The sequence below is a fragment of the Pseudomonas sp. 05N431 genome, assembly GCF_056397005.1.
The window spans coordinates 229,163-284,496 of sequence record NZ_JBFTMN010000005.1; the positions used below are offsets into that span (position 1 = coordinate 229,163).

At 60.7% G+C, this 55,334-nt stretch carries 55 protein-coding genes (1 of these 55 cut by a window edge); 25 read left to right on the forward strand and 30 right to left on the reverse strand.

Translation table 11 applies throughout. The features are described from left to right. The first annotated feature begins 72 nt into the window (after nt 1–72). From metX to AC1DIG_RS11830, 6 genes are read left to right on the forward strand one after another with little or no spacing between them, the layout of a single operon-like run. Complete coding sequence (gene metX, locus AC1DIG_RS11805) at nt 73–1,212, forward strand: homoserine O-succinyltransferase MetX (protein WP_477767450.1); 1,140 nt, start codon at nt 73–75, stop codon at nt 1,210–1,212. A 7-nt stretch (nt 1,213–1,219) separates the two neighbouring features. Continuing rightward, nucleotides 1,220–1,840, forward strand: a complete 621-nt coding sequence (gene metW, locus AC1DIG_RS11810) for a methionine biosynthesis protein MetW (protein WP_054594465.1) — start codon at nt 1,220–1,222, stop codon at nt 1,838–1,840. A gap of 24 nt (nt 1,841–1,864) precedes the next feature. After that, nucleotides 1,865–2,299 (forward strand): DUF4426 domain-containing protein, encoded by a 435-nt coding sequence (locus AC1DIG_RS11815; RefSeq protein WP_477767451.1) that lies wholly within the window; start codon nt 1,865–1,867, stop codon nt 2,297–2,299. Beyond that, a complete protein-coding gene (rdgB, locus tag AC1DIG_RS11820) occupies nt 2,296–2,892 on the forward strand; it encodes an RdgB/HAM1 family non-canonical purine NTP pyrophosphatase (RefSeq protein WP_477767452.1) in 597 nt (198 codons plus the stop codon). Before AC1DIG_RS11815 ends, rdgB begins: the two co-directional genes overlap by 4 nt. Continuing rightward, a complete protein-coding gene (hemW, locus tag AC1DIG_RS11825; RefSeq protein WP_477767453.1) occupies nt 2,889–4,091 on the forward strand; it encodes a radical SAM family heme chaperone HemW in 1,203 nt (400 codons plus the stop codon). Before rdgB ends, hemW begins: the two co-directional genes overlap by 4 nt. Before the next feature lie 9 nt (nt 4,092–4,100). Continuing rightward, nucleotides 4,101–4,424, forward strand: coding sequence for a DUF3392 domain-containing protein (locus tag AC1DIG_RS11830; protein ID WP_054594469.1), 324 nt, complete (start codon nt 4,101–4,103; stop codon nt 4,422–4,424). 130 nt (nt 4,425–4,554) lie between these two features. Here AC1DIG_RS11830 and trmB read toward each other — a convergent pair whose 3' ends face one another. The 4 genes from trmB to AC1DIG_RS11850 form a co-directional block, all read right to left on the reverse strand. Then, nucleotides 4,555–5,280: a tRNA (guanosine(46)-N7)-methyltransferase TrmB gene (trmB, locus tag AC1DIG_RS11835; RefSeq protein ID WP_477767454.1), complete on the reverse strand. Its 726-nt coding sequence runs from the start codon at nt 5,278–5,280 to the stop codon at nt 4,555–4,557. Between the two features lie 9 nt (nt 5,281–5,289). Next, entirely contained in the window at nt 5,290–6,084 is a 795-nt protein-coding gene (locus AC1DIG_RS11840) for a thiazole synthase (RefSeq protein WP_427531908.1), read from the reverse strand. Between the two features lie 67 nt (nt 6,085–6,151). After that, on the reverse strand, nt 6,152–6,352 hold the full coding sequence (thiS, locus tag AC1DIG_RS11845) for a sulfur carrier protein ThiS (RefSeq protein WP_007897898.1): 201 nt from the start codon (nt 6,350–6,352) through the stop codon (nt 6,152–6,154). Between the two features lie 90 nt (nt 6,353–6,442). Then, on the reverse strand, nt 6,443–6,814 hold the full coding sequence (locus tag AC1DIG_RS11850) for a DUF423 domain-containing protein (RefSeq protein WP_145014304.1): 372 nt from the start codon (nt 6,812–6,814) through the stop codon (nt 6,443–6,445). Between the two features lie 74 nt (nt 6,815–6,888). On the opposite strand from AC1DIG_RS11850, the gene mtgA reads away from it, so the two are divergent. Next, complete coding sequence (gene mtgA, locus AC1DIG_RS11855; protein WP_477767455.1) at nt 6,889–7,611, forward strand: monofunctional biosynthetic peptidoglycan transglycosylase; 723 nt, start codon at nt 6,889–6,891, stop codon at nt 7,609–7,611. Nucleotides 7,612–7,816: 205 nt separating this feature from the next. Here the strand turns inward: mtgA and rpoH are convergent, their stop codons facing one another. The 4 genes from rpoH to ftsY form a co-directional block, all read right to left on the reverse strand. Next, entirely contained in the window at nt 7,817–8,671 is an 855-nt protein-coding gene (gene rpoH, locus AC1DIG_RS11860; RefSeq protein ID WP_019694095.1) for an RNA polymerase sigma factor RpoH, read from the reverse strand. A 113-nt stretch (nt 8,672–8,784) separates the two neighbouring features. Beyond that, entirely contained in the window at nt 8,785–9,807 is a 1,023-nt protein-coding gene (gene ftsX, locus AC1DIG_RS11865; protein ID WP_477767456.1) for a permease-like cell division protein FtsX, read from the reverse strand. Beyond that, nucleotides 9,804–10,475 carry a cell division ATP-binding protein FtsE gene (gene ftsE / locus AC1DIG_RS11870; RefSeq protein ID WP_019694097.1) on the reverse strand — a complete coding sequence of 224 codons (672 nt, stop codon included), beginning with the start codon at nt 10,473–10,475 and terminating at the stop codon, nt 9,804–9,806. Before ftsE ends, ftsX begins: the two co-directional genes overlap by 4 nt. Beyond that, a complete protein-coding gene (gene ftsY, locus AC1DIG_RS11875; RefSeq protein WP_477767457.1) occupies nt 10,472–12,019 on the reverse strand; it encodes a signal recognition particle-docking protein FtsY in 1,548 nt (515 codons plus the stop codon). Before ftsY ends, ftsE begins: the two co-directional genes overlap by 4 nt. Nucleotides 12,020–12,361: 342 nt before the next feature. Between ftsY and AC1DIG_RS11880 the strand changes: the two genes are divergently transcribed. From AC1DIG_RS11880 to AC1DIG_RS11900, 5 genes are all read left to right on the forward strand, one after another. Beyond that, entirely contained in the window at nt 12,362–13,723 is a 1,362-nt protein-coding gene (locus tag AC1DIG_RS11880; RefSeq protein WP_477767458.1) for a M16 family metallopeptidase, read from the forward strand. After that, nucleotides 13,716–15,206, forward strand: a complete 1,491-nt coding sequence (locus AC1DIG_RS11885) for a M16 family metallopeptidase (protein WP_477767459.1) — start codon at nt 13,716–13,718, stop codon at nt 15,204–15,206. Before AC1DIG_RS11880 ends, AC1DIG_RS11885 begins: the two co-directional genes overlap by 8 nt. Next, nucleotides 15,206–15,823 carry a 16S rRNA (guanine(966)-N(2))-methyltransferase RsmD gene (rsmD, locus tag AC1DIG_RS11890; protein WP_347928244.1) on the forward strand — a complete coding sequence of 206 codons (618 nt, stop codon included), beginning with the start codon at nt 15,206–15,208 and terminating at the stop codon, nt 15,821–15,823. Before AC1DIG_RS11885 ends, rsmD begins: the two co-directional genes overlap by 1 nt. A gap of 72 nt (nt 15,824–15,895) precedes the next feature. After that, on the forward strand, nt 15,896–16,894 hold the full coding sequence (locus AC1DIG_RS11895; RefSeq protein WP_477767460.1) for a hydrolase: 999 nt from the start codon (nt 15,896–15,898) through the stop codon (nt 16,892–16,894). 4 nt (nt 16,895–16,898) lie between these two features. Then, nucleotides 16,899–17,738, forward strand: a complete 840-nt coding sequence (locus AC1DIG_RS11900; protein ID WP_477767461.1) for an AraC family transcriptional regulator — start codon at nt 16,899–16,901, stop codon at nt 17,736–17,738. A 112-nt stretch (nt 17,739–17,850) separates the two neighbouring features. Here AC1DIG_RS11900 and AC1DIG_RS11905 read toward each other — a convergent pair whose 3' ends face one another. After that, complete coding sequence (locus tag AC1DIG_RS11905; protein ID WP_477767462.1) at nt 17,851–18,705, reverse strand: sulfurtransferase; 855 nt, start codon at nt 18,703–18,705, stop codon at nt 17,851–17,853. A 301-nt stretch (nt 18,706–19,006) separates the two neighbouring features. After that, complete coding sequence (locus AC1DIG_RS11910; RefSeq protein WP_054594481.1) at nt 19,007–19,678, reverse strand: TetR/AcrR family transcriptional regulator; 672 nt, start codon at nt 19,676–19,678, stop codon at nt 19,007–19,009. A gap of 146 nt (nt 19,679–19,824) precedes the next feature. Between AC1DIG_RS11910 and AC1DIG_RS11915 the strand changes: the two genes are divergently transcribed. The 5 genes from AC1DIG_RS11915 (at nt 19,825) to AC1DIG_RS11935 (ending at nt 24,538) form a co-directional block, all read left to right on the forward strand. After that, complete coding sequence (locus tag AC1DIG_RS11915) at nt 19,825–21,255, forward strand: coniferyl aldehyde dehydrogenase (RefSeq protein WP_477767463.1); 1,431 nt, start codon at nt 19,825–19,827, stop codon at nt 21,253–21,255. Between the two features lie 26 nt (nt 21,256–21,281). After that, nucleotides 21,282–21,827: a twin-arginine translocation pathway signal protein gene (locus tag AC1DIG_RS11920; protein ID WP_477767464.1), complete on the forward strand. Its 546-nt coding sequence runs from the start codon at nt 21,282–21,284 to the stop codon at nt 21,825–21,827. A gap of 140 nt (nt 21,828–21,967) precedes the next feature. Then, nucleotides 21,968–23,563 carry a GMC family oxidoreductase gene (locus AC1DIG_RS11925; RefSeq protein WP_477767465.1) on the forward strand — a complete coding sequence of 532 codons (1,596 nt, stop codon included), beginning with the start codon at nt 21,968–21,970 and terminating at the stop codon, nt 23,561–23,563. A 115-nt stretch (nt 23,564–23,678) separates the two neighbouring features. Then, complete coding sequence (gene coaD / locus AC1DIG_RS11930; protein ID WP_008019993.1) at nt 23,679–24,158, forward strand: pantetheine-phosphate adenylyltransferase; 480 nt, start codon at nt 23,679–23,681, stop codon at nt 24,156–24,158. 128 nt (nt 24,159–24,286) lie between these two features. Then, on the forward strand, nt 24,287–24,538 hold the full coding sequence (locus AC1DIG_RS11935) for a YfhL family 4Fe-4S dicluster ferredoxin (protein WP_477767466.1): 252 nt from the start codon (nt 24,287–24,289) through the stop codon (nt 24,536–24,538). A 148-nt stretch (nt 24,539–24,686) separates the two neighbouring features. Here AC1DIG_RS11935 and AC1DIG_RS11940 read toward each other — a convergent pair whose 3' ends face one another. From AC1DIG_RS11940 to AC1DIG_RS11950, 3 genes are read right to left on the reverse strand one after another with little or no spacing between them, the layout of a single operon-like run. Further along, nucleotides 24,687–25,010, reverse strand: a complete 324-nt coding sequence (locus AC1DIG_RS11940) for a multidrug transporter (RefSeq protein ID WP_477767467.1) — start codon at nt 25,008–25,010, stop codon at nt 24,687–24,689. Between the two features lie 54 nt (nt 25,011–25,064). Then, nucleotides 25,065–25,877, reverse strand: a complete 813-nt coding sequence (mutM, locus tag AC1DIG_RS11945) for a bifunctional DNA-formamidopyrimidine glycosylase/DNA-(apurinic or apyrimidinic site) lyase (RefSeq protein WP_054594486.1) — start codon at nt 25,875–25,877, stop codon at nt 25,065–25,067. Nucleotides 25,878–25,907: 30 nt separating this feature from the next. Further along, the gene (locus AC1DIG_RS11950; RefSeq protein WP_477767468.1) at nt 25,908–26,777 is read right to left on the reverse strand and encodes an HDOD domain-containing protein; all 870 of its coding nucleotides are present in this window, start codon (nt 26,775–26,777) and stop codon (nt 25,908–25,910) included. A gap of 147 nt (nt 26,778–26,924) precedes the next feature. Here AC1DIG_RS11950 and AC1DIG_RS11955 point away from each other — a divergent pair, with 147 nt between their 5' ends. The 3 genes from AC1DIG_RS11955 (at nt 26,925) to ilvD (ending at nt 31,550) form a co-directional block, all read left to right on the forward strand. Further along, the gene (locus AC1DIG_RS11955; RefSeq protein WP_477767469.1) at nt 26,925–28,121 is read left to right on the forward strand and encodes a class I SAM-dependent rRNA methyltransferase; all 1,197 of its coding nucleotides are present in this window, start codon (nt 26,925–26,927) and stop codon (nt 28,119–28,121) included. 132 nt (nt 28,122–28,253) lie between these two features. After that, entirely contained in the window at nt 28,254–29,450 is a 1,197-nt protein-coding gene (locus AC1DIG_RS11960; protein WP_477767470.1) for an MFS transporter, read from the forward strand. Between the two features lie 258 nt (nt 29,451–29,708). Next, a complete protein-coding gene (gene ilvD, locus AC1DIG_RS11965) occupies nt 29,709–31,550 on the forward strand; it encodes a dihydroxy-acid dehydratase (RefSeq protein ID WP_477767471.1) in 1,842 nt (613 codons plus the stop codon). Nucleotides 31,551–31,730: 180 nt separating this feature from the next. On the opposite strand, the gene AC1DIG_RS11970 is transcribed toward ilvD, so the two are convergent. After that, nucleotides 31,731–32,786, reverse strand: coding sequence for an HAD family hydrolase (locus AC1DIG_RS11970; protein ID WP_477767472.1), 1,056 nt, complete (start codon nt 32,784–32,786; stop codon nt 31,731–31,733). Between the two features lie 241 nt (nt 32,787–33,027). On the opposite strand from AC1DIG_RS11970, the gene AC1DIG_RS11975 reads away from it, so the two are divergent. Next, nucleotides 33,028–34,419 carry an L-cystine transporter gene (locus tag AC1DIG_RS11975; protein ID WP_477767473.1) on the forward strand — a complete coding sequence of 464 codons (1,392 nt, stop codon included), beginning with the start codon at nt 33,028–33,030 and terminating at the stop codon, nt 34,417–34,419. Nucleotides 34,420–34,534: 115 nt separating this feature from the next. On the opposite strand, the gene AC1DIG_RS11980 is transcribed toward AC1DIG_RS11975, so the two are convergent. Further along, nucleotides 34,535–35,047 (reverse strand): dihydrofolate reductase, encoded by a 513-nt coding sequence (locus AC1DIG_RS11980; RefSeq protein ID WP_477767474.1) that lies wholly within the window; start codon nt 35,045–35,047, stop codon nt 34,535–34,537. An 85-nt stretch (nt 35,048–35,132) separates the two neighbouring features. Here AC1DIG_RS11980 and AC1DIG_RS11985 point away from each other — a divergent pair, with 85 nt between their 5' ends. Together AC1DIG_RS11985 and AC1DIG_RS11990 are read left to right on the forward strand one after the other, a co-directional pair. Further along, on the forward strand, nt 35,133–36,512 hold the full coding sequence (locus AC1DIG_RS11985) for a DUF2868 domain-containing protein (RefSeq protein WP_477767475.1): 1,380 nt from the start codon (nt 35,133–35,135) through the stop codon (nt 36,510–36,512). Beyond that, nucleotides 36,505–37,887 (forward strand): GTPase/DUF3482 domain-containing protein, encoded by a 1,383-nt coding sequence (locus tag AC1DIG_RS11990; protein WP_477767476.1) that lies wholly within the window; start codon nt 36,505–36,507, stop codon nt 37,885–37,887. Before AC1DIG_RS11985 ends, AC1DIG_RS11990 begins: the two co-directional genes overlap by 8 nt. A 98-nt stretch (nt 37,888–37,985) precedes the next feature. On the opposite strand, the gene AC1DIG_RS11995 is transcribed toward AC1DIG_RS11990, so the two are convergent. The 8 genes from AC1DIG_RS11995 to AC1DIG_RS12030 all read right to left on the reverse strand — a co-directional run bounded on the left by AC1DIG_RS11995 (nt 37,986) and on the right by AC1DIG_RS12030 (nt 47,604). Continuing rightward, nucleotides 37,986–38,420 carry a hypothetical protein gene (locus tag AC1DIG_RS11995; protein ID WP_477767477.1) on the reverse strand — a complete coding sequence of 145 codons (435 nt, stop codon included), beginning with the start codon at nt 38,418–38,420 and terminating at the stop codon, nt 37,986–37,988. An 85-nt stretch (nt 38,421–38,505) separates the two neighbouring features. Next, nucleotides 38,506–39,090: a phosphonate degradation HD-domain oxygenase gene (locus tag AC1DIG_RS12000; protein WP_477767478.1), complete on the reverse strand. Its 585-nt coding sequence runs from the start codon at nt 39,088–39,090 to the stop codon at nt 38,506–38,508. Then, nucleotides 39,090–40,223 carry a TIGR03364 family FAD-dependent oxidoreductase gene (locus tag AC1DIG_RS12005; protein ID WP_477767479.1) on the reverse strand — a complete coding sequence of 378 codons (1,134 nt, stop codon included), beginning with the start codon at nt 40,221–40,223 and terminating at the stop codon, nt 39,090–39,092. The genes AC1DIG_RS12000 and AC1DIG_RS12005 overlap by 1 nt, the downstream gene beginning before the upstream one ends. A gap of 116 nt (nt 40,224–40,339) precedes the next feature. Next, nucleotides 40,340–41,365, reverse strand: coding sequence for a putative 2-aminoethylphosphonate ABC transporter substrate-binding protein (locus tag AC1DIG_RS12010; RefSeq protein ID WP_477767480.1), 1,026 nt, complete (start codon nt 41,363–41,365; stop codon nt 40,340–40,342). A 53-nt stretch (nt 41,366–41,418) separates the two neighbouring features. Then, a complete protein-coding gene (locus AC1DIG_RS12015) occupies nt 41,419–43,143 on the reverse strand; it encodes a putative 2-aminoethylphosphonate ABC transporter permease subunit (protein WP_477767481.1) in 1,725 nt (574 codons plus the stop codon). Beyond that, complete coding sequence (locus tag AC1DIG_RS12020) at nt 43,143–44,219, reverse strand: putative 2-aminoethylphosphonate ABC transporter ATP-binding protein (RefSeq protein ID WP_477767482.1); 1,077 nt, start codon at nt 44,217–44,219, stop codon at nt 43,143–43,145. The genes AC1DIG_RS12015 and AC1DIG_RS12020 overlap by 1 nt, the downstream gene beginning before the upstream one ends. A 222-nt stretch (nt 44,220–44,441) precedes the next feature. Beyond that, a complete protein-coding gene (locus AC1DIG_RS12025) occupies nt 44,442–45,305 on the reverse strand; it encodes a LysR family transcriptional regulator (protein WP_477767483.1) in 864 nt (287 codons plus the stop codon). Nucleotides 45,306–45,321: 16 nt separating this feature from the next. Then, on the reverse strand, nt 45,322–47,604 hold the full coding sequence (locus tag AC1DIG_RS12030; protein WP_477767484.1) for a heavy metal translocating P-type ATPase: 2,283 nt from the start codon (nt 47,602–47,604) through the stop codon (nt 45,322–45,324). A gap of 85 nt (nt 47,605–47,689) precedes the next feature. On the opposite strand from AC1DIG_RS12030, the gene cadR reads away from it, so the two are divergent. Further along, on the forward strand, nt 47,690–48,139 hold the full coding sequence (gene cadR, locus AC1DIG_RS12035; RefSeq protein WP_477767485.1) for a Cd(II)/Pb(II)-responsive transcriptional regulator: 450 nt from the start codon (nt 47,690–47,692) through the stop codon (nt 48,137–48,139). Here the strand turns inward: cadR and AC1DIG_RS12040 are convergent. The 6 genes from AC1DIG_RS12040 to AC1DIG_RS12065 all read right to left on the reverse strand — a co-directional run bounded on the left by AC1DIG_RS12040 (nt 48,136) and on the right by AC1DIG_RS12065 (nt 53,364). After that, nucleotides 48,136–49,317, reverse strand: coding sequence for an MFS transporter (locus tag AC1DIG_RS12040; RefSeq protein WP_477767486.1), 1,182 nt, complete (start codon nt 49,315–49,317; stop codon nt 48,136–48,138). The genes cadR and AC1DIG_RS12040 overlap by 4 nt on opposite strands. Before the next feature lie 53 nt (nt 49,318–49,370). Further along, nucleotides 49,371–49,964, reverse strand: a complete 594-nt coding sequence (locus AC1DIG_RS12045) for an undecaprenyl-diphosphatase (RefSeq protein WP_477767487.1) — start codon at nt 49,962–49,964, stop codon at nt 49,371–49,373. A 187-nt stretch (nt 49,965–50,151) separates the two neighbouring features. Further along, on the reverse strand, nt 50,152–50,355 hold the full coding sequence (locus AC1DIG_RS12050) for a co-regulatory protein PtrA N-terminal domain-containing protein (protein ID WP_477767488.1): 204 nt from the start codon (nt 50,353–50,355) through the stop codon (nt 50,152–50,154). Nucleotides 50,356–50,631: 276 nt separating this feature from the next. Then, entirely contained in the window at nt 50,632–51,603 is a 972-nt protein-coding gene (locus AC1DIG_RS12055; RefSeq protein ID WP_477767489.1) for a thymidylate synthase, read from the reverse strand. A 64-nt stretch (nt 51,604–51,667) separates the two neighbouring features. Beyond that, entirely contained in the window at nt 51,668–52,483 is an 816-nt protein-coding gene (gene lgt / locus AC1DIG_RS12060) for a prolipoprotein diacylglyceryl transferase (RefSeq protein ID WP_477767490.1), read from the reverse strand. 98 nt (nt 52,484–52,581) lie between these two features. Then, the gene (locus AC1DIG_RS12065; protein WP_477767491.1) at nt 52,582–53,364 is read right to left on the reverse strand and encodes a sulfite exporter TauE/SafE family protein; all 783 of its coding nucleotides are present in this window, start codon (nt 53,362–53,364) and stop codon (nt 52,582–52,584) included. 123 nt (nt 53,365–53,487) lie between these two features. On the opposite strand from AC1DIG_RS12065, the gene AC1DIG_RS12070 reads away from it, so the two are divergent. After that, nucleotides 53,488–54,234, forward strand: coding sequence for an NRDE family protein (locus AC1DIG_RS12070; protein ID WP_477767492.1), 747 nt, complete (start codon nt 53,488–53,490; stop codon nt 54,232–54,234). A 132-nt stretch (nt 54,235–54,366) separates the two neighbouring features. Here the strand turns inward: AC1DIG_RS12070 and ptsP are convergent, their stop codons facing one another. Beyond that, nucleotides 54,367–55,334 carry the end of a phosphoenolpyruvate--protein phosphotransferase gene (ptsP, locus tag AC1DIG_RS12075; protein ID WP_477767493.1) on the reverse strand. It continues 1,312 nt past the right edge of the window, so the window shows 968 of its 2,280 coding nt (coding positions 1,313–2,280); its start codon lies beyond the right edge, outside the window; it ends in the stop codon at nt 54,367–54,369.

The following is a 55,334-nucleotide window of genomic DNA, read 5'->3' on the forward strand; positions in this document are numbered from 1 at the left end:
GGCCCGGCCTTTGCTTGCCGCTGGGGGCCCTGCTCATTAGACTTACGCCTCATTTCAACGAGAGCAGGGTCGATGCCAACTGCCTTTCCCGCCGATTCTGTTGGTCTGGTGACGCCGCAAGTGGCGCACTTCAGCGAGCCCCTGGCCCTTGCCTGCGGCCGCTCGTTGCCAGCCTATGACCTGATCTATGAAACCTACGGCACGCTGAACGCCACGGCGAGCAACGCCGTGCTGATATGCCATGCCTTGTCCGGTCACCATCACGCTGCCGGTTATCACAGTACCGAAGACCGTAAACCCGGTTGGTGGGACAGCTGCATAGGCCCGGGAAAACCGATCGACACCAACAAGTTCTTCGTGGTCAGCCTGAACAACCTCGGCGGCTGCAACGGTTCTACCGGCCCGAGCAGCATCAACCCGGACACCGGCAAGCCGTTCGGTGCCGACTTCCCGGTGCTGACCGTGGAAGACTGGGTGCACAGCCAGGCGCGTCTGGCGGACCGGATCGGCATCAAGCAGTGGGCCGCCGTGATCGGCGGCAGCCTGGGCGGCATGCAGGCGATGCAGTGGAGCATTACCTACCCTGATCGCATCCGTCACTGCCTGGCCATTGCCTCGGCGCCGAAACTCTCGGCGCAGAACATCGCCTTCAACGAAGTGGCGCGCCAGGCGATCCTCACCGACCCGGAGTTCCATGGCGGGTCGTTCCAGGAAGCGGGCGTGATCCCCAAGCGCGGGCTGATGCTCGCGCGGATGGTCGGGCACATCACCTACCTGTCGGACGATTCCATGGGCGAGAAATTCGGCCGTGGCCTGAAGAGCGAAAAGCTCAACTACGACTTCCACAGCGTCGAGTTCCAGGTCGAAAGCTACCTGCGTTATCAGGGCGAAGAATTCTCTGGGCGTTTCGACGCCAACACCTACCTGCTGATGACCAAAGCGCTGGACTACTTCGATCCGGCAGCGAACTTCGACGATAACCTGGCGAAAACCTTCGCCGGTGCCAAAGCCAAGTTCTGCGTGATGTCCTTCACCACCGACTGGCGCTTCTCCCCGGCCCGGTCGCGGGAACTGGTCGACGCGCTGATGGCGGCCAAGAAAGACGTTTGCTATCTGGAGATCGATGCTCCGCAAGGCCACGACGCCTTCCTGATTCCGATCCCGCGCTACTTGCAGGCGTTTCGCAATTACATGAACCGAATTTCGCTTTGAGGAAGACATGAGAGCCGATCTGGAAATCATCCAGGAATGGATCCCCGCCGGCAGCCGCGTGCTCGACCTCGGTTGCGGTGACGGCGAGCTGCTGACCTGGCTGCGCGATAACAAGCAAGTGACCGGCTACGGGCTGGAAAACGATGCGGACAACATCGCCGAATGCGTGGCCAAGGGCATCAACGTCATCGAGCAGGACCTGGACAAGGGCCTGGGAAACTTCGCCAGCAACAGCTTCGATATCGTGGTGATGACCCAGGCCCTGCAGGCCGTGCATTACCCGGACAAGATCCTCGACGAGATGCTGCGGGTCGGTCGCCAGTGCATCATCACCTTCCCCAACTTCGGTCACTGGCGCTGCCGCTGGTACCTGGCAAGCAAGGGCCGGATGCCGGTTTCGGAGTTTTTGCCGTACACCTGGTACAACACGCCGAACATCCACTTCTGCACCTTTGCAGACTTTGAGGCGCTGTGCCGCGAACGTGAAGCCAAGGTCATCGATCGGCTTGCCGTCGATCAACAACACCGACACGGGTGGGCCAGTAAGCTATGGCCTAATCTATTAGGTGAGATTGGCATCTACCGCGTCAGCAGTCCTGGCCTGCAGGATCACCAGGTAGCGGTTTAACGAGGTTTTTCGAGGAGAGCGATCATGGGTCGTCTAGCCCTGTTTCTATTAACAGCCTGCCTGAGCGTCAGCGCCATGGCCGCTGAACCGATCAAAGGCGAGCGCCAGGAAACCTTCGGTGACGTGACGGTGCACTACAACACCTTCAATTCCACCTACCTGACGCCGGACATCGCCAAAAACGCCGAACTGATCCGCAGCAAGAATCAGGGCGTGATCAATGTGTCGGTGATCAAGGCCAACAAACCGGTCATCGCCCAGGTCAGTGGTACAGTGAAAGACCTGACCAGTCAAAGCGTCCCGCTGAAGTTCAAACAGATCACAGAAACCGGGGCGGTCTACTACATCGCCCAGTTCCCGGTGGATCAGCAGGAAGTCCGCACCTTCGAAATCAAGGTGCAGACCGGCGACAAGATCAACACCATCAATTTCAACCAAGAGCTCTTCCCCGGCGAATGATCAATTTCACGCAACTCGTATTGGCCAGCCATAACGCCGGCAAACTCAAAGAACTCCAGGCCATGCTCGGCGACTCGGTGCGCCTGCGCTCGATTGGCGAGTTCAGCAGCGTCGAGCCTGAAGAAACCGGCCTGTCGTTCGTCGAAAACGCCATCCTCAAGGCCCGCAATGCCTCGCGCATTTCCGGTTTGCCGGCACTGGCCGATGATTCGGGGCTGGCGGTGGACTTCCTCGGCGGCGCGCCGGGTATCTACTCGGCGCGCTATGCCGATGGCCAGGGCGATGCAGCAAACAACGCCAAGCTGCTTGACGTGCTGAAAGACGTCCCCGAAGCCGAACGCGGTGCGCAGTTTGTGTGCGTGCTGGCGCTGGTGCGCCACGCCGATGATCCGCTGCCGATTCTCTGCGAAGGCTTGTGGCACGGGCGCATCCTGACCGAAGCCAGCGGTGAACACGGTTTTGGCTACGATCCGCTGTTCTGGGTGCCGGAGCGCGATTGCTCCAGTGCAGAATTGAGCCCGGCCGAGAAAAACCAGCTCAGCCACCGCGCCCGTGCAATGGATTTGCTGCGCCAACGCCTGAGCCTGAAATGACCCACGACTCATCCGCGTCGCCGCTGATATACGGCGGCGCGCAATCGCCTCGGGCGTCCCTGCCGGTGCTGCCGCCCCTGGCGCTGTACATCCACATTCCGTGGTGCGTACGCAAATGCCCTTATTGCGACTTCAACTCCCACACCGCAAGCCCCGTGCTGCCGGAAGAAGAGTATGTCGACGCCCTGCTCGCTGACCTCGATCAAGACTTGCACGCGGTTTACGGCCGTGAGCTGAGCTCGATCTTCTTCGGCGGCGGCACACCGAGCCTGTTCAGCGCGCAAGCGTTGGGCCGTTTGCTCAAAGGTGTGGAGCAGCGAATCCGGTTTGCCAGCGATATCGAAATCACTCTGGAAGCCAACCCCGGGACCTTCGAACAGGAAAAGTTCGTCGCTTACCGCGCCTTGGGCATCAATCGCCTGTCGATCGGTATCCAGAGCTTCCAGCAAGAGAAACTCAAGGCCCTGGGCCGAATCCATAACGGCGATGAAGCGATTCGCGCTGCCGGCATGGCCCGTCAGGCCGGGTTCGATAACTTCAACCTGGACCTGATGCACGGTTTGCCCGATCAGTCCCTGGACGATGCGCTGGACGACCTGCGCCAAGCCATCGCGCTGAAGCCGACTCATCTGTCCTGGTATCAGTTGACGCTGGAGCCGAACACGGTGTTCTGGAATCAGCCGCCAACCCTGCCGGAAGATGACACCCTGTGGGACATTCAGGAGGCTGGTCAGGCGCTGTTGGCCGAACACGGTTACGCCCAATACGAAGTGTCGGCCTATGCTCTGCCCGGTCGTCCGGCGCGGCATAACCTCAATTACTGGAGTTTTGGCGACTTCATCGGTATCGGCGCCGGAGCTCACGGCAAGCTCAGCCATCCAGATGGACGCATTGTCCGCACTTGGAAGACTCGCTTGCCGAAGGACTACCTCAACCCGGCAAAAAGCTTTCAGGCGGGTGAGAAAGCCCTGACCAACGAAGAGCTGCCGTTCGAGTTCCTGATGAATGCCCTGCGCCTGACCGAGGGTGTCGAGGCGCGCCTGTATCCAGAGCGTACCGGACTGACACTGGAAAGCCTTGCGCAAGGCCGCCGCGAGGCCGAACAAAGTGGCTTGCTGCAGGTCGAACCGTCACGTCTGGCGGCGACGATGCGCGGACAACTATTCCTCAATGACTTGCTGCAGAATTTTCTGACTTAAGGAAATCGAATGGATTTGGTACTCGATCTGCTTGCCACCGTGTCCCGCTGGAGCCGTAGCAACCTGTCGGAAATCGCCCTGGCGCTGGTGGGCTGCCTGCTGGTGCTGTTTGGCGCCGACATCAAAGGCTGGATCGATCAACGCCTGGGCAGCATCGCCGGCGCCTTGCGCGTCCCGTTGATGGCCCTGGTGTGCATGATCGGCAGTGGCGCCGCTCTGATCTACGCCACGCCGTGGATCGTTCGCGGCTTGAGCCAGTTCAACAACTACAGCCTGGCGCCGGTGTTGCTGGTGGTGCTGGTATTGATCGGCGTCGTCGCAGACCGCCGCTAAATTTCGGCCAGACACAAAACAACTGTGGGAGCGGGCTTGCTCGCGAAGGCGGTGTAACAGTCAACAGAGATGTTGAATGTTATGACCTCTTCGCGAGCAAGCCCGCTCCCACATTAGGTTGTGTAAAGGCTTAAGCCAGTTTCTCGAACTTCAAATCCCACACGCCATGCCCAAGACGTTCGCCGCGGCGTTCGAACTTGGTGATCGGGCGCTCGGCCGGGCGTGGTACGCACTTGCCGTCTTCGGCGAGGTTGCGGTAGCCCGGCGCGACGTTCATCACTTCCAGCATGTATTCGGCATACGGCTCCCAGTCGGTGGCCATGTGCAGCACACCGCCGACTTTCAACTTGCTGCGTACCAGCTCCGCGAACGATGCCTGAACGATACGACGCTTGTGGTGACGGCTCTTGTGCCATGGGTCCGGGAAAAACAGCATCAGGCGATCGAGGCTGTTATCGGCCACGCAACGGTTGAGCACTTCGATCGCATCGCAATCGTAGACCCGCAGGTTGGTCAGGCCTTGAGTCAGCACGCCATTGAGCAACGCGCCGACACCTGGACGGTGCACTTCAACGCCGATGAAATCCTGATCCGGCGAAGCCGCGGCCATTTCCAGCAGCGAATGGCCCATGCCGAAACCGATTTCCAGCGAGCGTGGTGCCGAGCGACCAAACACCTGGTCGAAGTCCACCGGCGCGTCGGCCAGCGGCAGGACGAACAGCGGCGCGCCCTGGTCCAGGCCGCGCTGCTGGCCTTCGGTCATGCGCCCGGCGCGCATCACGAAACTCTTGATGCGGCGGTGTTGGCGCTCTTCGCCTGCTTCCGTCTGGATAGGCGTGTCGTTCGATTCAGTCATCAATGGCTCTTACTTGATCAGACCATCCAGCGGCGAGGAAGCGCTGGCATAGAGTTTTTTCGGCATGCGCCCGGCGAGGTACGCCAGACGACCTGCAACAATGGCGTGTTTCATGGCTTCAGCCATCATGATCGGCTGCTGGGCGTGGGCGATGGCCGAGTTCATCAGCACCGCTTCGCAACCCAGTTCCATGGCGATCGTCGCGTCGGAAGCGGTGCCGACGCCGGCATCCACCAACACCGGGATCTTGGCTTCTTCGAGGATGATCTGCAGGTTGTACGGGTTGCAGATCCCCAGGCCCGTGCCGATCAGACCGGCCAGCGGCATGACTGCGATGCAGCCGATTTCCGCCAGTTGACGGGCAATGATCGGGTCATCGCTGGTGTAGACCATCACGTCGAAACCTTCCTTGACCAGCACTTCGGCGGCCTTGAGGGTTTCGATCACGTTAGGGAACAGGGTTTTCTGGTCCGCCAACACTTCCAGCTTCACCAGGTTGTGGCCGCCGAGCAGCTCACGGGCCAGGCGGCAGGTGCGCACAGCCTCGGTAGCGTCGAAGCACCCGGCGGTGTTCGGCAGGAAGGTGTAGCGATCCGGCGACAGGACTTCGAGCAGGTTCGGTTCGCCCGCGTTCTGGCCAAGGTTGGTACGGCGCACGGCGAAGGTGACGATCTCGGCACCCGAGGCTTCGATGGCCAGGCGGGTTTCTTCCATGTCACGGTACTTGCCGGTACCTACCAGCAAACGCGACTGGTAAGTACGACCGGCCAGGACGAAAGGCTTGTCGCTGCGAACGTTGCTCATCGGAAATCCTCTGTTGGGGTGAGGCTCTTGCAGAATGCGTGTGGGGACGGGAATCGCCTGCTGGCTACTAGCCGCCGCCGATGGCATGCACAACTTCGACCGAGTCACCGTCGTTCAAAGTAGTTTCTGCGTGCTGGCTGCGCGGGACGATATCCAGATTGAGTTCGACCGCCACCCGGCGTCCGGTCAGTTCCAAACGGGTCAGCAGGGCCGCAACGGTTTCACCGTCGGGCAGTTCAAGGGATTCGCCGTTCAACTGAATGCGCATGCCGGATGCCGCCATCATTTTTAGGGGCCAGCATTCTAGCCCGATCAGTCAGGTCGACCCAAGCCATTCGTCTTGAAACGGACTCTTAAGTCAGCTCAAGCGCCAGGCGGCTATCCCCAGGCACAGCCAGCCCACGAGGAATGCCAATCCGCCGAACGGCGTCACGATGCCCAGCTTGCTGACACCGGTCAGGGTCAGCAGGTACAGGCTGCCGGAAAACAACAGGATGCCGATGGCAAATGATACGCCGGCCCAGGTGATCAAACGACCGGGAATCTGCGCGGCCAGCAGTGCTACGCCCAACAGCGCCAGGGTGTGCACCAGTTGGTAGGTGACGCCGGTGTGGAAAATCGCCAGGTATTCGGCACTCAGGCGATCTTTCAGGCCATGAGCGGCAAACGCGCCCAGCCCCACGCCGGTGAAGCCGAAGAAAGCGGCCAGCATCAGAAAGCCACGCAGCATAAGGAACTCCAGTCAGAATCATCAGGCAGGGTCTGTATAATGGCCCGCTCGACGGGTTCGGCCAAGCCATCTCTATGCTGCGTTTATTGTTCCGACGTTTTACAAAAGCCCTGCTCTGGTTCGCCTGTGGCAGCGTGTTGCTGGTGCTGGTGTTTCGCGTCGTTCCGCCTCCGGGGACGGCGCTGATGGTCGAGCGCAAGATCGAATCCTGGGTCGATGGCGAGCCTATCGACGTGCAGCGCAACTGGCAGCCGTGGGACAACATCTCCGATGACCTGAAGGTCGCGGTGATGGCTGGCGAGGACCAGAAATTCCCCGAGCACTGGGGTTTTGACTTCGGCGCGATTCAGGCTGCTCTGGCGCACAACGAACTCGGCGGCTCGATCCGTGGCGCCAGCACCTTGAGCCAGCAAGTCTCGAAGAACCTGTTCCTGTGGTCCGGCCGCAGCTGGCTGCGCAAAGGGCTGGAAGCCTGGTTTACCGGACTGATCGAAGTGTTCTGGCCCAAGCAGCGGATTCTTGAGGTGTACCTCAACAGTGTGGAATGGGATGACGGCGTGTTTGGCGCCGAAGCGGCTGCCCGGCATCACTTTGGTGTGAGCGCCCGGTCGCTGAGCCGTCAGCAAGCCAGTTTGCTGGCCGCGGTACTGCCAAACCCGCGAGTCTGGAGCGCCGGCCATCCGAGCCCTTATGTACTGCGACGTGCGAGCTGGATTCGGCAGCAAATGAGCCAGTTGGGTGGCGACAGCTACCTGACCGGACTCAACGCTTCGCGCCGGGCACCTTGGGCTCAATAGTCGATCACAATCTTCTGAACACTGAAGATCTCCTGTGGGAGCGGGCTTGCTCGCGATAGCGGTTGATCATTCAGTACTCATATCGACTGACCCGACGTCATCGCGAGCAAGCTCGCCCCCACAAGGGCCGGTGTGAGGCAGGATTATTGGGCACAAACAAAAACGCCCCGATCAATGATCGGGGCGTTTTTTATTGCGTTACCGCTTAAGCAGCAATCGACAGCTTGAGCTTGTTCATCGCGCTCTTCTCGAGCTGACGAATACGCTCGGCCGACACGTTGTACTTCTGCGCCAGGTCGTGCAGCGTGGCTTTTTCTTCTGCCAGCCAGCGCTGATAGAGGATGTCGCGGCTGCGGTCGTCCAGCACTTCCAGCGCTTCGTGCAGGTTGTGGGTGGAGTTGTCGGTCCAGTCGGCATCTTCCAGTTGACGGGCCGGGTCGTACCGGTGGTCTTCCAGATAGTTGGCCGGCGACTGGAAAGCGCTGTCGTCGTCCGCTTCGGCGGCCGGGTCGAAGGCCATGTCATGGCCGGTCAGGCGGCTTTCCATCTCGCGAACTTCCCGCGGCTCTACGCCGAGGCTTTCAGCCACGCGATGGACTTCCTCGTTGTTCAACCACGCCAGACGCTTCTTCTGGCTACGCAGGTTGAAGAACAGTTTGCGCTGGGCCTTGGTCGTGGCGACCTTGACGATACGCCAGTTGCGCAGGATGAATTCGTGGATTTCAGCCTTGATCCAGTGCACTGCAAAGGACACCAGACGCACGCCCATTTCCGGGTTGAAACGCTTGACCGCTTTCATCAGGCCAACGTTGCCTTCCTGAATCAAGTCAGCCTGGGCCAGGCCGTAGCCGGAATAGCTACGGGCAATATGTACAACAAAACGCAGGTGGGCGAGCACCATCTGCCGAGCCGCCCCCAAATCCTGCTCATAGTAGAGACTCTCGGCCAGTTCACGCTCCTGCTCCGGTGTCAGCAATGGAATGCTGTTCACCGTATGCACATAAGCCTCCAGGTTCGCGCCTGGGACCAGAGCATAAGCAGGTTGCAAAGAAGTGGTCATACGAAAAAACCTCCGACTCACATAACTCGTGCAGTTCAGCACTGCGAAAAATTGACCGGGAACCGAAGGACAAGTTCCCCTACACGCTGAAAGGTCATACAAGCAATAAGACACTACTTCGGTGCGAGCTCTCTCAAATGGCGCGCTACCGCAATCCAAGCACCGATATACCCCAACAGCACTGCGCCTAGCAAGAGTGACAGACCATCGGCAACCGGCACCCCGGCCAACGCGAAATTACTGCCATACAAGCCGGCCAGCCCAACCACGGCGTCGTTCAGCCAGTTCAGGCCAAACGCCAGAACACCCCAGGAAAGAATCCCCGCACCGAAGCCATATAGCGCGCCCATGTACAGAAAAGGCCTGCGCACATAACTGTCAGTGCCGCCGACGAGTTTAATCACTTCTATCTCTGTGCGGCGGTTTTCAATATGAAGACGAATGGTATTGCCTATCACCAAAAGTAATGCAGAAACCAGCAACACGGTCAGGCCGAAGACAAACCGCTCGCCCAGCTTGAGGATGGCCGCCAAACGCTCGACCCAGACTAGATCAAGTTGCGCCTGTTGTACCTTCGGCAATTCGGAAAGTTTTTGTCTTAATGCTTCAAGGGTCGCCTTGTCGACTTCGTTCGGAGTGACCAGCACCACGCCTGGCAGCGGGTTCTGCGGCAGCTCCTTGAGCGCCTCGCCCAGACCGGACTGCTGCTGGAACTCGTCCAGCGCCTGTTCACGGCTGATGTATTCGGCATCGGCTACACCCGGCATGCCTTTGATCTGCTCGCGCAGTTGCTCGCCTTCGTTGGCGCTGGCGTCGATCTGCAGGTACAGCGAGATCTGCGCCGCACGCTGCCAGGAGCCACCCAGACGTTCGACGTTGTTCAGCAGCAACGACAAGCCCATCGGCAGACTCAGGGCAACCGCCATCACCAGGCAGGTGAAGAAGCTGCCGATCGGCTGTTTGCCCAGGCGCCGCAGGCTGTCCAGCAAACTGGCACGGTGACTTTCGATCCAGGCGCGCAGCAAGGTGCTGAAGTCCGGCCCCTCGTCTTCGTCGCGCTTTTTCTTCTGTGGCTGCGGATCGGCGGCCTTCGGGGCCACGCGTTCGGAAACCTTCGGACTGCGTGTTGCACTCATACCCCGGCCTCCCCGTCACCGATCAATCGGCCACGTTGCAAGGTCAGCATGCGATGACGCATGCGGGCGATCAGCGCCAGATCGTGACTGGCGATCAGCACGCTGGTGCCCAGACGATTGATGTCTTCGAAGACGCCCATGATTTCTGCCGCCAGACGCGGGTCGAGGTTACCGGTCGGCTCGTCCGCCAGCAGCAAGGCCGGGCGATGGACGATGGCGCGGGCAATGCCGACGCGCTGTTGCTGACCGGTGGACAGGTCGCCCGGGTAGAGGTCGGTCTTGTCCGAAAGTGCCACGCGCTCCAGGGCCGAATCCACGCGCTTGGCGATTTCAGCCTTGGACAGGCCAAGAATCTGCAACGGCAAGGCGACGTTGTTGAACACCGTACGGTCGAACAGCAACTGGTGGTTCTGGAACACCACACCGATCTGCCGACGCAGGTACGGGATCTGCGCGTTGCTGATGGTCGCCAGGTCCTGCCCGGCCAACAGCAGTTTGCCGGTGGTCGGACGCTCCATCGCGAGCAACAGCCGCAGCAGGGTACTTTTACCGGCACCAGAATGGCCGGTGACAAACAAGAACTCGCCCCGACGGACTCGAAAGCTCAGCTCATGCAAGCCGACGTGACCGTTCGGATAGCGCTTACCGACCTGTTCGAAACGAATCATGAACGCTCCCGCTCGGCAAAGAGTGCCTGGACAAAGGGTTCTGCTTCAAAGGTACGCAAATCATCGATGCCTTCACCGACACCGATGTAGCGAATCGGCAGACCAAACTGCTTGGCCAGGGCGAAAATCACTCCGCCCTTGGCTGTGCCATCGAGTTTGGTCAGGGCCAGGCCGGTCAGTTCGACCGTCTGGTTGAATTGCTTGGCCTGGTTGATAGCGTTCTGGCCAGTACCGGCGTCGAGCACCAGCAGCACCTCGTGCGGCGCATCGGCGTCGAGCTTGCTGATCACCCGGCGAACCTTTTTCAGTTCTTCCATCAGGTTGTCTTTGGTGTGCAGGCGACCGGCGGTATCGGCGATCAACACGTCAATCCCACGGGCCTTGGCGGCCTGTACCGCATCGAAGATAACCGAAGCCGAGTCGGCACCGGTGTGCTGAGCGATCACCGGGATCTTGTTGCGTTCGCCCCAGACCTGCAATTGCTCGACTGCCGCGGCACGGAAGGTGTCGCCCGCCGCAAGCATGACTTTCTTGCCTTCAAGTTGCAGCTTCTTCGCCAACTTACCGATGGTGGTGGTTTTGCCGGCGCCGTTCACGCCGACCACCAGAATTACGAACGGCTTGTTCTGCGAGGTGATTTTCAGCGGCTGCTCGACAGGCTTGAGCATGTTGGCAAGCTCGGCCTGCAAGGATTTGTACAGTGCATCGGCATCGGCCAGCTGCTTGCGCGCGACCTTCTGGGTCAGGCTCTGGATGATCACCGACGTCGCTTCGACGCCGACGTCAGCGGTCAGCAGGCGGGTTTCGATGTCTTCGAGCAGTTCGTCATCGATGGTCTTCTTGCCGAGGAACAGGCTGGCCATGCCCTCGCCGATACTGGCGCTGGTTTTCGACAGGCCTTGCTTGAGGCGGGCAAAGAAGCCGGCTTTGGTTTCTTCGGTGCGAGCCGGTTCGGCAACAACCGGGGCTGGAACAACCGCTGCAACCGGCGCTGGCGGCGTTACCGGTGCCGCGACAACGGGTGTCGGCGCTGGGGCAGGCACAGGTTCTGGAGCCACAAATGCCGCAATCACCGGCTGAGGCAGATCAGGCTCATCAACCATCAGCTGTTCAGCCGTCGGATCGATGACCGGGACCGGCTCGACCACCAGCAGCTCTACCGCTTGCTGGACCACTGTCGGCGCTGGAATCGGTGGTGTGACATGCGGCGCCAGCTCGTTTTCGACCAGGGCCACCGGCTCTTCAGCCACCGGCAGCGTCAACCACGGCTTGTGTACGATTTCTGGCGCGCGCGGCACTTCAGCGACTGGCGCAGGCGCTGGTTCGACAACCGGTTGCACTATCGGCTCGGCTATCGGCAATACGGCGGCGGCCGGCGCTTGCGCAACGGGCGCAGCCTCTATTACCGGCTCAGGCGCAACCTCAGGACGTGGCTGTGGCTGTTCGACGGCGGGTTCCTGCGGCTTTTTGCGCAGCCATCCGAACAGGCTTTTCTTCTCGCCAGCCGCAGCTGGGGTCTTCTTGTCGTCGTTGGAACCAAACATGGAGGACGGCTATCTCACGGTAGCGACGCGCCAATGGCGCCTCGGCAAATAAATATTCGATGCAGAACAGACTGCGTTTCACCCAGCTTGTTCACGCGCAACATTTTGTCGAAGTGCTCAACAGCACCTCAAGGATCGATTTCACGAAGGACTGAACTGGCAAAATCGGCAAAAAAGCGGAGTTTAGCTGATAAACAGAGGCTTTCCGCCGTGAACCCATACAACCTGATCATGCACAAAAGCCTGATAGGCGTGGCCGCCAGTAAAACGGATCAGTATCCTAGCACCCTCTAGCCCGCCGACGCTAAGACCAAGCGGGCAGCCCAACAGGTTAAAAAACGAATGAATGCTCTAGCCCGCCGCGCTGCAGGCCTGCTGCTCAGCACAGTTTGTCTGCCCCTTTCAGCTTTGGCTGCCGCCCCCCAACCGACCCACGAATTCACCCTCGACAACGGCCTCAAGGTCGTCGTGCGCGAGGACCATCGGGCACCCGTGGTGGTTTCCCAGATCTGGTACAAGGTTGGCTCCAGCTACGAAACCCCGGGCCAGACCGGTTTGTCCCACGCCCTGGAACACATGATGTTCAAGGGCAGCGAGAAAGTCGGCCCCGGCGAAGCATCGTTGATCCTGCGTGACCTCGGCGCCGAAGAGAACGCCTTCACCAGCGACGACTACACCGCGTATTACCAGGTGCTGGCGCGTGATCGCCTGGGTGTGGCCTTTGAACTGGAAGCCGACCGCATGGCCAACCTGCGCCTGCCGGCCGACGAGTTCAGCCGCGAGATCGAAGTGATCAAGGAAGAGCGCCGCATGCGCACCGACGACAAGCCGATGGCCAAGGCTTACGAGCGCTTCAAGGCGATGGCCTACCCGGCCAGCGGCTACCACACGCCGACCATCGGCTGGATGGCTGATCTGGACCGCATGAAAGTCGAAGAGCTGCGCCACTGGTACAAATCCTGGTACGTGCCCAACAACGCCACGCTGGTGGTGGTCGGTGACGTAACGCCGGACGAAGTCAAAGCCCTGGCTCAACGCTACTTCGGGCCGATCCCGAAGCGCGACGTGCCGCCAGCGAAGATTCCACTGGAACTGGCCGAGCCCGGCGAGCGCCAGATCACCCTGCATGTACAGACGCAATTGCCGAGCCTGATGCTCGCCTTCAACGTGCCGAGCATCGCCACAGCGCAAGACAAACGCTCGGTCAATGCCCTGCGGTTGATCGCGGCATTGCTTGATGGCGGCTACAGCGCACGCATCTCGGCGCAACTGGAGCGCGGCGAAGAACTGGTCTCCGGCGGTTCGTCGAGCTACGACGCCTACACCCGCGGTGACAGCCTGTTTACCTTGTCGGCATCGCCGAACACCCAGAAACACAAAACCATGGCCCAGGTCGAAGCCGGCCTGTGGAAACTGCTCGATCAGCTGAAAACCACCGCGCCATCGGCTGATGAAGTTGAACGCGTACGCGCGCAAGTGATCGCCGGCCTGGTCTACCAGCGCGACTCGATAACCAGCCAGGCCACTGCCATCGGTCAGCTGGAAACCGTCGGTCTGTCATGGAAGTTGATGGACACCGAACTCGCCGAGCTGCAAAGCGTGACACCGGAAGACATCCAGAAAGCCGCCCGCACCTATTTCACTCGCGAACGTCTCAGCGTTGCGCATGTACTGCCACTGCCCGAGGAGACTGCTCATGAGTGAGAGTAAAAAACCACGCCTGGCCCTGATCGGCCTGGTACTCGTCGCACTGCTCGCTTCGCTCGGCTTTTACTTCAGCCGTTCGACCGATACCCATGCCAGCGAAGCCCTCGAGCAGGCCAAGGCCAGCAAAAAGCTGCAATCACTGGCCGAACTCGACGGTAAAGCGCCGAGCCACCGCACGCTGGACGTGCAAACCTGGAAAACCGCTGAAGGCTCCAAGGTGCTGTTCGTCGCAGCCCCGGAGCTGCCGATGTTCGACATGCGCCTGATCTTCGCCGCCGGCAGCAGTCAGGACGGTGAGACACCAGGACTGGCCGTGCTGACCAATGCCATGCTCAACGAAGGCATCGCCGGCAAAGATGTCGGCCAGATAGCCGAAGGTTTCGAAAGCCTGGGCGCCGACTTCGGTAACGGCGCTTACAAGGACATGGCCGTCGCCTCGCTGCGCAGCCTGAGTGCTGTGGATAAACGCGAACCGGCGTTGAAGCTGTTCGCTGAAGTCGTTGGCAAGCCGACGCTCCCGACTGACTCGCTGGCGCGAATCAAGAACCAGTTGCTCGCCGGCTTCGAGTATCAGAAGCAGAACCCCGGCAAACTGGCGAACCTGGAGCTGATGAAGCGCCTGTATGGCAACCATCCTTACGCGCACTCAAGCGACGGAAACGCGCAAAGTGTCCCATCGATTAGCGTGGCGCAGTTGCGGGCCTTCCACGAGAAAGCCTATGCCGCGGGCAACGTGGTGATTGCACTGGTGGGCGACTTGTCGCGCAGCGAAGCCGAAGCGATTGCCGAACAGATTTCCGCCGCACTGCCAAAGGGCCCGGCGCTGGCGAAAATCGAGCAACCGGTTGAACCGAAAGCCAGCATCGGTCACATCGAGTTTCCATCCAAGCAAACCAACCTGATGCTCGCGCAACTGGGCATCGACCGTGCCGATACGGACTATGCGGCCGTGTCCCTGGGCAACCAGATCCTCGGCGGCGGTGGCTTCGGCACCCGACTGATGAGCGAAGTCCGTGAAAAACGCGGCCTGACCTATGGCGTCTACTCCGGTTTCACTCCAATGCAGGTCCGCGGCCCGTTCATGATCAACCTGCAAACCCGCGCCGAAATGAGCGAAGGTACACTCAAACTGGTGCAGGACGTGCTCGCCGACTTCCTCAAAACCGGCCCGACCCAGAAAGAACTCGACGACGCCAAGCGTGAACTGGCCGGCAGCTTCCCGCTGTCCAACGCCAGCAACGCCGATATCGTCGGCCAACTGGGCGCCATGGGCTTCTATGACTTGCCGTTGAGTTACCTTGAAGACTTCATGCGGCAGTCGCAAAGCCTGACTGTCGAGCAGGTCACCGCAGCAATGAACAAACACCTGAGCACGGACAAAATGGTCATCGTTTCTGCTGGCCCGACCGTGCCGCAAAAGCCGTTACCGGCCCCCACTGACAAACCAACCGAGCAGCCGCTCGGGGTTCCGGAGCATTAATGGCCAGTCCATCGCGTCCTAAAAAACCAGTTCATAACGTGCACAACGGCGTGAACCAATTGCGCATCATCGGCGGCGAGTGGCGCAGTCGGCGCCTGAGCTTCCCGGATGCTCCGGGCCTGCGCCCGACGCCCGACCGCGTGCGTGAAACCCTGTTCAACTGGCTCGCACCGTATGTTGCCGGGGCCAAAGTGCTCGACCCGTTTGCCGGCAGCGGCGCGTTGTTCCTTGAAGCGCTGTCCCGTGGCGCCGCCATGGGCCAGGCGCTGGATGCCAGCAGCCTGGCGGTTTCCAGCCTGAAAGAGCATCTGGGAACGCTGCGTTGCACCGTCGGCCAGGTGCAAACCGCCGATGCCTTGCGCTACCTGGAAACCCAGCCAGCGATCGCCTACGACCTGGTGTTCCTCGACCCGCCGTTCAACCAGAACCTGTTGCCCGCCGTTTGCACATTACTTGAAGAACGCCAATGGCTCGCCGACGACGCGTGGATCTACACTGAAAGTGAGACCGCGCCATCGACCCTCGGTCTGCCAGGGGGCTGGCGCCTGCACCGGGAGCAAAAATCCGGGCGGGTCTACTACGCGTTGTGGCACCGTCTGGCAGAGATCGCCGGTTAATCCACCGGCCTGAACAAGGCGCGTGCCTGGGGTCAACAATCTCAGGCACGCACCGCTGCATCGAGAACTACCGTGCTTACTCCGCCTGATCGTTTCATCCCTGCCTTCGGCCTCGGCAACCCGCATCTGCAAACCTTGTGGGGACCGCTGTGGCGCAAAACCACTCATCTGGATCGACAACGCGAACGTCTGTGGCTCGACGACGGCGACTTTCTCGATCTCGACTGGCACGGGCCGCACAGCGCCAATGCACCCTTGGTGCTGGTGTTGCACGGATTGACCGGCTCTTCGAACTCACCGTATGTCGCCGGCCTGCAAAAAGCCCTGTTTGCCCAGGGCTGGGCCAGCGTGGCACTGAACTGGCGCGGCTGTTCGGGCGAACCGAATCTGTTGCCGCGCAGCTATCATTCCGGCGCCAGCGAAGACCTCGCGGCGGCGATCAACCACCTGCGAGCCACCCGCCCGTCGGCGCCGCTGTACGCCGTCGGCTATTCGCTGGGCGGCAATGTGCTGCTCAAGCACCTGGGGGAAACCGGCAGTGGCAGTCAGTTGCAGGGCGCGGTGGCGGTCTCGGTACCCTTTCGCCTGGACCAGTGCGCCGACCGCATCGGCCAGGGACTTTCCAAGATCTATCAAGCGCACTTCATGCGCGAAATGCTCGCCTACATCAAGAACAAGCAACAGAAGTTTCTACACGACGGCCACCACGAGGGCCTGGAGACCCTGGCCAAACTCGGGTCACTGGAGAACCTGCGTACTTTCTGGGATTTCGATGGCCGGGTGACCGCGCCACTGAACGGTTTCAAGGACGCGCATGACTATTATCGCCGCGCCTCCAGCCGTTATTTTCTCGGTGAGATCCGCACGCCGACCTTGATCATTCAAGCGGCCGACGATCCTTTCGTGTTTCTCCACAGCTTGCCGCACGCCAGCGAGTTATCGGGCTGCACGCAGTTCGAGCTGCAGGCCAAGGGCGGGCATGTCGGTTTTGTCGACGGCACGTTCCGCAACCCCGGTTACTACCTGGAGCGGCGTATACCGGCCTGGCTGACCAACACAGGTCGCGAGTAAGGTCATGGCGGCCAATCCGGGCGAGTCGATCCACTTCTGGCAAACGGCACCTTTGGCCGGCGTCGAGCTGTTGTCCGCGCGCTACATCGAACAGCGCTTCGTCCCTCATGTACACGACGGTTTCGTCATCGGCATCATCATGGCTGGCGCTCAACGCTACCGCTATCGCGGCGCCGAACATCTGGCGGGCAGCGGGACGCTGGTGGTGATCAATCCGGACGAATTGCACACTGGCCACAAAGGCACGGACAACGGTTGGTTGTATCGGGCGTTCTATCCCGACAACCAGCAGATCCTTTCGTTGCTGGGCGAACTTGAGCTGCCTGACCACGACTTGCCGGCCTTTGGTGCGACGCTGTATCGCGACCCGGATCTGGTGAGTGGCCTCTGCCAACTGCACCGTTTGCTGGAGAGCCCCGCCAGTGCACTGCAACAGCAGACCGCGTGGCGGGAAATGATGCTGTCGTTGCTGCAACGTCACGCCGCAGTAGCAACGCCCGGTCAACCTGGCCAGGAACATCGGGCCATCGCCCGGGCCAAGGAACTGCTGCACGCGCAGCTCGCTGCACCGCCCTCCCTGGAAGAACTGGCCGCTGCGGTGAACCTTTCGCCCTTCCACTTCGCCCGAGTGTTTCGCTACGCCACCGGCATGCCGCCGCACGCCTGGCTGATGCAGCAGCGTATCGCCCAGGCCCGTGCGTTATTACAGGAAGGCTGCCTGCCGCTGGACGTTGCCGCCCGGCTCGGCTTTGCCGACCAGAGTCATCTGAGCCGGCAGTTCAAGAAGGTTTACGGCGTAGGCCCGGGGGCGTATCGAAGTGCCCGGCAATCGTTCAGGCAATAAGCATTACTAATGTGGGAGCGAGCTTGCTCGCGATAGCGGACTTACATTCAACATCAATGCTGAATGGAATGACCCCATCGCGAGCAAGCTCGCTCCCACAAGGGATTTGTGACTAATCGCCGGTCGCGACGGCCCGCGAAGGATCGGTAATCCATTCGCTCCACGACCCGGCGTACAGCGAACCCAATGGATAACCAGCCAGGCACAACGCAAACAGGTTATGGCACGCAGTCACGCCCGAGCCGCAATACGCCACCAGTTCAGTCGGCGAACGATCACCCAGCTTCGCCGCAAAACGCTGCTTGAGCTGATCGGCGGGAAGGAAACGCCCGTCGGCATCCAGGTTGTCGGTAAAGGCCGCGCATTGCGCGCCGGGAATGTGCCCGGCGATCGGATCAATCGGCTCGACCTCGCCACGAAAACGCGGCAGGCCCCGGGCGTCAAGCAAGGTCAGGGTCGGTTGACCGAGGCGCTGTTGCAGTTTTTCGGCACTCATTAACAGAGTGTGGTCCGGCGCACCGCTAAAGGAGCCACGACTGATTGCCGGTGCATCCAGGCTCAGCGGTAAACCGGCCGCGTGCCAGGCCTTGAGGCCACCGTCGAGAATGAACACGCCGTCGCGCTTGCCCAGCCACGCCAGCAACCACCAGGCTCGCGCGGCATACATGCCGGGGCCGTCGTCATACAAAACGATTTCGCTGTCGTTACTGATGCCCCAATCCTGTAAACGCTGAATCAAGTGGTGCGGCGTCGGCAATGGATGGCGACCGGTGACACCCTTGACCACGGGTCCGCTGAGGTCACGTTCCAGGTCCGCAAACGAGGCCCCCTCGATGTGCCCCAGGGCATAGCTGCGCTGGCCGTAATCCGGGTCTTCAAGGGCAAAACGACAATCCAGAATCACCAACCCGGCCTGACCCTTTTTCTGGTCCAGAGCATTCGGGCTGATCAGTTGCGCAATGGGCATAGCGGGCTCCTGTGGTGAGGGGCGTTCTCAATTAGTTTACACACCGCGCCGGGTCTGCTGTTGTGCAGGGCAAGGCGCGAGAAGCGTGGTTTGGTCATTCCAAATAAGCTTCGAGCAACGCAGCCCTGCACAACAGCAGGCCCGGCCCTTCGGGTTGTGCCTTAAAGCGGGCCAGGCTGCGTTGCAGGCCTTGGGAAGGGAGCAACCATTCCCAGCGGCCTGCGCCTTGCCTGGCCCGCTTTAAGGCGACAACGCGGTGTGTAAACTAATTGAGAACGCCCCTCTAAGTCTTTGATCGATCCTACTGCACTTCTTCCAGGGCCTGGGCCAACGGCACGTAAAACTCCTCGAACAAGGCATTGACCGCCTCGCGTGCTTGCTCCGTGACAAATCCTGCTTCCAGCACCAGCACCTGATACACGCCACGTTTAATGGCTTGCTCGCTGAGGTGGTTGGAGTTTTCCCGTGTGGTGCACAGAAAACGCACCCAGGACGTGAGGATGATCCAGGCATTGAGCGTCAGGGATTCGATCTGGACCTTGTCCATGCACAGGATGCCGGCGTCGACGAAGCCTGCGTATATCGCCGTGCCCTGGATCAGGCAACGCTGGGAAAAACGCCGGTAGCGGGCTGCCAGTTCCACATCGTTGTCGAGCAAGTGCTCGAGGTCACGGTGCAAAAACCGGTAGCGCCACATGGCTGACAGCAGTTCCTGCAAGTAGAAGCGCTTGTCTTCAACGGTCGCGGCGCGGCCCTGGGGTGGGCGCAGGAAGCTCTCTACCAGGGCTTCGTACTCACTGAACAACACAGCGATGATCGCCTGCTTGTTGGGGAAGTGGTAGTACAGGTTGCCCGGAGAAATCTCCATATGCGCAGCAATATGGTTGGTACTGATGCTGCGTTCACCCTGTTGATTGAACAGCTCCAGGCTGTTCTGCACGATGCGCTCGCTGGTTTTTATTCGTGGGGCCATGGCTTGAGCTTTAATTCTTCAGTGCGTTGCCGGGCATCTTACGACCTATCCGCTGGCGGATAAATCATCGCTTCCCGAGGATGTCATTTGACTTTCTAGAGCATAGACTCTAAAAACTTCCTCATTCTAAAAAAACCGGAGCTACCATGCCCGCCGACATTGCCTACCTGCAAAGCTCCCAACAGCCATTGAGTGAGCTTCACGATCTGTTTGCTGCCCAGCGTCAGGCCTACGCGGCCCACCCGATGCCGCCGGCCGCGCAACGCCAGCAATGGCTCAAGGCACTGCGTGATCTGCTGAGTGACGAGCGTCAGGCCTTGATTGACGCGATCAGCCAGGATTTCAGCAACCGTAGCGCCGATGAAACCCTGCTCGCCGAGCTGATGCCAAGCCTGCACGGCATTCAATACGCCAGCAAACACCTCAAAGGCTGGATGAAAGCGTCCCCGCGCAAGGTCGGAATCGCCTTTCAGCCGGCGGCGGCCAAGGTGGTTTATCAGCCGCTCGGCGTGGTTGGGGTCATCGTGCCGTGGAACTACCCGCTGTACCTGGCCATCGGCCCGTTGGTCGGCGCGTTGTCAGCGGGCAACCGGGTGATGCTCAAACTCAGCGAATCCACACCGGCCACCGGGCAACTGCTGAAAACGTTGCTGGCCAAAGTGTTCCCCGAAGACCTGGTGTGTGTGGTGTTGGGTGAAGCCGAGGTCGGCATGGCCTTTTCCAGGCTGCCCTTCGATCACCTGCTGTTCACTGGCGCCACCAGCATCGGCAAACATGTCATGCGTGCGGCGGCAGAGAACCTGACGCCGGTGACACTGGAATTGGGCGGCAAGTCTCCGGCCATCGTTTCCCACGATGTTCCACTCAAGGACGCCGCGGAACGCATTGCCTTCGGTAAAACCCTGAATGCCGGACAAACCTGTGTCGCGCCGGACTACGTGCTGGTGCCGGAAGAACGGGTCGGCTCCTTCGTCGAAGCCTATCGTCAGGCGGTTCGCGGGTTTTACCCGACACTCGCGGACAACCCGGACTACACCGCGATCATCAATGAGCGCCAATTGGCGCGGCTGCGCAGCTACCTCAGCGACGCCACCAGCAAGGGCGCGCTGCTGATCCCGGTCTTCGAAAAGGATCAGGACCGACGCATGAGCCATAGCCTGCTGCTGAACGTCAGCGACGAGATGATCGTGATGCAGGACGAAATCTTCGGCCCGGTGCTGCCGATCGTGCCCTACAAAAACCTCGACCAGGCGTTTGCCTACATCAACCAGCGGCCACGTCCGCTGGCGCTGTACTTCTTCGGCTATAACAAGGCCGAACAAAACCGCGTCCTCAACGAAACCCATTCCGGCGGCGTGTGCCTGAACGACACCTTGCTGCACGTCGCGCAAGACGACATGCCGTTTGGCGGTATCGGCGCTTCAGGCATGGGCCATTACCACGGCCACGAAGGCTTCCTGACGTTCAGCAAAGCCAAAGGCGTGCTGATCAAGCAACGCTTTAATGCGGCAAAGCTGATTTATCCGCCTTATGGCAAGTCGATTCAGAAGCTGATCCAGAAGCTGTTCATTCGCTGATCGCTCATGACCGGGTAATAACAATAATGAACCCAAGCCTGTCCGAATCCCCCGCGCTGACACGGCGCGGCCTGCTCAAGTTCAGCCTCTGCGCCAGCGCCTTCCTGACCACGGCCGGCCTTGGCGCCAGCCTCAGCGGTTGCTCGACCAGCAGCCCGGCCAGCGGTTTCGCGATTTTGCGCAGCAGTGATCTGCCGTTCTTGCGCGCGCTGATCCCTGTGATGCTCGATGGCGCCGTGACCGCCGAGAAAATCCCGGCCGCGCTCGAAGGCACCCTTCAATCGCTGGACCATGACCTCAATCACCTGTCGCCGGAAATGCTCAAGCTGACCCAGCAACTGTTCGACGTGCTCGGCATGGCTATCACTCGCGGGCCACTGACTGGAATCTGGGGCAGCTGGGAAAACGCCAGTGGCGATGACATCCGCCAGTTCCTGCAGCGCTGGCAAAACAGCTCGCTGAGCCTGTTGCGCATGGGCCACAGCTCGATCCTGCAACTGGTGATGATGGCCTGGTACAAACGCGCCGAATCATGGGCACATTGCGGGTATCCGGGGCCGCCCACCGTTTGAGACCGTGGCCCCCTATCGCGAGCAGGCTCGCTCCCACAGGGGTTCGCGATTCATGTGGGAGCAGCCGGGCGGCGTTCCGTCTGCTCGCGAAGACGGTAGCCGTATCACCACCGAATCCAGAACAATAAGAGAACCCGAAGATGCCCGTACCCGATCCGTTCCGCGAAGGCCTGGCCCGTGGCTGGAAAACCTACAACGGCTCGCAACTGGCCGATGATCTGACACTGGAAGCCGACATTGCGATCATCGGCAGTGGCGCGGGTGGCGGCACCACCGCCGAAATCCTCAGCGCCGCTGGCTACAAGGTGCTACTGATCGAAGAAGGTCCGCTGAAGACCAGCAGCGACTTCAAGATGCTCGAAGACCAGGCCTATTCCAGCCTTTATCAGGAAGGCATCGGCCGCATGAGCAAAGACGGCGCGATCACCATTCTGCAAGGCCGCGCAGTCGGTGGCACGACGCTGGTCAACTGGACCTCAAGCTTTCGCACCCCCGAGCCTACCCTCGAACATTGGGCCAGGGAACACGACGTCAAGGGCCACAGCCCGGCCGAAATGGCACCCTGGTTCGAAAAAATGGAGCAGCGACTTGGCGTCGCCCCATGGATGGTGCCGCCCAACGCCAACAACGACGTGATCAAAAAAGGTTGCGAACAGCTCGGCTACAGCTGGCACGTGATCCCGCGCAACGTGCGCGGTTGCTGGAACCTCGGCTATTGCGGCATGGGCTGCCCGACCAACGCCAAGCAATCGATGATGGTCACCACCATCCCCGCGACCCTGGAAAAAGGCGGCGAGCTGCTCTATCTGGCCCGCGTCGAACACCTGCTGATCAAGGATGACAAAGTCACCGGCCTGCGCTGCGTGGCAATGGATGAGCGCTGCGTGGCGCCGACCGGGCGCAGCATCACCATCAAGGCACGGCATTACGTGTTGGCCGGCGGTGGCATCAACAGCCCGGCTCTGTTACTGCGTTCCAACGCCCCGGATCCCCATGAACGCCTTGGCAAGCGGACCTTTCTGCATCTGGTGAACATGTCCGCCGGGCTGTTCGACGAGGTGATCAACCCGTTCTACGGCGCGCCGCAGTCGATTTACTCCGACCACTTTCAATGGCAGGACGGCACCACCGGCAAAATGTCCTACAAGCTGGAAGTGCCGCCGCTACACCCCGCGTTGGCGGCGACCTTGCTCGGTGGCTTTGGCGAAGAGAACGCTCGACACATGCAGCAATTGCCGCACACCCACGCGATGCTGGCCCTGCTGCGTGACGGTTTTCACCCGGACAGCCCGGGTGGCAGCGTCGAGTTACGTGGCGATGGCTCACCGGTGCTCGACTATCAGGTCTCAGCCTATGCCTGGGATGGCATACGTCGAGCGTTCCACAGCATGGCCGAGATCCAGTTTGCCGGTGGCGCCAACGCGGTCATGCCGATGCACGCCGATGCGCGCTACGTGAAAACCCTCGCCGAGGCGCGCACACTGATCGATGGCCTGAGCCTTGAGCTGTACCGCACGAGACTGGGCAGCGCTCATGTGATGGGCGGATGCGCGATGGGTGAAGACCCGAAAAACGCCGTCACCGATAGTCTCGGCCGTCATCATCAACTGAGCAATCTGTCGATCCATGACGGTTCGCTGTTCCCCACCAGCATTGGCGCCAACCCGCAATTGTCGGTCTATGGGCTGACCGCGCAACTGGCGACAGCGCTGGCCATGCGTTTAAAAAACCCATGAAAAAACCCATAATTCGCATCGTCTATAGTGCTTTCTTACCCCAAAGGCGACTTGGCCGACCGGGAAGGCTGCGATACCATCCGACTCCCCAACGGACTCCCGCCAGGACGACGCGATGAACCGAGTGTTGTACCCAGGTACCTTCGACCCTATTACCAAGGGCCATGGCGATCTGGTCGAACGCGCCTCGCGCCTGTTCGATCATGTGATCATCGCCGTCGCCGCCAGCCCGAAGAAAAACCCGCTATTCCCACTGGAACAGCGTGTGGAGCTGGCCCGCGAGGTCACTAAACATTTGCCGAACGTCGAAGTCGTCGGATTTTCGACGCTGCTGGCGCACTTTGCCAAAGAGCAGAACGCCAATGTGTTCCTGCGTGGCCTGCGCGCGGTATCGGACTTCGAATACGAATTCCAGCTGGCCAACATGAACCGCCAGTTGGCCCCGGACGTGGAAAGCCTGTTTCTTACCCCGTCCGAGCGTTATTCGTTCATTTCTTCGACGCTGGTCCGTGAAATTGCTGCCCTGGGCGGCGATATCACCAAATTCGTCCACCCTGTCGTGGCCGACGCGCTGACCCTGCGCTTCAAGAAGTAAGCGCTGCCACAGGCTGCGATCTCTAGCAGCCCATCGCGCCCGCGTGCACTGCGGGCGCCGATGCGGCACAATTGTACGCATCAGTTTTCAGATGCCTGGGCAGACTACCCCGGCAGGAGTCAGTCCCAATGTCCCTGATCATCACCGACGATTGCATCAACTGCGACGTCTGCGAACCCGAGTGCCCGAACGCCGCCATCTCCCAGGGCGAAGAGATCTATGTGATCGACCCGAACCTCTGCACCCAGTGCGTCGGCCACTACGACGAACCACAGTGCCAGCAGGTTTGCCCGGTGGATTGCATTCCGCTGGACGAAGCGCATCCAGAGACTCAAGAGGAGTTGATGGAGAAGTACCGCAAGCTTACCGGCAAGGCTTAAGTATTCGGTGTCCTTAAGGACGCCATCGCGAGCAAGCTCGCTCCCACATTGGTTTTGTGGAGCCCACAACAGGTGTGCTCGACATAAATCCAATGTGTGCGAGCTTGCTCGCGATAGGGCCATCAGCCACACCGCTGATTCAGCTGATTCAGTTCTGCTGCTCAAACCCCTCCCCGACACACCCCAGGCAACGGACGAACGCCGCTTTCGCCGGATCGACCACCAGCGCCTGCCCGGCATCACCTACCCCGCCGCCCAGTGCGGTAAATGGCAAGGACACGATAAACACCCCCGCACCAATCACCGTCGCCGCCACCAGCAACGGACGGGCGATCAGCAGATCGCCGATCATCGCGTAGGCCGGAGGGTTGTGGATGCTGTAACTGGGGTCGCCACTGCCGCCGTCGGACGCCTGGGCAGATAAGCCGATACTCAATAGCAGCGCAGCAGCAAGGGTTCGAGTCGATGTCATGGTACGGTCCTTCGTCTGGGCAATCAGACCACTAACTATAGACCGTAGGAATTCTCAGCTCTGACAACGCGGGCAAAAGACGCTGGCGCGCTGCCCGAGGCGAACTTCCCGCAATTCGCTACCACAGACCTTGCACTGCTCACCGCCACGGCCGTACACGAACAGCTCTTGCTGGAAGTAGCCCGGTTGGCCGTCACCGCCAATGAAGTCGCGCAGCGTAGTGCCGCCACGTTCGATAGCGGCGGCCAGAATGCGTTTGATCTCGATCGCCAACTTCAGATAGCGCGCCCGGGAAATCCCCTTGGCCTCGCGGCGCGGGTCGATCCCGGCAGCAAACAGCGCTTCGGTCGCATAAATGTTGCCAACCCCCACCACCACGGCGTTGTCCATGATGAACGGCTTGACCGCCATCGAACGCCCGCGCGACAGCTGGAACAGCCGCTCGCCATCGAACAGATCCGTCAGCGGCTCCGGCCCCAGACGAACCAGCAACTCGTGATTCAGCGGATCGAGGCTCCAGAGCATCGCGCCAAAACGTCGCGGGTCGGTGTATCGCAGCGCCAGGCCGGACTCGAGTTCGATGTCCACATGCTCGTGCTTGAGCGCCGGCAAGCCGACTTCCACCAGACGCAAATTTCCCGACATGCCCAAATGGCTGATCAACGTGCCGACCTCGGCGTTGATCAGCAAATACTTGGCGCGTCGCTCCACCAACACGATGCGCTGCCCGGACAGCCGCACATCGAGGTCTTCGGGGATCGGCCAGCGCAGACGCCGGTCCCGCACGATCACGCGGCTGACGCGCTGCCCTTCAAGGAACGGGGCAATACCGCGACGGGTGGTTTCGACTTCTGGCAGTTCAGGCATGGCGCACTCGGTTCAGGAAAGGTCCGACACTCAATGGTGAGCGCCGAGCTCGCGAATCGTCTGTTTGAGGTTTTCGAAGTCGTAGTCCGAGAGGCCGACATAATCGAGCACCAAGTGCCCGATGCTATCCCACTCGTGGTCTTCGGTCTGATTGCCCAGCACCCGATACGACGCGCAAATGTGTTCAGCCATCTTCAGGATCGCCAGCAAGTTCTTCAACTGGCTGTTACGGGATGATTCATCGCTGAAAATCGCCAGCGCATTGTGGTGATTGGCGATAGCGTCGGTCACATGCTCCGGCAGACGCCAGGACTTCGCGGTGTAGTAACCGACCACGGCGTGGTTGGTGTTGAGTACGCGGTTCTCGGTATCAACCACCCGGCACTCGGCGTTGGCACTGGCGTAGGCTTCTTCCAGCACCGACATATAGTTGGGGAAGCGCTTGAGCATCAACGGCACGCCGCAATCGTGGAACAGGCCTAACGCATAAGCCTCGTCCACCGCCTGCGAACCAATGCGCTTGGCCAGGCTCAGGCTGGTCATCGCCACGTCCTGGGCGGTGTCCCAGAATCGGTTCAAGGTGACGATGGTGTCGTCATTCATCTCGCCCTTGATCGACTGTGCATTGATCAGGTTGATGACCGAACGACTGCCCAGCAGGTTCACCGCGCGCTGGATCGAGGCGATCTTGTTGCTCAGTCCGTAATACGGCGAATTGACGATCTTCAACAAGGCGCCAGAGAGGCCCGGGTCCTGGGAGATCAACTTCGCGATCACTTCCAGGTCCGGGTCCGGCATGTACTGCTCCATCTGCAAATCCACCATGATTTGCGGCTGAGGCGGTACGCTGATGCCTTGCAGGGCCTGTTGAATCTGTTCGGAAGATAGCTCTTGGGACATAAGTACTCACTCTGGGCCAAGGGGCGATTCTAGCGGAAAAAATCCGCCACATGGGCGATCTGTCCGACGCAACGCCCAGAAACAACCGCGCTGCGACTCCCATCTAGCGCTATAATCCCGCTCTTTTTTTTCACCTGGAGCGACGTCATGTCCCTGCCAAGCTTGCGCCTCAAAGCCAACGCCGACCGTCGCCTGCGCGCCGGTCACCTGTGGGTCTACAGTAACGAAATCGACGTAGCCGCCACCCCACTGCACGGCTTCAAGGCTGGCGATCAAGCGATTCTCGAAGCTGCCGGCGGCAAGCCGCTGGGCATCGTCGCCATGAGCCCGAACAACCTGATCTGCGCTCGCCTGCTGTCGCGCGACATCAAGTTGCCGCTCGACAAGTCGCTGCTGGTGCACCGCCTGAACGTTGCGCTGTCGCTGCGCGAGCGCCTGTTCGACAAGCCGTTCTACCGCCTGGTCTACGGCGACTCCGACCTGCTGCCGGGCCTGGTGGTCGACCGTTTCGGCGACATCCTGGTGGTGCAGATCGCTTCGGCGACCATGGAAGCCCATAAAGACGACGTGATCGCCGCGCTGACCCAAGTGCTCAAGCCAAGCGGCATTCTGTTCAAGAATGACTCCGCGGCCCGTGACGCCGAAGGCCTCAACCGCTACGTCGAAACCGTGTTCGGCCTGGTGCCGGAGTGGGTGGCCCTGGAAGAGAACGGCGTGAAGTTCGAAGCGCCGGTCATTCAAGGACAGAAAACCGGCTGGTTCTACGACCACCGCATGAACCGCGCGCGCCTGGCACCTTATGCCAAAGGTAAACGCGTACTGGACCTGTACAGCTACATCGGCGGCTGGGGCGTGCAAGCTGCCGCTTTCGGTGCCAGTGAAGTGTTCTGCGTCGACGCTTCGGCCTTCGCCCTCGACGGTGTCGAGCGGAACGCCGCACTGAACGGTTTCGCCGACAAAATGACCTGCATCGAAGGCGACGTGTTCGAAGCCCTGAAAGAGCTGAAAGCCAGCGAAGAACGATTCGACGTCATCGTGGCCGACCCGCCAGCGTTCATCAAACGCAAGAAAGACATGAAGAACGGTGAAGGCGCCTATCGTCGCCTGAACGAGCAAGCCATGCGCCTGCTCAACAAGGACGGCATCCTCGTCAGCGCTTCGTGCTCGATGCACCTGCCGGAAGACGACCTGCAGAACATCCTGCTGACCAGCGCCCGTCACCTGGACCGCAACATCCAGCTGCTGGAACGTGGCGGTCAGGGGCCAGATCACCCGGTGCACCCGGCGATTGCCGAAACCCGCTACATCAAGAGCATTACTTGCCGGTTGTTACCTAACAGCTGATCGCTCACGGTTGCAGGAGCGACTCAGTTCGCTCCTACAACAGTTTCAGAATAGCCCCGCACCAGTCGCATTGACTTGCCCCCTCATCAATTCAATCCTCGTCTCCCCCTTACGGATCGAGAGCATTGTTTGATGACTTACATCACACACTCCAAAGAAAAGGCCTCCATCATCCAGCTGCTGATGACCATGACGCTGCTGGCGGTCTTCCCTCTCGACGTGCTCCTCCCCTCTTTTCCTGCCCTCTCTGACCACTTCCGTACCTCGACCTCCGATATCGCCCTGTCCGTCAGCATCTTTGCCATCGGTCTGGCATTTTCGCTGCTGCTAGTTGGGCCATTGTCCGACATGTTCGGCCGCAAGAAGCTGCTGTTGGGTGGAATTGCACTGGCCGCGGTGGGTGCAACGGGTTGTCTGTTGGCCAGCGACTATGTCTGGTTCCTGGGCTTTCGTGTTGTCCAGGCAATGGGCTGCGGGGTGTTTGCCTTGTCTCAGGCGCTGCTCCAGGATCTGTTCGCTGGTAGGGAGCTGGAGCGCCTGCGGATCTGGATGGCGACTGCCGGCGGAATTTTCATTTCCTGTTCGCCACTGATGGGCACCTGGCTGCAGTTGTATCTGGGCTGGCGGGGAAGTTTTTATGCATTCATTACCTTGGCGATTATTGTATGGCTCAGAGCCTGGTTCCTGCTCAAGGAAACTCGCAGCGGCAGCCCGTTGCCCAGGCGATTTTTTGCTGCCTATTGGTTGCTCTGTTCCGACATTCGTTTTATCGGTTACTGGCTCATTTCCGCGCTGGCTTTCGCCTGCCATTTCTCGTTTATCGTGATCTCGCCGATCGTTTTCATGGAACACCTGAACCTTTCGACTTACCAATTCGCCTGGGCGCTGTCCCTGTATGGCGCGGCCTATGTCGTCGGCGGGATTATTGCCAGCATCTTGCACCGCCGGCTGGAAGGTGACACCCAGATCATCATCGGTCTGAGTGTGATCGCGCTGTCGGGGCTGGGAATGCTGTGGTTGGTCTGGCTGTTCGGCCTGTCCGTCGCCACGGTCCTGATCCCCATGCTTATCTGCACCGCCGGCACCACCATCTGCCGACCCATCGCCAACTCCAGGGCGATGAGCCTCTACCCACAACACGCCGGCACCGCGACTTCTGCCGGCAGCCTGTTGATTTTTATGTGTGGGGGCCTGATCAGCGCAGTGATCAATTTCGCGTCCGAAGGACTGACCACGGCTCTGTCCTTGTGTTTCCTGACCTTGAGTGCCGCGGGTCTTGGCTTGAATACGTTGATTACACGCCGGCATCAGGCACTGACTAGCGGCTGACACCTGCCAGTCGTCATCCTTCAGGCTCCGTCAGCGCAGGATCAACGTTTCCCGGCATTCCTTCCTGACGCCAGCGGTGTAGAATCGAATGATTCATCGCCAGTCATCCCCCGGCGGGTTTATGAGCTCAGGCTGAGGCGCGCGGCGATCCCGCAAAGTCATCGGCAACTTTCGGACACACGGCCATTTCTGAGTGTTCCCGAGGTCAATAGAAGCTCACTCCCCTTTTGATACCTGCTTAGCCGCCCGGAGTGCTCCATGCCTGATTACCGCTCGAAAACATCCACCCACGGCCGCAACATGGCCGGCGCCCGCGCATTGTGGCGCGCCACGGGGATGAAAGATGACGACTTCAAAAAGCCGATCATCGCCATTGCCAACTCGTTCACTCAATTCGTACCGGGTCATGTCCACCTCAAGGACCTCGGCCAGTTGGTCGCCCGCGAGATCGAACGTGCTGGCGGCGTCGCCAAGGAATTCAACACCATCGCGGTCGATGACGGCATCGCCATGGGCCATGACGGCATGCTTTATTCGCTGCCGAGCCGCGAGATCATCGCCGACTCCGTCGAGTACATGGTCAACGCCCACTGCGCGGACGCCATCGTGTGCATTTCCAACTGCGACAAGATCACCCCTGGCATGCTGATGGCCGCCCTGCGCCTGAACATCCCGGTGATCTTCGTCTCCGGCGGCCCGATGGAAGCCGGCAAGACCAAACTCGCCAGCCACGGCCTCGACCTGGTCGACGCCATGGTCATCGCCGCCGACTCCAGCGCCTCTGACGAGAAGGTCGCCGAGTACGAGCGCAGCGCCTGCCCGACCTGCGGCTCGTGCTCCGGCATGTTCACTGCCAACTCGATGAACTGCCTGACCGAAGCCCTCGGCCTGGCACTGCCTGGCAACGGTTCGACATTGGCCACCCACAGCGACCGTGAGCAACTGTTCCTGCAAGCCGGCCGCACCATCGTCGAACTGTGCAAGCGCTACTACGGCGAGAACGACGAGTCGGTGTTGCCGCGCAACATCGCCAACTTCAAGGCGTTTGAAAACGCCATGACGCTGGACATCGCCATGGGCGGCTCGACCAATACCATCCTGCACTTGCTGGCCGCCGCCCAGGAAGCCGAGATCGATTTCGACCTGCGCGACATCGACCGTCTTTCGCGCCACGTTCCGCAACTGTGCAAAGTCGCGCCGAACATCCAGAAGTACCACATGGAAGACGTGCATCGCGCCGGCGGGATCTTCAGCATCCTCGGTTCCCTGGCCCGTGGCGGCTTGCTGCACACTGACCTGCCGACCGTGCACAGCAAGACCATGCGCGACGCCATTGCCAAGTGGGACATCACCCAGACCAACGACGAGGCGGTGCACCACTTCTTCAAGGCCGGTCCGGCGGGTATCCCGACCCAGACCGCGTTCAGTCAGTCGACCCGTTGGGAAACCCTCGACGACGACCGTGAAAACGGCTGCATCCGCAGTGTCGAACACGCCTACTCGCAAGAAGGCGGCCTGGCCGTTTTGTACGGCAACATCGCCCTCGACGGCTGCGTGGTGAAAACCGCTGGCGTCGACGAGTCGATCCACGTCTTCGAAGGCAACGCGAAGATCTTCGAAAGCCAGGACAGCGCCGTGCGCGGCATCCTTGCCGATGAAGTGAAAGAAGGCGATATCGTCATCATTCGCTACGAAGGTCCGAAAGGCGGCCCGGGCATGCAGGAAATGCTCTACCCGACGTCCTACCTGAAATCCAAGGGCCTGGGCAAAGCCTGCGCCTTGCTCACCGACGGTCGTTTCTCCGGCGGCACCTCGGGCCTGTCCATCGGCCACGCTTCACCAGAAGCCGCTGCTGGCGGTGCAATTGGTCTGGTACGGGACGGCGACAAGGTGCTGATCGACATTCCGAACCGCTCGATCAACCTGTTGGTCAGCGACGAAGAACTGGCTGCGCGCCGCGTAGAGCAAGACAAGAAAGGCTGGAAACCGGTTGAAGTGCGCCCACGTAAAGTGACCACCGCACTGAAAGCCTATGCCTTGCTGGCGACCAGTGCCGACAAGGGCGCCGTGCGTAACAAAGCGATGCTCGACGGGCTGTAATGCTTACCCGTTGAACACAAAAAAGCCCCGCCAAGTGCGGGGCTTTTTCGTTCCCACGCGCCACGTTGATCGTTCCCACGCTCTGCGTGGGAATGCAGCCCGTGACGCTCCGCGTCACTGGACGCGGAGCGTCCCTTGAGGCATTCCCACGCGGGAGCGTGGGAACGATCATCGCAGCAATTACTGAATATCTTCCGGCTTGACGATCACCCAGTTCTTGTCCGCAGTCACGGCCAGGCCTTCTTTGGCCTGGGCGGCAGCGTGCTTGGCCATCATGCCGTTGAGTTGGGCCATGTATTTGTCCTTGCGGTTGACCCACAAGTGCACGCCGCCCTTGGCCACATCGACGCTGTGAAACAGCATGTAGCCGTCACTGGACGGGGTGTCACCGCCCACCAGCACCGGTTTTTTCCACTCGTCGATGTAGGTCAGGATCGCCGCTTGCTTGCCGGCCATCCACGTTGCTGGCGTCCACAAATACGGGGTCAACTCCAGGCCCAGGTTGGCCTTCTCGTCATACTTGCCGGCGCTGATCTGCTTGCGCGCGGTGGTCAGCTCGCCGGTCTTGCGGTCCTTGAGCAGCGTGCTCACGCCGATCACGTTTTGCGGTTTGACGTTGTAGCCGTACTTCGGATCAGCCGCGACCATGCGCACCAGCTCTTCGGAAGCCGCGGTCATCACGTAGACCTCGATGCCGTTCTCCATCAGCTTGTTGTACAGCTCGGCCTGGCCGGTGTAGACCTTCGGCGGCTGGACGTCGATGTTCTTCACCACATCGCCGTCGTAATACGTGCTCGGCACCGGTTTACCGGAAGCCATCATCTCATCGACGTAGCCTTTGAGTTCCTTGAGGGTGAACCCCGAGAACACCTGAGCGACCCATGGGTAGCAGACCATGTCATCGACTTCGCAGAGGCGATAGTAGTAACTGAACAGGCTTTCCTTGTGGTCGGCGGTGTCCTTGAACGGCATCAGTTTCAGGGAAGGATCAAGGGTCTCACGGGTGATCAGGCCCTTGTTCTCCATGAACGGCAGCAACGACTCTTCAAGGTCGTAGCGGTAACTGGTGTTGTCCATGTCGAACACCGCAAAGTTACCCTTGTTGGCGTTGGCCGCGATCATTGCATCCAGCTGCTTGGCCTGGGCCTCGGGCCAGTGCTTGAGTTCGGTGGCAAACGCCTGACCGGCAAGCCCCAGGCACAGTGCGACGGCTAACAGTTTCGGTGCGAACTTCATGAGCATTTCTCCCTGAATGAAAGCCATCGACGCTAACAAATCAGTGTGACAATCCTCGTCTATGCACGACCGCTTGCGTCCCGAATCCGTCACCGGCATTCGCGACAGCGTCACGGGCTTATTCCAAAAACGACGGTCGCCATACGTTTTTGATATTAATTCATTAGATATCAAGCTGTTAGGCTTGCCGGTTCGCAATCGCCCCGGAACGCGATTGGCACAAGTCTTTTTTGGAGCCTCAATGAATCTGCCGCTGATCCTCAATCTGCTGGTGTTCCTCGCCTTGCTGTTTGGCCTGGCACAAACCCGTCACACCGCCTGGAGCCTGGCGAAAAAAGTATTGGTCGCGCTGGTGCTGGGCGTGGTGTTCGGTGTTGCCCTGCACACTGTTTACGGTGCCGGTAGCCCGGTGCTGAAGGCATCTATCGGCTGGTTCGATCTGGTCGGCAACGGTTATGTGCAGTTGCTGCAAATGATCGTGATCCCGCTGGTGTTCGCCTCGATCCTCAGCGCCGTCGCCCGTCTGCACAATGCCTCTTCGTTGGGCAAGATCAGCTTCCTGACCATCGGCACCCTGCTGTTCACCACTGCCATTGCGGCGCTGATCGGCATTGGCCTGACCAACCTGTTCGGCCTGACCGCAGAAGGTCTGGTGGCCGGCACACAGGAAATGGCTCGCCTGCAAACCATTCAAACCGACTACGCGGGCAAGGTCGCTGACCTGAATGTCCCGCAGCTGTTGCTGTCCTTCATCCCGCAGAACCCGTTCGCCGATCTGGCCCGGGCCAAACCGACCTCGATCATCAGCGTGGTGATCTTCGCTGCATTCCTTGGGGTCGCGGCGCTGCAACTGCTCAAGGATGACGTCGAAAAAGGTCAGAAAGTGCTCAACGCCATCGACACCCTGCAAGCCTGGGTGATGCGTCTGGTGCGTCTGGTGATGAAGCTGACCCCGTACGGCGTATTGGCGCTGATGACCAAAGTGGTTGCCGGTTCCAACCTGCAAGACATCATCAAACTCGGCAGTTTCGTGGTGGTGTCGTACATCGGCCTGGGCCTGATGTTCGTGGTTCACGGCCTGCTGGTGTCGCTGGCCGGGATCAACCCGTTGCGCTTCTTCCGCAAGGTCTGGCCGGTGCTGACCTTCGCCTTCACCAGCCGCTCCAGCGCCGCGAGCATTCCGCTGAGCATCGAAGCGCAAACCCGTCGTCTGGGTATTCCACAATCGATCGCCAGCTTCGCCGCCTCGTTCGGCGCGACCATCGGCCAGAACGGTTGTGCCGGTCTTTACCCAGCGATGTTGGCGGTCATGGTTGCGCCGACGGTGGGCATCAACCCGCTGGACCCGCTGTGGATCGCGACACTGGTAGCGATTGTGACCTTGAGTTCGGCAGGGGTTGCCGGTGTCGGCGGTGGCGCAACCTTCGCCGCGCTGATCGTACTGCCGGCCATGGGTTTGCCGGTGTCACTGGTGGCGCTGCTGATCTCGGTTGAACCGCTGATCGACATGGGCCGCACGGCATTGAACGTCAGTGGTTCGATGACTGCCGGTGCGATTACCAGCCAGATCATGCAGCAGACTGACAAAGAGCTGCTGGATGCGGATGAGCATGAGGAGTTGGCGCAGGCGTAATCAATGCCTGTAGACCGCCATCGCGAGCAAGCTCGCTCCCACAGTAGATTTCAGTTGTTCACAAAATTTGTAGCAAACCTGAAACCCTGTGGGAGCGAGCTTGCTCGCGATGCTTTTAAGCTTTCTCCCAAACCTCGAAGCTGTACGCCGGCTTATCGCCTTCCGCCGGATTCGGAACATTCGACACCAGTTTCCACTGGTTCGAATCAAACTCCGGAAACCACGCATCACCCTCGGGGCTCAGCGCCACGCGGGTCAGGTACAGCCGATCGGCCTGTGCCAGGCCTTGCGCATACAACTGCGCGCCGCCAATCAGCATCAGCTCATCGACGCCCTGCTCCAGCGCCCATTCCTGTGCCCGAACCACCGCGGCTTCCAGCGACGGATAGACTTCCGCGCCTTCAAGTTGCAGGTCGACCTGACGGCTGACCACGATGTTCAGCCGGCCAGGCAGCGGGCGACCGAGCGAATCCCAGGTCTTGCGACCCATGATGATCGGCTTGCCTAGCGTGGTGGCCTTGAAGTATTTGAAATCCCCCGGCAAGTGCCAGGGCATGCTGTTGTCGACGCCGATCACGCGGTTTTCACCGAGGGCTGCGATCAGGCTGAGAGGGAGAGTTTTTTTCATGTCGGCGAGGATACCAGAGCCTCGCTTACCCCGATAAGCGCCACAGCGGTTATGCTCAGCGTTCATTTGAGCGACGGGATGCCGCGTGACTGAACTGACCACACTGCAAACACTTTGGCTGACCGAAACCATCCGCCTGCGCGAGGAACACGCAGGCCCACTGGAAGATCAGGAAGCCAACCGTCTGGCCCGCAGCGCGGGCGGCGACCTGCCGACCCGCATTGAGGCCCGCGCCCTGTGGCTGGCCAAACGTGATGGCTTGACCGACGCGCTGCGCCATTGGCTGCAAGGCGCGCGACTGGCGCTGATCGTACTGGCTGTACTGGCAATCGTCAGCGGTGCCGGCCTCGCGTTCGCCGCGTTGAACGACGGCCAGACACCGGTCAACGTGTTTTGGGCCCTCGGCAGTCTGCTTGGATTGAACCTGATTCTGCTGCTGAGCTGGGCCTCGGGCCTGATATTCGCTGGCGATTACGGCGCCACGCTCGGGCGCTTGTGGTTGTGGCTCAGCGAAAAACTCGCCCGCGACGCCAAAGCCGCACAATTGGCGCCGGCCCTGCTGCTGTTGCTGCAACGGCAGAAACTCAATCGCTGGGCGCTCGGTGTGCTGGTCAACGGCTTGTGGCTGCTGGCGATGCTCAGTGCTCTGGCGATTCTGCTGACACTGATGGCCACCCGACGCTACGGTTTCGTCTGGGAAACCACAATTCTCAGCGGCGACACGTTCGTGGTCATGACCCAGGCCCTTGGTGCCCTGCCCGCACTGCTCGGCTTCAACGTGCCGACCGTGGAGATGATCCGCGCCAGCGGTGACACCGCGCTGAATATCGAAAGCGCCCGGCAAGCCTGGGCCGCATGGCTGGTGGGCGTGTTGCTGGTGTACGGCGTGTTGCCGCGCTTGCTGCTCGCGCTGTTCTGCCTGTGGCGCTGGACAACCGGCCGTGCGGCGTTGCATCTGGACCTGAACCTGCCTGGCTACGCGCCGTTGCGTGAACAACTGATGCCGAGCAGCGAGCGCCTCGGCGTCAACGATCTCGCACCCGAGCGCCTGCATCAGGTCGAAGGTGGCGCCAGCGCGCTGGACAGCGACGGTGCGTTGCTGGTGGCCATCGAACTCGACGACCAGCGCCCATGGCCGCCGCAACTGCCGAAGAACGTCAAAAACGCAGGCATCCTCGACAGCCGCGAGTCCCGACAAAAGTTGCTGGAGCAACTGACGCGCTTCCCGCCGGAACGCCTGGCCATTGCCTGCGACCCTCGGCGCTCGCCGGATCGCGGCAGCCTGGCGCTGATCGCCGAACTCGCCCGCAGCGCCAGCGCGACACGGATCTGGCTGCTGCAAGCGCCACCCGGTCAGGCACTCGACGCCGAACGCCTCGGCGACTGGCACACCGCGCTGCAACAGTTGGAGCTGCCATTCGCCGACTGCGCGCCGATGAACTGGCTGGAGTCGGGTCATGACTGATTCAAAAAGGACGCCGCTGAAACTCGCCGTGGTCGGCCACACCAACGTCGGTAAAACCTCATTGCTGCGTACCCTGACCCGCGACGTCGGTTTCGGCGAAGTCTCCCATCGCCCGAGCACAACGCGGCATGTCGAGGGCGCTCGGCTGTCTGTCGATGGTGAAGCTCTGCTTGAGCTCTACGACACTCCGGGACTGGAAGACGCCATTGCCCTGCTCGATTACCTGGAGCGGCTGGAACGCCCCGGCGAACGCCTCGACGGCCCGGCACGGCTGGCGCGTTTCCTCGACGGCAGCGAGGCCCGTCAGCGTTTCGAGCAGGAAGCCAAGGTGCTGCGCCAACTGCTGGCGTCCGACGCCGGCCTCTATGTGATCGACGCCCGCGAGCCGGTGCTGGCCAAGTACCGCGATGAACTGGAAGTGCTGGCCGGTTGCGGCAAACCGCTGCTGCCGGTGCTGAATTTCGTCAGCAGCGCCAACCACCGCGAGCCGGATTGGCGCGAAGCCCTGGCTCGTTTGGGGCTGCACGCGCTGGTGCGTTTCGACAGCGTGGCGCCGCCCGAAGATGGCGAGCGCCGGCTCTATGAAAGTCTCGCGCTGTTGATGGAAAGCGCACGCGCTCAGCTTGAGCGATTGATCGTCGACCAACAGGCCCAACGCGCGGCGCGCCAGCAAAGCGCGGCACGCTTGATTGCCGAATTGCTGATCGATTGCGCCGCCTGTCGACGCAGCGTGGTCAGTGACGCCGCACAGGAACAGCAGGCCATCGGTGAACTGCGCAAAGCCGTTCGCCAGCGTGAACAACGCTGCGTCGAAGCGCTACTCAAGTTGTACGCCTTCCGCCCACAGGACGCCGCCGCCAGCGACTTACCGCTGCTGGACGGCCGCTGGGGCGATGATTTATTCAACCCCGAAACCCTCAAACAACTGGGCGTACGCGTCGGCGGCGGGATCGCCGCTGGCGCCGCAGCAGGCGCCGGTGTGGATTTGCTGGTGGGCGGCCTGACCCTAGGTGTCGCGGCGCTGGCCGGGGCGCTGGCCGGCGGCGCCCTGCAAACGGCGCGCGGTTACGGCAGCCGCTTGCTGGGCAAAATCAAAGGCCAGCGTGAGCTGACCGTTGACGACAGCGTGCTACGTTTGTTGGCGTTGCGTCAGCGGCAACTGGTGCAGGCCATGAACCTGCGCGGACACGCGGCGATGGACAGCATCCAGGTCGCTACACCACAGGACAAGAGCTGGCGCGAAGGCAAACTACCGGAGGCGCTGACCAAGGCACGCGCGCATCCGCAATGGTCCTCGCTCAATCCTCATGCACGGTTGAGCCAGGCAGAACGCCAGGAGCAGGTTGAGGTGTTGGCGGGGAAAGTGCTGGAATGATCATTCCCACGCGCCGCAAAGGAGTGCAGCCGTGACGCTTCGCGTCACTGGACGCAGAGCGTCCCTTGAGGCATTCCCACGCGGGAGCGTGGGAACGATCATTCCAGCCAAAATTTCAAAAACTCCTTGGCCAACAACCTGACAAGCCCCCGATCCTTTCTGTCTGCCCGCCCGTCATTGTTCACGTCCGAACTCAAGATCAACTCCAGAGTCCCGTCGTTATCAAGGTCACGTGCAACGGCCTTGTAGGCCGTTATCGCCCCTTCGCGAAAATACAACCACACCGCTTCAGGCGTGCCGTCTCCAGTGAAGTTGTCAGCGAGGATATCCAGGTAGCGCTCATCCTCACCCGTCTTGTGCCAGCCGAGCTTCAAATAAGCCTGGGCGAACTTGCGAAGAGGCAAAAGATCAGTCCCTGTGTCACGGACTGTCTCCTCTCGATACACCACTGCATCCGCATAAAATTGAAAATGAACGGTGTCCACCGTCCCCCTTCCGGTACCGTCCCAAGCGATCACTTTTACATAACGCATCCATGCGCTTCCTTCTCAAAAGACCAACCTAAATCCTTGCATCAAGGCGGTCCATGCCTCGTTTCGCTATTGGTCGTGAGATAGCTCAGCGCACGTCGAGCGCCACAGCACCGGAGCTGCGCAATAGCCTGTAGGCTTTCGCCTTCAAGACCTCCAGATCAATCACCGGCACCCACATCTCTTTCGCCTGCTCATCCCACTGGCGCATCCGCAGGCTGATCGCACACAGCGGATCGCGCTCAAACGCCTGCGCCTCTTCAGCCGTCATTACCCCACCCTGATATTCCAGCGTGCGCCGACTGGCCTCGCTCAAACGTTTGTAGTACCCCGGCTCTTTGAACGTCAGGTAACGCTTGGCCTGAACGTGATACTCCACCAACCGCGCCAGGCGTTCGCCAAAGCCCAGCCGGCGCAAGTAGTCGGCGCCGAGGCGTTCATGGCTGGCCACACCAAAGCCACCCATATTTTCGGCGTTCTCGGCGCACAGATGCCCGATGTCATGGAAAAACGCGGCCAGCACCACTTCATCGTCGAAACCTTCGGCCATGGCCAGTTCGGCGGCCTGGGACATGTGCTCGATCTGCGACACCGGCTCGCCGATGTAGTCGCTGTCACCGAAGCGCTCGTACCAGCCGAATACTTCAGCAATCACCTGTTCGTTGCGGCCCATCAGTGTTCTCCCAGCAAGGTCCTGATGTTGCGCTCCGCCATCGCCGGCCCGACGCTCATGCCGACCCCCGTGTGCATCAACGCGGCATGCACACCGGGTGCGGCCTGCAGGAACGAAAACGGCTGAGCTCCACGAGCGCCATAGACGCCCTGCCACCGCTCGATCACCTGCACCTTGCAGCCCAGGGTTTGTTCGGCCAGTTCGAGCAGCCAGTTATCGACCTGTTCAGAATTGAACGGTGAAGGGTCGCAGCCGTAATGGTGAGAATCACCGATGATCAGTTCGCCATGCGGCGTCGGGCTGATCAGCAGGTGAATACCGTGCTCATGCAAATGCGGCGCCTCACGCAGAATTTGCGCCTGCACTGGCGCAGCTTCCGGCAAATCGGCAAAGGCGCCGTAATGCACGCAGCTCAAACCGGTGAGCAACGCATGTTGCAGATTGAGGTTGATGTGCGGTCGCGCGCGGAGCATTTGCAGACGGCAGATCTGCGGTTTGAGCGCAGCGATCGGCTCGGCCAGCAGGGTCTGATAATCGTGGCCGGAGCAGACGATGATCTGCTCCGCCGTGAAGTTGCCGGCAGTGCTGTGCACACGGCCGGGTTCGATGTCGCGTACCAGGGTGGAGAAGTGAAACTCCACGCCGAGGTCGCGACGCAGGTAGTCGATCAACGCTGGAATCGCTTCACGCGAATACAGTTGCTGGTCATCCAGGCCGTGCAACGCCGCGCGGTGATGACGGAACTGACCGCCGTACACATCGCCCAACCCGGCGCCACGCAACAGCTCGACGCGGTAACCGTGTTCGATCGCGCGGCCGGCGCAGAAGGCTTCCAGCAGTTGCTCTTCAGCTTCGGTGCGGGCAAACAGATACGAGCCGTTGCGCTTGAGCTGCAAGCCTGCCCGTTGCGCCCATTGGCCCCAGATTTCGCGGCTGGCCTTGGCCAGTTCGAGCATCTGCCCCGGCGGCTGGCCGGTCACCAGTGCTTGGCCAAAGTTGCGCACCGACGCGCCCAAAGGCGTGGCGCTGCGCTCGAAGACCTTGACCTTGAGCCCGCGCCTGGCCGCCGCATAGGCGTGGGACAGGCCGAGAATGCCGGCGCCGACGATCAGCATGTCGCTGTGGTGTGTCATTAAGTTTTGTCCTGAATTCGAGGCCGCTATCGCGAGCAAGCTCGCTCCCACAGGTTTTGCGCGGTCAATGTGGGAGCGAGCTTGCTCGCGATGGGGCCCTTCAGCCTACAAAGAAATTAATTGGCAACCACTTTCTCGGACTTGCCGTCATAGCGCTTGCGCCATTCACTGAGGATCTCGTCGCGGTTTTTCGAGGCCCAGGCGAAGTCGTTCTTGATCAGCCGTTGTTCGTAGTCGGCCGGCAGTTCGGTCTGCGGCTTGGCGATGCCAGGCTGGGCGAGTACCGCGAAGTTTTCCTTGTACAAATCCATCGCCGCCGGGCTTGCGGAGAAGTCGGCGAGTTTCTTCGCCGCGTCTTCGTGCGGTGTGCCCTTGATCACGGCGGTGGCTTCGATTTCCCAGCCCAGGCCTTCCTTCGGCAGGATGATGTCCAGCGGCGCGCCCTGACGCTTCAATTGCACGGCCGGGTATTCAAACGAGATACCAATCGGGAATTCGCCGGCAGCCGCCAGCTTGCACGGCTTGGAGCCGGAATGAACGTACTGGCCGATGTTCTGGTGCAGCGCGTCCATGTACTGCCAGCCCTGCTGCTCGCCGAAGGTTTGCAGCCAGGCGCTGACGTCGAGGAAACCGGTGCCGGATGACGCCGGGTTCGGCATGACGATCTTGCCTTTGTATTCAGGCTTGGTCAGGTCCTGCCAGCTCACCGGTTTGCTCAGGCCTTGTTTCTCGGCTTCGACGGTGTTGAAGCAAATGGTCGCCGCCCACACGTCCATGCCGACCCAGGCTGGCGGGTTGGCAACGTCGCGGTAGTTGCCGCCGATCTTGCCCAGGTCTTTCGGTGCGTAGCTTTGCAGCATGCCTTGCTGGTCGAGAATCGCCAGGCTGGACGCAGCCAGGCCCCAGACCGCGTCAGCCTGCGGACGGGCTTTTTCGGCCAGCAGTTTGGCGGTGATGATCCCGGTGGAATCGCGCACCCACTTGATCTCGACGTCAGGATTAGCTTTTTCGAACGCGTCTTTGTAGGACTTCAGTTGTTCAGCTTCGAGGGCGGTGTAGACCGTCAACTCGGTTTTCGCCGCAAAGGCGTTCAGGCTGAAAGCGGTGAGGACAGCAGCGGCCAGGGCCATAGGCTTGAACATGTCTTTTTCCTTTTGTTTAGCGGCAGTTGAGTTCAGGTTTGCGGGATTGGAAATCAGTGATCGGACGAGGTTTGCCGCCAGGCCTGGGAGCGGCGCAGCAAGCCGCGCGAGGCCCAGGCCAGGAGCAGGGAAACGCCCGCCGAGGTGAACAGAATCAGGGTCGACATGGCCGCCGCGCCGCCGACGTTGCCGGCGTCGTCCATGTTCAGCACCGCCACCGCCGCAAGGATGGTGTCGGGGCTGTAGAGGAAAATCGCTGCCGACACCGTGGTCATCGCCGAGACGAACAGGTAGCGCACGATGTCCAGCAGCGCCGGCAGGCAGATCGGCACGGTGACGCGCAGGTAGTGGCGGTAGAGCGGCGCCTTGAGCGACAGCGCGGCGGCTTCGAACTCGGCGTCGAGCTGGCGCAATGCGGTGGTGGCGGTCATTTGCGCGGTGGTCAGATAGTGCGCAATGGTGCACACCACCAGCAGGGTCATGGTCCCGTAGAACACGTGCAGCGGGTTGCCGCTCAGGTTGAAGAAGAACACGTAGCCCAAACCCAACACCAAACCCGGCACCGCCATCGGCACGAAACTGAGCATCCGCAGCGCCAGGTTCAAGCCGCGCTGACCACGGGTTTTCTCCATCAGATAGGCACCGGTGAAGATCAAACCGCTGCCGATCAACGCTGTGCACAAGGCCATTTTCACGCTGTTACCGTAAGCCAGCCAGCCGCCACCGGCGGTATCGCCGAACTGGTAGTGATTGAGCGACAGCGACAGGTTGTACGGCCAGAACTTCACCAGCGACGAGTACACCGCCATGCCGAACACCAGCAGCAGCGCGGCGCAGATCAGCAACACGATGGCCAGGTAGCAACCGTCCCGCAGTCGCGACGGTGCCGGTTGGAAGACTTGCGCCCGACCGCTCATGGCGTCGCCATGCCGACGGCGCAACCAGGCGTCGACGCCAAAGCTGAACAGCGCCGGCAGCAGCAACACCATGCCGATCAGCGCACCGCGACCGAATTGCTGCTGGCCAACCACGGCTTTGTAGGCTTCCAGCGCCAGCACTTGATAATCGCCACCGACCACCACCGGCACACCGAAGTCGGTGATGGTCAGGGTGAACACCAGACAGAACGCGGCGAACACTGCTTGCCGGGTCGCCGGCCAGGTGATGCTGCGAAAGGCCTTGGCCGGACTGGCGCCCATGCTCGACGCCGCGTCGAACAAACGCGCATCCGCCAAGGACAATGCCGAGAGCAGGATCATCAGGGCGTGGGGAAAGGTGTAAATCACTTCGCCGAGGACAATGCCCCAGAAGCCGTAGATGTTGTCCGACAGCATCCCACGCAACATGCCCTGGTTGCCGAACAGGTACACGAGCGCAATGCCGGGCAGCATCGACGGCGCCATCAACGGCAGCAGCGACATGCCGCGCCAGATCGCCTTGCCGGGAATCAATGTGCGTTGCAGCGCGTAGGCAAACAGATAGGCCAACGGTACGACGATGGCCGCGACGCTGAGAGAGACTTTCAGGCTGTTGCCCAGCAACCAGTGGAAGTTGTCGCTGGTCAGCAGTTCGCGGGCGGCAACTAATCCGCCGCCCTGCCCGGTGTCGCTGCTGAAGCCGCGCCAGAAGATCGCCAGCAACGGCATCAACACCGCGACGCTGAGCAAGCACAGCAGCAAGACCTTGCCGCCGACCACAAACACCCGGTCGCCGATTTCGGCGCGGGAAGTCTGCCGAACCTGCTTGTGCGGTATCGGCAGCGCGATCTGCTCGCTCATCAGGCAAACACCTGCAAGCTGCGCGGCGGCAAGGCGACCATGATGTCCTGTGCGCCGAGGCGTGGCATGGCTTCAGGCGCCAGTTCGGCGAGTAGCGCATGGCCCGGCAGTTGATTGAGTTCGAAGCTCATCCGGCAGCGATTGCCGAGAAAAGTGATCTCGCGAACCTTGGCCGGGAACAGGTTTTCTTCATGCACCGGCGGGTTGACGCTGATCGCTTCCGGGCGGCAGAACAGTCGGCCCGACGCGGCTTTGCCGGAGTTGTCGGCCAGACGCACATTCATCCCGCCGACCTGCGCGTGGCTATCACTGCTGCGCTGGAATGGCAGCCAGTTGCCCTGCCCGACGAACTCGGCAACAAACGGCGTGGCCGGTCGGTTGTAGATTTCCTGCGGCGTGGCGTACTGCTCGACCTTGCCGTTGTTCATCACGGCGATGCGGTCGGCCATCAGCATGGCCTCGTCCTGGTTGTGGGTGACCATCAAGGTGGTGATGCCGAGGTTGCGCTGCAATTGACGCAACTCGGTGCACAGGTGCTCGCGAACTCGCGCGTCGAGGGCCGACATCGGTTCGTCCAGCAGCAACAGTGACGGCGCCGGTGCCAAGGCCCGAGCCAGTGCCACGCGCTGTTGCTGGCCGCCGGACAATTGGCCGGGGTACTTCTTCTCACTGCCGATCAGGCCCACCAGTTCAAGCATTTGCGCGACGCGCTTGCGCACTTCCTCGCGGCCACTGCCGGCCAGGCCGTAGGCAATGTTGGCTTCGACGGTAAGGTTGGGGAACAGCGCGTAGGACTGGAACAGAATGCCGTAGTCCCGAGCCTGTGGTGCCAGCAGGGAAACGTTTCGATCCCCCAAGTACAACTCGCCGCGATCCTGGCGTTCGAGGCCGGCGATGCAACGCAGCAAGGTGGTTTTACCGCAACCGGAAGGCCCGAGCAGGCACACCAGTTCGCCTGCGGCGACATCCAGCGAAACGTTATCCAGCGCGGTGAACGCACCAAAACGTTTCTCGATACCGCGCACCTTCATCGGCGCACCGGGGAAGACCTGGGCAGTTGCGTTCGGGTGGTTCATGGACGGACCTCATCAAGCAGATGAAGGCCATCCTAGGTGGGTAATGCGTCCGTCCTGTGGCAGCGAGGCAAAAACGGCCGATAGTGGTATTCGGGGATTTTGGTTCAAGTCATGTGTTGCATGGGCTGACGCCATCGCGAGCAAGCTCGCTCCCACATGGGAACGCGGTCACCTGTGGGAGCGAGCTTGCTCGCGATGAGGCCCGCACATTCAACGCAAGTCTTAGACCGGGGCCATTTCCTGTGCCAGGCCAAGGAACGCCGCCGGCAGGCGTGCGCCTTTGCGCTCTTTGAGGCAGTACAGATATTCGGGGATCTGCGGCGCGTTTTCGATCGTCAACACCCGCAGTTGCGGGTCATGGGGCACTTCCTGGCGGGCGATGATGCTGATGCCGATGTTGCGCAGCACTGCTTCACGGATCGACTCACGGCTGCCGATCTCCAGCAACGGGCCGAAACTCACTCCGGCGGTTGCCAGCAACTCTTCCGTCAGACGACGGGTGGTCGAGCCGGTTTCACGCATCAGCAAGGTGTGTCCGACCAAAGCACTCAGCGGCACATGATCATGCACCGCCAGCGGATGGTTGCGGTGCACCGCCAGCACCAGCGGATCGCTGCCCAGCACGCGGCGGATCAACCGCGAATCTTCGAGCAATTGCGATGACGCGGCGATGTCGACCCGGTATTCCTCAAGGGATTCGAGCACCTGCTGGGAGTTACCGATTTCCACCGAGACTTCCACTTGCGGCAGGCGCTCGCGGAAGGTCTTCACCAGATCGAGAATGTAATACGGCGCAGTGGCGGCGATGCGCAGCACGCCTTGAACCTGGCCACTGTTGCGCAGGAAAAACTCGATATCGGCTTCCTGCTGCAACAGCGTTTTGACCATCGGCAACAACCGTGCGCCATCCTCGCTGACCGTCAGCCGACGACCACCGCGATAGAACAATTCAACCGAGTACTGACTTTCCAGATGACGAATCTGGGTCGTCACCGTGGGTTGGCTCAGGCCGAGCTTTTTCGCCGCGAGGGTAATGCTGCCCAATCGCGCGACCATGTAAAAAGCCTTCAGCTCGGCACTCAGCACTTAACCCTCGTCTTGATTATTTGCGCAACAGGCGCAGACCGTTGAACACCACCAGCAGGGCCACGCCCATGTCGGCAAACACCGCCATCCACATGGTGGCGAGACCCACGAAGGTTACCCCAAGAAAGATCGCCTTGATGATCAATGCCAGGGCGATATTTTGCGTGAGGATATTCGAAGTCTGCCGCGACAGCCGGATAAACACCGGAATCTTGCGCAGATCATCGTCCATCAGGGCGACATCGGCAGTCTCAATCGCGGTATCGGTGCCAGCGGCGGCCATGGCAAAACCGATCTGCGCCCGGGCCAGCGCCGGCGCATCGTTGATGCCATCGCCGACCATCCCGACCCGATGCCCTTTAGCGTACAAGCCTTCGATGGCCTTGAGCTTGTCGGTCGGCAGCAGGTCGCCTTGCGCCTGATCGATACCCACCTGGGCGGCAATCGCCCGGGCGGTGTGCGGGTTGTCGCCGGTCAGCATCAAGGTCTTGATGCCCAGTTCATGCAATTGCCGGATCGCTTCGCGGCTGGATGCCTTGACCGTATCGGCCACTGCAAACAGCGCCAGCGGGCCAGAGGTGTCGAGCAGCAGTACCACGGTTTTGCCCTGCTCTTCGAGGGCAAACAGTTTCTCTTCCAGGGCTGGCGAGCACAGGCCCAGCTCTTCCACCAAGCGGTGGTTACCCAAGTGGTAAACCTGACCATTGATCTCACCGCGCACGCCACGGCCGGTCAGCGCTTCGAAGTTATCCACAGCGAGCAGTGTCAGCTGTTTATCCACAGCCGCATTGGCGATGGCCAGCGATACCGGGTGATCGGAACGTCCGGCGAGGCTGGCGGCCAGAATCTGCGCGGCGTTTTCGACGGTGGGGTCCAGGGACAGATAATCGGTCTGCACCGGTTTGCCATGGGTGATCGTGCCGGTCTTGTCCAGCGCCAGGTAATCCAGTTCGTGACCACCCTCCAGGTAGACGCCGCCCTTGATCAGGATGCCTTTGCGCGCCGCCGCCGCCAGACCGCTGACGATGGTCACCGGGGTGGAAATCACCAGCGCGCAGGGGCACGCGACCACCAGCAACACCAGTGCGCGGTAGATCCAGTCGAACCAGGCCGCGCCCATGAACAGCGGCGGGATGAGCGCCACGGCCAAGGCGAAAACGAACACCACCGGCGTGTAGATTTTCGAAAAGCGGTCGACGAACCGCTGGGTCGGCGCCCGTGCACCCTGGGCGGCTTCGACGGCATGAATGATCCGCGCCAAGGTCGAATTGTTGGCCGCAGCGGTCACTTTGAATTCCAGCGAACCGGCCTGGTTGATGGTCCCGGCGAAGACTTTGTCGCCGACGGTTTTCTCGACGGGCAGGCTTTCACCAGTGATTGGCGCCTGATCGATGGTCGAACTGCCGGACAGCACTTCGCCGTCCAGACCAATGCGCTCACCGGGACGAACCCGCACCCGCGCACCGAGCTCGATACTTTTAGCTTCACGTTCGATCCAGCTCCCGTCTTCCTGCTGCACCGTGACCTTTTCCGGGGTCATCTGCATCAGCCCACTGATTGCATTGCGCGCGCGGTCCAGGGATTTGGCTTCGATCAACTCGGCCACGGTGAACAGGAACATCACCATCGCCGCTTCCGGCCACTGGCCGATCAACACCGCACCGGTTACGGCGATGCTCATCAGCGCGTTGATGTTCAGGTTGAGGTTCTTCAGGGCAATCCAGCCCTTCTTGTAGGTGCCCAAACCGCCGCTGAGGATCGAGATCAGCGCAATGATCGCCACCACCCAGGTCGGCGCAGCGCTGGTGAAGTGAATCACCTCGGCCGCCAAGGCACCGACACCCGATACCGCCAACGGCCACCAGGGCTTTTTCACCGGCGCCGGACGGCTGTCATCCGTGCTGGCGCCCTCCTCGATCGGCTCGGCCAGCATGCCGATGGACTTGATAGCGTCGATGATCGGCGCAGTCGTCGGCAGGTCATGGGTGACGCCGAGTATGCGGTTGATCAGGTTGAATTCCAGTTGCTGCACACCCGCAAGCTTGCCGAGCTTGTTCTGGATCAGCGTCTGCTCGGTCGGGCAGTCCATGGCGTCGATGCGAAAACGGCTCAGGCGCGCGCCATCGGTCGGTGTTTCACTGAGTTTGATCAATGAAAGCGCCGCCGCACTGGAACAGCAAGAACCGCCGCCACTTTCGTGATCGTGTTTCTGAACCGGCTGAAGCTTTTGCCCGTGGCTGTGATCGTGATCGTGATCGTGATCAGCGTGGGGTTTGTGGGTGTGCTGGGAATCGCTCATAAGGTCGCGTCCGAAAAGGTGCCTGTTGCCAAGTGAACACCCTGTAGCCACTATAGGGTCAAGCAGCCAATCGGAGATGATTGAAATGAAGATCGGTGAACTGGCGAAACTGACCGACTGCCAGGTCGAAACCATCCGCTACTACGAGCGCGAAGGCCTGTTGCCGGAACCGGCCCGCAGTGAAGGCAATTACCGTTTGTACACCCAGGCCCACACCGAGCGCCTGACCTTCATCCGCAACTGCCGCACCCTCGATATGACCCTCGAAGAAATCCGCAGCCTGCTCAGCCTGCGCGACAGCCCGCAGGATCAATGCGAAAGCGTCAACGCGCTGATCGACGAGCACATCCACCACGTCAAGGCACGGATCGACGGCTTGCTGGCCTTGCAGACACAGCTACTGGAACTGCGCCATAGCTGCAGCGAACAGCCGGATATTGAACAGTGCGGGATATTGCAGCAACTGGAAGTCAGCGGTGGCGTGGCGGCGAGCGAAGCCGAGCATTCTCATGTCGGCCGAAGCCACGGGCATTAAGCCGCCCGGCGTATCAGCAACAAAAGCATGGCTAATGCAGCCAGCACTGCACCGGTGATGAACGTGCTTTGCGCGCCAACGGTTTGCCACAGCCAGCCGGCGAGAACACTGGCAATTAGCAGGCAAACGCCGCTGATCAGATTGAAAATGCCGAACGCCGTGCCCTTCAGTTCTTTCGGGGCAGTGTCGGCAACCAGTGTCGCGAGGATGCCTTGGCTGAATCCCATGTGCAGCCCCCACAGGGCCACGCCCAGCATCATCGTCAGGATCGAATGGCTTTGCGCGAGCACCAGGTCCGCCAGCACCAGCAGCCCCATGCCGAGACAGAGCAATTTCGTGCGGCTGATGCGATCGGACAACCAACCGGCCGGGTAGGCGGACAATGCATAGAACCCCGACATGACCACCATCACCAACGGCACCCAGGCCGCTGACAACCCGGTCTGTTGCGCCCGCAATACCAGAAACGCCTCGCTGAAACGCGCCAGCGTAAACACGCCTCCGATGACGACCACCCACCAATACCCGGACGAGAAGTCATGAAGGACTCGCCAATGAATGGGTGATCGAAAGGTGTGCTTGGCAGCCGCGTGCTCAGGCTCTTTTACCCCGGTGACAATCAGCGCCACCGCAATGACCGCCGGGATGACGGCGAACCACAACACCTGCTGGATATCCGCGAGCCAAAGCATCAGCACGATGGCCAGTGCGGGACCGACAAGGGCGCCGACGGTGTCCATCGATTGGCGCAAACCGAAACACGCACCGCGAATTTCCAGCGGAGCCACATCCGCCACCAGGGCATCGCGCGGCGCACCGCGAATGCCTTTGCCGATACGATCGAGAAAACGCGCGGTGAACACCACTTCCACCGAGTGAGCCAGCGGGAATAACGGTTTGGTCAATGCGGCCAAACCGTATCCGAGTAACAGCAGGCCTTTGCGCCGGCCGATAAAGTCGCTGATCGCCCCCGAGAAGACCTTGACCAGCATCGCCGTCGCCTCGGCGATGCCCTCGATGATGCCGACGGTCAGCGCGCTCGCGCCCAGGGTCGTGACCAGAAACACCGGCAGCAGGCTGTGCACCAGTTCGGACGAAACATCCATGAACAGGCTGACAAAGCCCAAGGCCCAAATGGTTCGCGGAATACGCAAAGACTCCGATCTGACCTGATTCACGTGTTCATCCTGTCGTGCTCCAAGGCCCTGTCGAAGGCGATGACCGGACCCTATCAGTGCATAGTGCGCCGGGCGAGTGCCGGAAATATTCGCTGGTACAGACGTTCAACAACGTCGAGCAGACGCTCGCCCAGTTGTCTCCAGTCCAGCACTTGCTTGACCAGCCAGGCGCTGATCAGCGAAACCAGTAACGACCCGGCGATATCGAATGGAAAGTGCACGCCCAGGTAGACACGCGCCCAGCCAACCAACGCCCCCAGCAACAACACCAGCAGGCCCAGCTTGCGCAGCGAGGCCAGTATCAACCCAAAGGCTAGCGCAAACATCACCGTGGCGTGGTCGCTGGGAAAAGATGATTCAGCGACATGCGCCAGGAAATTTTGCCCCAACCCCAGCATGAAGGGACGTGGGTGAAACCAAAGGCTGCTGATCAGCAGATTGCAGCCCAGCGCGAAGACGATACTGAGCGTCGCAGTGAGCGCTACCGCCCGCTGCCGGCGTGTGCCTCGCAACCACAATCCGGCCAGCAAAAGCGGTACACAGAAGATCAGCCACTGTGCCAGAAACATCGCCAAAGACCGCATGGGCGCCGAGGCATCTGCACTGGCGTTGATTGCCAGGAACAGGCTGCGATTGAGTTCTTCCACAAATAGACGCCATTCAGATCATCAGAAAACCCCGCACCGCGATCACACGCTGAGCGGTCCCTATCTTGCTAATTGCAATCGCCCGGACAGTCGGAGTACCCCGCCATCCGGGCCTCGGCGTTTGACACCTGTTTTGCCACAAGTTCTGCCGCCACACGGCATGTCAGCAACTTGGTAAAACCCGCCGTCAATTCGAGCGTTCGACAGTGTCGGACTGGGCTTTCTGACTGCTCGCTACAGCCTGCGCATGTTCAGCTTGCTGATAGTGAACCATCGCTACATCACGTGCGGCGTCCATTCGAGCCTGAACCTTATCGCCACCGCCTTCTGCCATCGCAGCCACAGAAGCGCACATCAGGGAAACGACCAAAAAAGCTTTCAGGGATTTCATCGGGAACTCTCCAGTAGTTGGGTTCTGCCAGACCCTGTATTGGCCTGACTGGAGCTCATCCTATAGGGCGCTATTTATCGGCCCTTTCCCCGGGAGATGAATTTTCTGACATGTAGGTTTTTAGATTCGCGGCGCTGACGCTTGATCGTTGATCGTTCCCACGCTCTGCGTGGGAATGCATCCTGTGACGCTCTGCGCCACGCTTTAACGGCAGACGCGGAGCGTCCATGGCGGCATTCCCACGCAGAGCGTGGGAACGATCAGGGCGGGAGGTATTTAGACCGCCATTGGCGCGGTCATCGGCGCGTGGTGTTCGTAACCTTCCAGCGAGAAATCGCTCGGCTCGATCTGCTCCAGCCACTCCGGCTGGTACACGCCGGTCTTGGCGAACTCCGGCACGCGGTCGGAAATCACCAGTTTGGGCATCGGGAACGGCTCGCGCTTGAGCTGTTCGTTGAGCATGTCCAGGTGGTTTTCGTAGACGTGGGCGTCACCGATGAAATAGGTGAACCAGCGCGGTGTGTAACCGGTCAGGCGACCGATCAGGCTCAACAGCGCGGCACCTTCGGTGAGGTTGAACGGCGTGCCCAGGCCCAGGTCGTTGGAGCGGATGTAGAGCGTCAGGGAAATCTCTTTGGTCTCGACGTTCGGGTGGAACTGATACAGCAGATGGCACGGCGGCAGCGCCATTTCATCGAGCTGGGCGCAGTTCCAGCCGTGGAACAGGATACGCCGGCTGCCCGGGTCCTTGATGATGGTGTCGACGCACTGGCGAATCTGGTCGATCGCCTTGTACAGCACCACATAGGCCTGGCCGTCTTCTTCGCCTTCAGCGATCTGCCGATAACCCTGGCTCAACGTCTGCTCGATAGCGGCCTGATTGCTGAGCGGGATCTGCTTGTACGCCGGCCATTTGCGCCATTGCACACCGTAGATTTCACCCAGGTCGTCTTCGCCCTGACGGAACGGGTTGGCCAGCCATTGGGCGTTTTCATTGGCATTCTGGTCCCAGACCTTGCAGCCCAATGCCCGGAATTCAGCCGCGTTGTTCACGCCCCGCAGGAAACCGACCATCTCGCCGATGGCCGATTTGAACGCCATCTTGCGGGTAGTGATTGCCGGGAAACCTTCTTTCAGGTCATAGCGCAGCATCGCGCCAGGAAAGCTGATGGTGTTCACGCCAGTGCGGTTGGCTTGCTTGGTGCCGTTCTTGATGACGTGGGCGACCAGATCGAGATATTGCTTCATGAGTTACCTGTGTCCTTGAACCCGGGGGCCGTCGCCCCGGGGTTCGAATGTAGAGCGCGACGGCTTAAGCAGTCGGGGCAACCGGAGCCGCCGGGGCACGGTGATAAGCCAGCCAGATCAGGAACAGACCGGCCAGGACCATCGGTACGCAGAGGACCTGGCCCATGGTCAGCCAGTTCCAGGCCAGATAGCCCAGTTGTGCATCCGGCACGCGGACGAATTCGACGATGAATCGGAAAATACCGTAGAACAGCGTGAACATCCCGGACACGGCCATGGTCGGCCGCGGCTTGCGCGAGAACAACCAGAGGATCAGGAACAGCGCCACGCCTTCCAGCGCGAACTGATACAACTGCGACGGGTGACGCGGCAGCTGTGCCGGATCGCTGAACGGCGGGAAGATCATTGCCCACGGCAGGTCGGTCGGCTTGCCCCACAACTCGGCGTTGATGAAGTTACCGATACGCCCGGCACCCAGGCCGATCGGCACCATCGGCGCGACGAAGTCCATCAGCTGGAAGAACGACTTGCCGTTCTTTCTACCGAACCACAGGGCCGCCAGCATTACGCCGATGAACCCGCCGTGGAACGACATGCCGCCCTTCCACACTTCAAAAATCAGCGTCGGGTTGGCCAGGTAAGCACTCAGATCGTAAAACAGCACATAACCCAATCGGCCGCCGACAATCACACCCATCGACATCCAGAAGACCATGTCGGAGAGTTTCTCCTTGGTCCAGGTCGGGTCGAAACGGTTCAACCGTCGCGACGCCAGCAGCCAGGCGCCGCCGATGCCGACCAGGTACATCAGGCCGTACCAGTGGATTTTCAGCGGGCCGATGGCCAGGGCCACCGGGTCAATCTGCGGGTAAGGCAGCATTGCGACTCCTCGTTAGAGTTGAAACGTAAAATTCCTGGCGCGACCGTGCCACGCCGGGATTAAGCCAGGATTGCGTCGCCGCTCCTGGCAAAAAGAGCTCACAGCAAAAAGCTCAAACCCACGCAAAACAGCAACGCGGCAAACAGTCTTTTCAGCAACCGCGGCGACAGCTTGTGGGCCAGTCGCGCACCGATGCGGGCAAAGACCATGCTGGTCAGGGCAATGCCCAGCAGCGCCGGTAAATAAACGAACCCGAGACTATGAGCCGGCAAGCGTGGATCGTGCCAGCCCAGAATCATGAAACTTAATGCACTGACGAGCGCAATCGGCAGACCGCAGGCCGAAGAGGTGGCCACGGCTTGCTGCATCGGCACGCTGCGCCAGGTCAGAAACGGCACCGTCAGCGAACCGCCACCGACCCCGAAAATCGCCGAAGCCCAGCCGATCACACTGCCGGCCAGGGTCAGACCGAATTTGCCTGGCACTGTTCGGCTGGCCTTGGGCTTGACCTCCAGTGCCAGTTGCAAGGCAATGATCAACGCGAACACGCCGATGATTTTCTGCAAATGCGGTCCCGAGATGGCTTCGGCCGTCAGCGCACCAAAACCCGCACCGATCAGAATCCCGACAGTCATCCAGACAAAAATCGGCCAGCGCACCGCGCCTTTCAGATGATGTTCGCGCACCGCATTGACCGACGTGAAGATGATCGTCGCCAACGACGTACCGACGGCCAGATGGGTCAGCACCGACACATCAAAACCCTGCAAGGTAAAACTGAACACCAGTACCGGGACGATGATGATCCCGCCACCCACCCCAAACAGCCCGGCCAGCACGCCGGCGCAGGCACCCAGCAGTAGATAGAGCGGAAATTCCATGACTGCCCCCCGAAATAAGTGCGGCATGGTAACGGATGCATGGCCTCAAGCTCCACTGGATGGCGATGGATACCCGCCAGCTCTATGCGTAAAGTGGGCAAAAAAGCCAAGAGGGATAACCCCATGTGCTTGATCGTCTTCGCCTGGCGGCCGGATCACGCAACACCGCTGATCGTTGCGGCTAACCGCGACGAGTTTTATGCGCGCCCCAGCCTGCCCCTGGCGCAATGGCCTGAAGCGCCGCAGGTTTACGCCGGGCGCGACCTGGAGGCAGGGGGCACCTGGCTGGGCATTGGTGCCGACGGGCGCTTTGCCGCATTGACCAACATCCGCGACCCGCACCAACCACCGGCACGCAAATCGCGGGGCGAGCTAGTGGCGCGTTTTCTCACCGGCAATTTGCCCATTGCTGAGTATTTGGCCGACGTTGTCGACAGATCACCGGAATATGCCGGGTTTAACCTGCTGGTCGGTAATCGCCATGAGTTGTGGCATTACAACGCGCGGGAGCCTGGACCCGTCAAACTGCAATCAGGGATCCATGGGTTGTCGAATGCCGGGCTGGATACGCCGTGGCCGAAAGTGCTCAAGGCCAAGACGGCGTTGAGTGAAGTACTGAGCGACCCGCAGCCACAGGCCTTGCTGGCCCTTTTAGGCGACCCGCAAACGGCGCCATTCGCCGACTTGCCGGATACCGGGGTTGGGCTGGCGACCGAGAGTTTGTTGTCGAGCGTGTTTATTGCCAGCCCCACGTATGGCACCCGAGCGAGTACCGGGCTGATTGTGCGGGCGGATGGGACGCGGCTGATGGTTGAAAGGAGTTTCGGGCCGTATGGCGGGCATCTTGGGGAAGTTGAGATCAGGCTTTAGCTTTGTGCTGCCTGAACCGGCCTCATCGCGAGCAAGCTCGCTCCCACATTGGGTCTTCGGTGTTCACAAATAGTGTGTTCACAGCAGGTCCAATGTGGGAGCGAGCTTGCTCGCGATGAGGCCGTCAGCGCTTTAGAGAGGCTTGATCGCCGCCGGATTGATCATCCGCGCCAACCCGAGGTTCTTCAGCGCCAGTTGCAGCGAGCTGTGGATCACCTGCGGGTTGTCGATGGTCATCAGCTCGGCAAGCAGATCCCTGGCCCAGCTCAGGTTGATCTGGCGCAGCATCCACTTCACTTTCGGCAAGTTGGTGGCGTTCATCGACAGGCTGTCGAAGCCCATCGCCATCAACAGCACCGCTGCTGCCGGATCACCGGCCATCTCGCCGCAGATACTCACCGGCTTGCCTTCGGCATGTGCATCGCGCACCACGGTTTGCAGGGCTTGCAGCACCGCCGGGTGCAGGTAGTCGTAAAGATCGGCTACCCGCGGGTTGTTACGGTCCACGGCCAGCAGGTATTGGGTCAGGTCGTTGGAACCGACCGACAGGAAGTCCACCTGCCGTGCCAGTTCCTTGGTCTGATACACCGCTGCCGGAATTTCGATCATCACGCCAACTGGCGGCATCGGCACGTCAGTGCCTTCGTCGCGCACTTCACCCCAGGCGCGGTGAATCAGGTGCAGGGCTTCTTCCAGTTCATGCGTGCCAGAGATCATCGGCAGCAAAATGCGCAGGTTGTTCAGGCCTTCGCTGGCCTTGAGCATGGCGCGGGTCTGTACCAGGAAGATTTCCGGGTGGTCGAGGGTCACGCGAATCCCGCGCCAGCCGAGGAACGGGTTGTCTTCCTTGATCGGGAAGTACGACAGTGACTTGTCGCCGCCGATGTCCAGGCTGCGCATGGTCACCGGTTGCGGGTGGAAGGCCGCGAGTTGCTCGCGATAAATCGCCAGCTGCTCCTTTTCGCTCGGGAAGCGCTGATTGATCATGAACGGCACTTCGGTGCGGTACAGGCCTACGCCTTCGGCACCGCGCTTCTGCGCCCGCGCCACATCCGCCAGCAAGCCGGTGTTGACCCACAGCGGCATGCGGTGGCCGTCGA

Excerpts from the sequence above, each read along its gene's own strand:
- AC1DIG_RS11970 (WP_477767472.1), bottom strand. The coding sequence starts at position 32,786 with ATGAAGTTCGCACCGAAACTGTTAGCCGTCGCACTGTGCCTGGGGCTT.
- AC1DIG_RS11960 (WP_477767470.1), top strand. The coding sequence starts at position 28,254 with ATGACTTACATCACACACTCCAAAGAAAAGGCCTCCATCATCCAGCTG.
- thiS (WP_007897898.1), bottom strand. The coding sequence starts at position 6,352 with ATGCGCATTCAGTTGAACGGCGAATCCCTTGAACTGCCCGACGGTGAA.
- AC1DIG_RS11815 (WP_477767451.1), top strand. The coding sequence starts at position 1,865 with ATGGGTCGTCTAGCCCTGTTTCTATTAACAGCCTGCCTGAGCGTCAGC.
- AC1DIG_RS11940 (WP_477767467.1), bottom strand. The coding sequence starts at position 25,010 with ATGACATCGACTCGAACCCTTGCTGCTGCGCTGCTATTGAGTATCGGC.
- AC1DIG_RS11925 (WP_477767465.1), top strand. The coding sequence starts at position 21,968 with ATGCCCGTACCCGATCCGTTCCGCGAAGGCCTGGCCCGTGGCTGGAAA.
- lgt (WP_477767490.1), bottom strand. The coding sequence starts at position 52,483 with ATGCTGCCTTACCCGCAGATTGACCCGGTGGCCCTGGCCATCGGCCCG.
- ftsE (WP_019694097.1), bottom strand. The coding sequence starts at position 10,475 with ATGATTCGTTTCGAACAGGTCGGTAAGCGCTATCCGAACGGTCACGTC.
- AC1DIG_RS12050 (WP_477767488.1), bottom strand. The coding sequence starts at position 50,355 with ATGAAATCCCTGAAAGCTTTTTTGGTCGTTTCCCTGATGTGCGCTTCT.
- AC1DIG_RS11975 (WP_477767473.1), top strand. The coding sequence starts at position 33,028 with ATGAATCTGCCGCTGATCCTCAATCTGCTGGTGTTCCTCGCCTTGCTG.
- AC1DIG_RS11995 (WP_477767477.1), bottom strand. The coding sequence starts at position 38,420 with ATGCGTTATGTAAAAGTGATCGCTTGGGACGGTACCGGAAGGGGGACG.
- AC1DIG_RS11950 (WP_477767468.1), bottom strand. The coding sequence starts at position 26,777 with ATGTCCCAAGAGCTATCTTCCGAACAGATTCAACAGGCCCTGCAAGGC.
- AC1DIG_RS11990 (WP_477767476.1), top strand. The coding sequence starts at position 36,505 with ATGACTGATTCAAAAAGGACGCCGCTGAAACTCGCCGTGGTCGGCCAC.
- AC1DIG_RS11850 (WP_145014304.1), bottom strand. The coding sequence starts at position 6,814 with ATGCTGCGTGGCTTTCTGATGCTGGCCGCTTTCTTCGGCTTCACCGGC.
- AC1DIG_RS12010 (WP_477767480.1), bottom strand. The coding sequence starts at position 41,365 with ATGTTCAAGCCTATGGCCCTGGCCGCTGCTGTCCTCACCGCTTTCAGC.
- AC1DIG_RS12065 (WP_477767491.1), bottom strand. The coding sequence starts at position 53,364 with ATGGAATTTCCGCTCTATCTACTGCTGGGTGCCTGCGCCGGCGTGCTG.
- ilvD (WP_477767471.1), top strand. The coding sequence starts at position 29,709 with ATGCCTGATTACCGCTCGAAAACATCCACCCACGGCCGCAACATGGCC.
- AC1DIG_RS11840 (WP_427531908.1), bottom strand. The coding sequence starts at position 6,084 with ATGAGCAACGTTCGCAGCGACAAGCCTTTCGTCCTGGCCGGTCGTACT.
- AC1DIG_RS12070 (WP_477767492.1), top strand. The coding sequence starts at position 53,488 with ATGTGCTTGATCGTCTTCGCCTGGCGGCCGGATCACGCAACACCGCTG.
- AC1DIG_RS12015 (WP_477767481.1), bottom strand. The coding sequence starts at position 43,143 with ATGAGCGAGCAGATCGCGCTGCCGATACCGCACAAGCAGGTTCGGCAG.
- coaD (WP_008019993.1), top strand. The coding sequence starts at position 23,679 with ATGAACCGAGTGTTGTACCCAGGTACCTTCGACCCTATTACCAAGGGC.
- AC1DIG_RS12000 (WP_477767478.1), bottom strand. The coding sequence starts at position 39,090 with ATGGGCCGCAACGAACAGGTGATTGCTGAAGTATTCGGCTGGTACGAG.
- AC1DIG_RS12055 (WP_477767489.1), bottom strand. The coding sequence starts at position 51,603 with ATGAAGCAATATCTCGATCTGGTCGCCCACGTCATCAAGAACGGCACC.
- AC1DIG_RS12005 (WP_477767479.1), bottom strand. The coding sequence starts at position 40,223 with ATGACACACCACAGCGACATGCTGATCGTCGGCGCCGGCATTCTCGGC.
- AC1DIG_RS11900 (WP_477767461.1), top strand. The coding sequence starts at position 16,899 with ATGGCGGCCAATCCGGGCGAGTCGATCCACTTCTGGCAAACGGCACCT.
- AC1DIG_RS11880 (WP_477767458.1), top strand. The coding sequence starts at position 12,362 with ATGAATGCTCTAGCCCGCCGCGCTGCAGGCCTGCTGCTCAGCACAGTT.
- rsmD (WP_347928244.1), top strand. The coding sequence starts at position 15,206 with ATGGCCAGTCCATCGCGTCCTAAAAAACCAGTTCATAACGTGCACAAC.
- AC1DIG_RS12030 (WP_477767484.1), bottom strand. The coding sequence starts at position 47,604 with ATGAGCGATTCCCAGCACACCCACAAACCCCACGCTGATCACGATCAC.
- AC1DIG_RS11980 (WP_477767474.1), bottom strand. The coding sequence starts at position 35,047 with ATGAAAAAAACTCTCCCTCTCAGCCTGATCGCAGCCCTCGGTGAAAAC.
- metX (WP_477767450.1), top strand. The coding sequence starts at position 73 with ATGCCAACTGCCTTTCCCGCCGATTCTGTTGGTCTGGTGACGCCGCAA.
- metW (WP_054594465.1), top strand. The coding sequence starts at position 1,220 with ATGAGAGCCGATCTGGAAATCATCCAGGAATGGATCCCCGCCGGCAGC.
- AC1DIG_RS12020 (WP_477767482.1), bottom strand. The coding sequence starts at position 44,219 with ATGAACCACCCGAACGCAACTGCCCAGGTCTTCCCCGGTGCGCCGATG.
- AC1DIG_RS11830 (WP_054594469.1), top strand. The coding sequence starts at position 4,101 with ATGGATTTGGTACTCGATCTGCTTGCCACCGTGTCCCGCTGGAGCCGT.
- AC1DIG_RS11955 (WP_477767469.1), top strand. The coding sequence starts at position 26,925 with ATGTCCCTGCCAAGCTTGCGCCTCAAAGCCAACGCCGACCGTCGCCTG.
- AC1DIG_RS11885 (WP_477767459.1), top strand. The coding sequence starts at position 13,716 with ATGAGTGAGAGTAAAAAACCACGCCTGGCCCTGATCGGCCTGGTACTC.
- AC1DIG_RS11910 (WP_054594481.1), bottom strand. The coding sequence starts at position 19,678 with ATGGCCCCACGAATAAAAACCAGCGAGCGCATCGTGCAGAACAGCCTG.
- rpoH (WP_019694095.1), bottom strand. The coding sequence starts at position 8,671 with ATGACCACTTCTTTGCAACCTGCTTATGCTCTGGTCCCAGGCGCGAAC.
- trmB (WP_477767454.1), bottom strand. The coding sequence starts at position 5,280 with ATGACTGAATCGAACGACACGCCTATCCAGACGGAAGCAGGCGAAGAG.
- rdgB (WP_477767452.1), top strand. The coding sequence starts at position 2,296 with ATGATCAATTTCACGCAACTCGTATTGGCCAGCCATAACGCCGGCAAA.
- AC1DIG_RS11915 (WP_477767463.1), top strand. The coding sequence starts at position 19,825 with ATGCCCGCCGACATTGCCTACCTGCAAAGCTCCCAACAGCCATTGAGT.
- mutM (WP_054594486.1), bottom strand. The coding sequence starts at position 25,877 with ATGCCTGAACTGCCAGAAGTCGAAACCACCCGTCGCGGTATTGCCCCG.
- cadR (WP_477767485.1), top strand. The coding sequence starts at position 47,690 with ATGAAGATCGGTGAACTGGCGAAACTGACCGACTGCCAGGTCGAAACC.
- ftsY (WP_477767457.1), bottom strand. The coding sequence starts at position 12,019 with ATGTTTGGTTCCAACGACGACAAGAAGACCCCAGCTGCGGCTGGCGAG.
- AC1DIG_RS11920 (WP_477767464.1), top strand. The coding sequence starts at position 21,282 with ATGAACCCAAGCCTGTCCGAATCCCCCGCGCTGACACGGCGCGGCCTG.
- AC1DIG_RS11905 (WP_477767462.1), bottom strand. The coding sequence starts at position 18,705 with ATGCCCATTGCGCAACTGATCAGCCCGAATGCTCTGGACCAGAAAAAG.
- ftsX (WP_477767456.1), bottom strand. The coding sequence starts at position 9,807 with ATGAGTGCAACACGCAGTCCGAAGGTTTCCGAACGCGTGGCCCCGAAG.
- hemW (WP_477767453.1), top strand. The coding sequence starts at position 2,889 with ATGACCCACGACTCATCCGCGTCGCCGCTGATATACGGCGGCGCGCAA.
- AC1DIG_RS11935 (WP_477767466.1), top strand. The coding sequence starts at position 24,287 with ATGTCCCTGATCATCACCGACGATTGCATCAACTGCGACGTCTGCGAA.
- mtgA (WP_477767455.1), top strand. The coding sequence starts at position 6,889 with ATGCTGCGTTTATTGTTCCGACGTTTTACAAAAGCCCTGCTCTGGTTC.